This is a genomic window from Opitutaceae bacterium (genome assembly GCA_041395105.1).
Taxonomy (GTDB): Bacteria; Verrucomicrobiota; Verrucomicrobiia; order Opitutales; family Opitutaceae; genus B12-G4.
Genome location: JAWLBB010000011.1, coordinates 55,068 through 112,738, shown reverse-complemented (window position 1 = coordinate 112,738; position 57,671 = coordinate 55,068). Strand labels below are relative to the sequence as shown.

Annotated in this window: 49 protein-coding genes and 1 tRNA gene (2 of these 50 cut by a window edge); 32 read left to right on the top strand and 18 right to left on the bottom strand. The window is 61.7% G+C overall.

Annotated elements, in window-relative coordinates:
- Positions 1-221 carry the end of a TIM barrel protein gene (locus tag R3F07_20230; protein MEZ5278720.1) on the top strand. Its footprint begins 979 nt before the window's first position, so the window shows 221 of its 1,200 coding nt (coding positions 980-1,200); its start codon lies off the left edge, out of view; it ends in the stop codon at positions 219-221.
- Positions 222-279: 58 nt separating this feature from the next.
- Here R3F07_20230 and gndA read toward each other — a convergent pair whose 3' ends face one another.
- The 4 genes from gndA to R3F07_20210 all read right to left on the bottom strand — a co-directional run bounded on the left by gndA (position 280) and on the right by R3F07_20210 (position 6,468).
- A complete protein-coding gene (gene gndA / locus R3F07_20225; protein ID MEZ5278719.1) occupies positions 280-1,788 on the bottom strand; it encodes an NADP-dependent phosphogluconate dehydrogenase in 1,509 nt (502 codons plus the stop codon).
- A gap of 76 nt (positions 1,789-1,864) precedes the next feature.
- Positions 1,865-2,617: a MotA/TolQ/ExbB proton channel family protein gene (locus tag R3F07_20220; protein MEZ5278718.1), complete on the bottom strand. Its 753-nt coding sequence runs from the start codon at positions 2,615-2,617 to the stop codon at positions 1,865-1,867.
- A 15-nt stretch (positions 2,618-2,632) separates the two neighbouring features.
- Entirely contained in the window at positions 2,633-3,613 is a 981-nt protein-coding gene (locus tag R3F07_20215; protein ID MEZ5278717.1) for a hypothetical protein, read from the bottom strand.
- Positions 3,610-6,468 (bottom strand): tetratricopeptide repeat protein, encoded by a 2,859-nt coding sequence (locus tag R3F07_20210; GenBank protein MEZ5278716.1) that lies wholly within the window; start codon positions 6,466-6,468, stop codon positions 3,610-3,612. Before R3F07_20210 ends, R3F07_20215 begins: the two co-directional genes overlap by 4 nt.
- Before the next feature lie 154 nt (positions 6,469-6,622).
- On the opposite strand from R3F07_20210, the gene R3F07_20205 reads away from it, so the two are divergent.
- The 3 genes from R3F07_20205 (at position 6,623) to ptsP (ending at position 10,081) form a co-directional block, all read left to right on the top strand.
- Entirely contained in the window at positions 6,623-6,943 is a 321-nt protein-coding gene (locus R3F07_20205) for a hypothetical protein (GenBank protein MEZ5278715.1), read from the top strand.
- A gap of 205 nt (positions 6,944-7,148) precedes the next feature.
- On the top strand, positions 7,149-8,078 hold the full coding sequence (locus R3F07_20200; protein ID MEZ5278714.1) for a radical SAM protein: 930 nt from the start codon (positions 7,149-7,151) through the stop codon (positions 8,076-8,078).
- A gap of 344 nt (positions 8,079-8,422) precedes the next feature.
- Entirely contained in the window at positions 8,423-10,081 is a 1,659-nt protein-coding gene (gene ptsP / locus R3F07_20195; protein MEZ5278713.1) for a phosphoenolpyruvate--protein phosphotransferase, read from the top strand.
- A gap of 1 nt (position 10,082) precedes the next feature.
- On the opposite strand, the gene R3F07_20190 is transcribed toward ptsP, so the two are convergent.
- Positions 10,083-10,159 (bottom strand) — tRNA-Pro (locus R3F07_20190).
- Positions 10,160-10,284: 125 nt separating this feature from the next.
- Between R3F07_20190 and R3F07_20185 the strand changes: the two genes are divergently transcribed.
- Both R3F07_20185 and R3F07_20180 read left to right on the top strand, forming a co-directional pair.
- On the top strand, positions 10,285-11,511 hold the full coding sequence (locus R3F07_20185; protein ID MEZ5278712.1) for an AGE family epimerase/isomerase: 1,227 nt from the start codon (positions 10,285-10,287) through the stop codon (positions 11,509-11,511).
- A gap of 60 nt (positions 11,512-11,571) precedes the next feature.
- Positions 11,572-12,723, top strand: coding sequence for an iron-containing alcohol dehydrogenase (locus R3F07_20180; GenBank protein ID MEZ5278711.1), 1,152 nt, complete (start codon positions 11,572-11,574; stop codon positions 12,721-12,723).
- A gap of 21 nt (positions 12,724-12,744) precedes the next feature.
- Here R3F07_20180 and R3F07_20175 read toward each other — a convergent pair whose 3' ends face one another.
- Positions 12,745-13,107 (bottom strand): peptide chain release factor-like protein, encoded by a 363-nt coding sequence (locus R3F07_20175; GenBank protein MEZ5278710.1) that lies wholly within the window; start codon positions 13,105-13,107, stop codon positions 12,745-12,747.
- A 236-nt stretch (positions 13,108-13,343) separates the two neighbouring features.
- Here R3F07_20175 and R3F07_20170 point away from each other — a divergent pair, with 236 nt between their 5' ends.
- From R3F07_20170 to R3F07_20145, 6 genes are all read left to right on the top strand, one after another.
- A complete protein-coding gene (locus R3F07_20170) occupies positions 13,344-14,174 on the top strand; it encodes a hypothetical protein (protein MEZ5278709.1) in 831 nt (276 codons plus the stop codon).
- A 9-nt stretch (positions 14,175-14,183) separates the two neighbouring features.
- Positions 14,184-15,152, top strand: coding sequence for a mannonate dehydratase (locus R3F07_20165; GenBank protein MEZ5278708.1), 969 nt, complete (start codon positions 14,184-14,186; stop codon positions 15,150-15,152).
- Positions 15,152-16,618 (top strand): M81 family metallopeptidase, encoded by a 1,467-nt coding sequence (locus tag R3F07_20160; GenBank protein ID MEZ5278707.1) that lies wholly within the window; start codon positions 15,152-15,154, stop codon positions 16,616-16,618. Before R3F07_20165 ends, R3F07_20160 begins: the two co-directional genes overlap by 1 nt.
- A 117-nt stretch (positions 16,619-16,735) precedes the next feature.
- A complete protein-coding gene (locus R3F07_20155; protein ID MEZ5278706.1) occupies positions 16,736-17,935 on the top strand; it encodes a methyltransferase domain-containing protein in 1,200 nt (399 codons plus the stop codon).
- 85 nt (positions 17,936-18,020) lie between these two features.
- Positions 18,021-18,758 (top strand): SDR family oxidoreductase, encoded by a 738-nt coding sequence (locus R3F07_20150; GenBank protein MEZ5278705.1) that lies wholly within the window; start codon positions 18,021-18,023, stop codon positions 18,756-18,758.
- 207 nt (positions 18,759-18,965) lie between these two features.
- Positions 18,966-19,637, top strand: a complete 672-nt coding sequence (locus R3F07_20145) for a PAS domain-containing protein (protein MEZ5278704.1) — start codon at positions 18,966-18,968, stop codon at positions 19,635-19,637.
- Here the strand turns inward: R3F07_20145 and R3F07_20140 are convergent.
- Positions 19,634-22,279 carry a hypothetical protein gene (locus R3F07_20140; protein MEZ5278703.1) on the bottom strand — a complete coding sequence of 882 codons (2,646 nt, stop codon included), beginning with the start codon at positions 22,277-22,279 and terminating at the stop codon, positions 19,634-19,636. The genes R3F07_20145 and R3F07_20140 overlap by 4 nt on opposite strands.
- A gap of 386 nt (positions 22,280-22,665) precedes the next feature.
- Between R3F07_20140 and R3F07_20135 the strand changes: the two genes are divergently transcribed.
- The gene (locus R3F07_20135; GenBank protein ID MEZ5278702.1) at positions 22,666-23,388 is read left to right on the top strand and encodes an AsmA family protein; all 723 of its coding nucleotides are present in this window, start codon (positions 22,666-22,668) and stop codon (positions 23,386-23,388) included.
- A 71-nt stretch (positions 23,389-23,459) separates the two neighbouring features.
- Here the strand turns inward: R3F07_20135 and R3F07_20130 are convergent, their stop codons facing one another.
- Positions 23,460-24,635: an MFS transporter gene (locus R3F07_20130; protein ID MEZ5278701.1), complete on the bottom strand. Its 1,176-nt coding sequence runs from the start codon at positions 24,633-24,635 to the stop codon at positions 23,460-23,462.
- A complete protein-coding gene (locus R3F07_20125; protein ID MEZ5278700.1) occupies positions 24,632-25,660 on the bottom strand; it encodes a uroporphyrinogen decarboxylase family protein in 1,029 nt (342 codons plus the stop codon). Before R3F07_20125 ends, R3F07_20130 begins: the two co-directional genes overlap by 4 nt.
- 176 nt (positions 25,661-25,836) lie before the next feature.
- On the opposite strand from R3F07_20125, the gene R3F07_20120 reads away from it, so the two are divergent.
- The 6 genes from R3F07_20120 to R3F07_20095 all read left to right on the top strand — a co-directional run bounded on the left by R3F07_20120 (position 25,837) and on the right by R3F07_20095 (position 32,060).
- Positions 25,837-26,457, top strand: coding sequence for a LysM domain-containing protein (locus R3F07_20120; GenBank protein MEZ5278699.1), 621 nt, complete (start codon positions 25,837-25,839; stop codon positions 26,455-26,457).
- Positions 26,458-27,099 (top strand): NUDIX hydrolase, encoded by a 642-nt coding sequence (locus tag R3F07_20115; GenBank protein ID MEZ5278698.1) that lies wholly within the window; start codon positions 26,458-26,460, stop codon positions 27,097-27,099. It begins immediately after the preceding gene.
- Between the two features lie 48 nt (positions 27,100-27,147).
- Positions 27,148-28,404, top strand: a complete 1,257-nt coding sequence (locus R3F07_20110) for a CoF synthetase (GenBank protein ID MEZ5278697.1) — start codon at positions 27,148-27,150, stop codon at positions 28,402-28,404.
- Between the two features lie 210 nt (positions 28,405-28,614).
- Positions 28,615-29,316 carry a succinate dehydrogenase cytochrome b subunit gene (locus R3F07_20105; GenBank protein ID MEZ5278696.1) on the top strand — a complete coding sequence of 234 codons (702 nt, stop codon included), beginning with the start codon at positions 28,615-28,617 and terminating at the stop codon, positions 29,314-29,316.
- A gap of 23 nt (positions 29,317-29,339) precedes the next feature.
- A complete protein-coding gene (locus R3F07_20100; GenBank protein ID MEZ5278695.1) occupies positions 29,340-31,253 on the top strand; it encodes a fumarate reductase/succinate dehydrogenase flavoprotein subunit in 1,914 nt (637 codons plus the stop codon).
- A gap of 21 nt (positions 31,254-31,274) precedes the next feature.
- Complete coding sequence (locus R3F07_20095; protein ID MEZ5278694.1) at positions 31,275-32,060, top strand: succinate dehydrogenase/fumarate reductase iron-sulfur subunit; 786 nt, start codon at positions 31,275-31,277, stop codon at positions 32,058-32,060.
- Positions 32,061-32,209: 149 nt separating this feature from the next.
- Here R3F07_20095 and R3F07_20090 read toward each other — a convergent pair whose 3' ends face one another.
- Complete coding sequence (locus R3F07_20090) at positions 32,210-32,473, bottom strand: hypothetical protein (protein MEZ5278693.1); 264 nt, start codon at positions 32,471-32,473, stop codon at positions 32,210-32,212.
- A gap of 132 nt (positions 32,474-32,605) precedes the next feature.
- Between R3F07_20090 and R3F07_20085 the strand changes: the two genes are divergently transcribed.
- Positions 32,606-33,892: a diaminopimelate decarboxylase gene (locus tag R3F07_20085; GenBank protein ID MEZ5278692.1), complete on the top strand. Its 1,287-nt coding sequence runs from the start codon at positions 32,606-32,608 to the stop codon at positions 33,890-33,892.
- A 5-nt stretch (positions 33,893-33,897) separates the two neighbouring features.
- Here R3F07_20085 and R3F07_20080 read toward each other — a convergent pair whose 3' ends face one another.
- Positions 33,898-36,102 (bottom strand): hypothetical protein, encoded by a 2,205-nt coding sequence (locus tag R3F07_20080; GenBank protein ID MEZ5278691.1) that lies wholly within the window; start codon positions 36,100-36,102, stop codon positions 33,898-33,900.
- A 67-nt stretch (positions 36,103-36,169) separates the two neighbouring features.
- Between R3F07_20080 and panB the strand changes: the two genes are divergently transcribed.
- The 5 genes from panB (at position 36,170) to R3F07_20055 (ending at position 40,306) form a co-directional block, all read left to right on the top strand.
- Positions 36,170-36,967 (top strand): 3-methyl-2-oxobutanoate hydroxymethyltransferase, encoded by a 798-nt coding sequence (gene panB / locus R3F07_20075; protein MEZ5278690.1) that lies wholly within the window; start codon positions 36,170-36,172, stop codon positions 36,965-36,967.
- A gap of 21 nt (positions 36,968-36,988) precedes the next feature.
- The gene (locus tag R3F07_20070) at positions 36,989-37,807 is read left to right on the top strand and encodes an NAD(P)H-dependent glycerol-3-phosphate dehydrogenase (GenBank protein MEZ5278689.1); all 819 of its coding nucleotides are present in this window, start codon (positions 36,989-36,991) and stop codon (positions 37,805-37,807) included.
- Positions 37,807-37,986, top strand: a complete 180-nt coding sequence (locus R3F07_20065) for a hypothetical protein (GenBank protein MEZ5278688.1) — start codon at positions 37,807-37,809, stop codon at positions 37,984-37,986. Before R3F07_20070 ends, R3F07_20065 begins: the two co-directional genes overlap by 1 nt.
- 208 nt (positions 37,987-38,194) lie before the next feature.
- The gene (locus R3F07_20060; protein ID MEZ5278687.1) at positions 38,195-39,265 is read left to right on the top strand and encodes a LacI family DNA-binding transcriptional regulator; all 1,071 of its coding nucleotides are present in this window, start codon (positions 38,195-38,197) and stop codon (positions 39,263-39,265) included.
- A gap of 6 nt (positions 39,266-39,271) precedes the next feature.
- Complete coding sequence (locus tag R3F07_20055; GenBank protein MEZ5278686.1) at positions 39,272-40,306, top strand: inositol monophosphatase; 1,035 nt, start codon at positions 39,272-39,274, stop codon at positions 40,304-40,306.
- A gap of 553 nt (positions 40,307-40,859) precedes the next feature.
- Here R3F07_20055 and R3F07_20050 read toward each other — a convergent pair.
- Both R3F07_20050 and R3F07_20045 read right to left on the bottom strand, forming a co-directional pair.
- Entirely contained in the window at positions 40,860-43,568 is a 2,709-nt protein-coding gene (locus R3F07_20050; GenBank protein MEZ5278685.1) for a PAS domain-containing protein, read from the bottom strand.
- 92 nt (positions 43,569-43,660) lie between these two features.
- Positions 43,661-43,897 carry a hypothetical protein gene (locus R3F07_20045; protein MEZ5278684.1) on the bottom strand — a complete coding sequence of 79 codons (237 nt, stop codon included), beginning with the start codon at positions 43,895-43,897 and terminating at the stop codon, positions 43,661-43,663.
- An 84-nt stretch (positions 43,898-43,981) separates the two neighbouring features.
- On the opposite strand from R3F07_20045, the gene R3F07_20040 reads away from it, so the two are divergent.
- From R3F07_20040 to R3F07_20020, 5 genes are all read left to right on the top strand, one after another.
- Entirely contained in the window at positions 43,982-44,887 is a 906-nt protein-coding gene (locus R3F07_20040; protein MEZ5278683.1) for a LysR family transcriptional regulator, read from the top strand.
- A 212-nt stretch (positions 44,888-45,099) separates the two neighbouring features.
- On the top strand, positions 45,100-46,494 hold the full coding sequence (locus R3F07_20035; GenBank protein MEZ5278682.1) for a TolC family protein: 1,395 nt from the start codon (positions 45,100-45,102) through the stop codon (positions 46,492-46,494).
- A gap of 140 nt (positions 46,495-46,634) precedes the next feature.
- On the top strand, positions 46,635-48,536 hold the full coding sequence (locus R3F07_20030) for an efflux RND transporter periplasmic adaptor subunit (GenBank protein ID MEZ5278681.1): 1,902 nt from the start codon (positions 46,635-46,637) through the stop codon (positions 48,534-48,536).
- A 17-nt stretch (positions 48,537-48,553) separates the two neighbouring features.
- Positions 48,554-50,701: an efflux RND transporter permease subunit gene (locus tag R3F07_20025; GenBank protein ID MEZ5278680.1), complete on the top strand. Its 2,148-nt coding sequence runs from the start codon at positions 48,554-48,556 to the stop codon at positions 50,699-50,701.
- Positions 50,701-52,338, top strand: coding sequence for an efflux RND transporter permease subunit (locus tag R3F07_20020; GenBank protein MEZ5278679.1), 1,638 nt, complete (start codon positions 50,701-50,703; stop codon positions 52,336-52,338). Before R3F07_20025 ends, R3F07_20020 begins: the two co-directional genes overlap by 1 nt.
- Before the next feature lie 17 nt (positions 52,339-52,355).
- On the opposite strand, the gene R3F07_20015 is transcribed toward R3F07_20020, so the two are convergent.
- The 4 genes from R3F07_20015 to R3F07_20000 all read right to left on the bottom strand — a co-directional run bounded on the left by R3F07_20015 (position 52,356) and on the right by R3F07_20000 (position 55,927).
- Positions 52,356-52,934: an RNA polymerase sigma factor gene (locus R3F07_20015; protein MEZ5278678.1), complete on the bottom strand. Its 579-nt coding sequence runs from the start codon at positions 52,932-52,934 to the stop codon at positions 52,356-52,358.
- 2 nt (positions 52,935-52,936) lie between these two features.
- Complete coding sequence (locus R3F07_20010) at positions 52,937-53,365, bottom strand: periplasmic heavy metal sensor (protein ID MEZ5278677.1); 429 nt, start codon at positions 53,363-53,365, stop codon at positions 52,937-52,939.
- A gap of 3 nt (positions 53,366-53,368) precedes the next feature.
- The gene (locus tag R3F07_20005; protein ID MEZ5278676.1) at positions 53,369-53,728 is read right to left on the bottom strand and encodes a hypothetical protein; all 360 of its coding nucleotides are present in this window, start codon (positions 53,726-53,728) and stop codon (positions 53,369-53,371) included.
- A 132-nt stretch (positions 53,729-53,860) separates the two neighbouring features.
- Positions 53,861-55,927, bottom strand: coding sequence for a copper-translocating P-type ATPase (locus R3F07_20000; protein ID MEZ5278675.1), 2,067 nt, complete (start codon positions 55,925-55,927; stop codon positions 53,861-53,863).
- A 294-nt stretch (positions 55,928-56,221) separates the two neighbouring features.
- Here R3F07_20000 and R3F07_19995 point away from each other — a divergent pair, with 294 nt between their 5' ends.
- Positions 56,222-56,455, top strand: a complete 234-nt coding sequence (locus R3F07_19995) for a hypothetical protein (GenBank protein ID MEZ5278674.1) — start codon at positions 56,222-56,224, stop codon at positions 56,453-56,455.
- A gap of 11 nt (positions 56,456-56,466) precedes the next feature.
- On the opposite strand, the gene R3F07_19990 is transcribed toward R3F07_19995, so the two are convergent.
- Positions 56,467-57,189 carry a response regulator transcription factor gene (locus tag R3F07_19990; protein MEZ5278673.1) on the bottom strand — a complete coding sequence of 241 codons (723 nt, stop codon included), beginning with the start codon at positions 57,187-57,189 and terminating at the stop codon, positions 56,467-56,469.
- A gap of 230 nt (positions 57,190-57,419) precedes the next feature.
- On the opposite strand from R3F07_19990, the gene R3F07_19985 reads away from it, so the two are divergent.
- On the top strand, positions 57,420-57,671 hold the 5' end (the start) of the coding sequence (locus R3F07_19985; protein ID MEZ5278672.1) for a tetratricopeptide repeat protein. 2,142 nt of this gene lie beyond the right edge of the window; the window shows 252 of its 2,394 coding nt (coding positions 1-252); its start codon is at positions 57,420-57,422; its stop codon lies off the right edge, out of view.

Genomic DNA, 57,671 nt, shown 5'->3' with positions numbered 1-57,671 from the left:
TCCTGCAGAACAGGGGCGATATCATCGGCGCGGAAAACCTCCTCAAGGATGCCTTCGCGACCGACGTGCGCCCGGCCATTGAGCTCTGGCGGAAGAAGAAGGGACTGGCTGCCGATCCCCTCCTCGCCCACCGCCGGAGCGGCTACGAGAAGGCTGCCGCCAGGGAGCGGACACAACGACGGAAGGATCTGGGCATCGTCCAGGGCGGCAGCTACGCCTGAACGGGGACGTCCTGCATTGGTGGTGTAGCCCCGGCAGTCTCTTGCCGGGGTCACTTCCTCACATCTCCATCTGGGGACGATTCTTTTCCGGCCAGTCGATGTGGTAGAACCTGCCCCTGGGCTGGTCGACGCGCTCGTAGGTGTGTGCGCCGAAGAAGTCGCGCTGCCCCTGGAGCAGGTTCTGCGGCAACCGCTCCGAACGGTAGCTGTCGTAATAGGCGAGGGCCGAGCTGAAGGTTGGCACGGGAATGCCGTTCTCGGCCGCCATGGCGACCACGGTCCGCCAGTTCTTCTGGGCCTTCTGGACGGTGGCGTTGAAGTAGGGATCGAGCAGGAGGTTGGCCAGCTTGGGCTTCCGCTTGTAGGCCTCGGTGATTTTCTGGAGGAAGGCGGCGCGGATGATGCAGCCGCCACGCCAGATCTGGGCGATCCGGCCGAAGTCGAGTTCCCAATGGTATTCCTCCTGGGCATACCGCATGAGTTGGAAACCCTGGGCATAGGAACAGATCTTGGAACAGTAGAGGGCGTCGTGGATCGCCTTGAGGAACTTGTTGCGGTCGCCCTTGAAGGTCTTCTTCGGGCCCTTGAGCACCTTGGAAGCGGCGACCCGCTCGGATTTGACGGCTGAGACGAATCGGGCGAAGACGGCCTCCGCGATGGTCGGGGCCGGAGTTCCCATGTCGAGAGCGTTGACCGAGGTCCATTTGCCGGTGCCCTTCTGCCCCGCGGTGTCGAGAACGATGTCGACAAAAGGTTTGCCGGTCACCGGGTCCTTTTGCTTGAGGATGTCGGCCGTGATCTGAATGAGGAAGGAGTCAAGCGCCCCCTTGTTCCACCTGGCGAAGACCTTGCCCATTTCCGGGGCGGAGAGACCAAGGAGCGATCCCATCAGGTCGTAGGCTTCGCAAATCATCTGCATGTCGCCGTATTCGATGCCGTTGTGCACCATCTTGACGTAATGCCCGGCGCCGTCCGGCCCGATATAGGCCGCACAGGGCTCGCCACCGATGATCGGCTTGCCGGGTGCGGCCCCGGTGAGTTCCTTTCCGGTCCTGGGGTCGACCTTGGCGGCGATGGCATTCCAGATCGGCTCAAGATGCTTGTAGGCATCGGGATCGCCGCCCGGCATGACGGCGGGACCGAAACGAGCGCCTTCCTCGCCTCCGGATACACCGGAGCCGATGAAGCGGAGTTTCTTCTCCTTCAGTTCCTTCTCCCGACGGATGGTGTCCGTCCACTTGGAGTTGCCGCCATCGATGATGATGTCATTGCGGTCGAGGAGGGGAACCAGGCCGTCGATGACCGCGTCGGTGGCCTTGCCCGCCTGGACCATGATGATGATCCGGCGGGGACGCTTCAGGGTCGCGACGAATTCCTCGAGGGTGGCAGACCCGACCAGACCACCCGGGGTGTCCGGGTTCTCGTTGACAAAGGCGACAGTCTTTTCGGTCGTTCGATTGAAGACCGAGGTGCGGAAGCCGTGGTCGGCGATATTCAGAGCCAGGTTCTGACCCATGACCGCGAGGCCGATGAGTCCGATGTCGGATTTCGTCTTGGGAGCAGGCATAATTGTGAAGGGCATATGGCCATATTCGGGTGGAAAAAACCACCAAAATCGCAGCGGGTCCCGGCCGGTGGATCCGTCAGGTGTCGCTTTCGTTTTCCGGGCCGGGCGCGTCGAGCTGATCGAGGATGCGTCCGGCTTCGCGTGCGGTCGCCATCATGCGATTGTCGAGGCGGGCGCGCAGGATGAAGTAGGCGACCATGGCGGGTATGCCGATGACGAGCCCCACCGCAGTCGTGATGAGAGCCTCGCCGATGTCACCAGCGAGAAGTTCGGGGCGCCCCATTCCGCCTGCAGAGATGGTTTGAAACGCCCCGATCATTCCACTGACCGTGCCCAGAAGTCCGATCATCGGGGCGACCGTGGCGACGACATTCAGGTAGTTGATCCATTGGCCGATGGCGTTTTCTTCATGCTCGAGGCCTTCCGATACGGTCTCTTCGACTCGTGCCTTGTTGGCGTCGGGCAGGACGGAGCGCGCCCGCTGCAGTCCGGCTTCGAGCGAGCGGGTCAGGACGGTCTGGCGTGCCGCCAGCAGCTCCGAGACGCGACTGAACTCCCGTTTTCGGACGAGCGGCAGGAGCCGATCGATCAGGTCGTCGGGAATGAACCGGCCGGCCTTGGTTTCCCGGACGGCATGGAGAATTAGGAAGAGCATGACGATCGAGCAGAGGCCGAGTGGATACATGGCCCAGCCGCCCTGTTGAATCAGGCCCCAGAGGTTGAGGTCGCCGCCGTTGGTGGTGCGGTCGGCCCCTTGCAAGGATGCCGTGGCCATCAGGAGGCCGAGAAAAGACGCGGTGCAACGGAACATGGGAGGGGACTGTTTCATGATCAGGAAAGAGGTTCAAGAACCGGGTTGGGCCAGAACCCGGCGAACGGCCTCCAGGGTCAACCAGGGGTCGGGGATCGGCGGACCGACGGGTTCCTCATCCAGTGCGGGTTCCTCTGGAGGTGTCTCCGGCCGTAAGGCGGTTTCGATCAGCCTCAACGTTTCGGCAAAAAGGGGCTCGCCTTCGGGCCACTCAATGCCCCGCTCCTGCATCTCGTTGAAGAGGGTGACCGCGGTGGCGGCATCGTCAGTCTCCAGAGATGCGGAGATGACAGCGGCATAGCAATGATCGAGTCCGATCGCTCCGGCGTCGCATCCGAAAGCGACGGGATGCAGGCCGAGCCAGAGAACGGATTCCCAATTCTGGTCCCGAAGTCCCTGCCGGACGAGAACGGCCCAACCGATGACCGAGGGTCCCGACGGCCGATGCTTCCGGCACCAGTTTTCGGCCAGGATGGCCGCCTCTTCATGGAGTCCGGCGGCTTCATAGCCGAGGAGGAGGACGGTTGCCATGCGCTCAGTCTCGGACTCATCGAGGTCGAGGCCGCTCATCCGACGGGCCCGGGCGATTGCTTCCATTGGTCGACCCGCCTTGAGCAGACCCTCGGCGTAAGCCAACAGGGGCCCGCGGTTGGCCCGGTCGAGAGCGGGCAGGTAGGCGGCACGTCCGGCCCAGACCTCCTCGAGGATCGCGAGCACATGGTCATCGGTGATGGATTCTGCGGGGGTCATGACCTCTTCCGCCCGGTCGGCATCGGGAAAGACGAGCGAGCGGATTTCATCAGGGGCAAACTGGTAGATCGCCTCACCGCGGTCGGCCGCGATACGCAGTCGGACCCGGTCGTCCCGGTATCCGTCCAGCCATCCCCGGTAGACCTTTCCCGTCGTGGTGACGATCGTGGCCTGGTGGGCGAATGGGTCCGGTTGGGCCTGCAAGTGAACAACGCAATGGAGGACCAGTGCCAGACCGACGCGCAGCAGGGGAAAGCGGTTCATGGCGAAGGTTCCTCCACAGTCTGGATCCTGGGTTCGAGCCGGTCGCGGGCTTTGATGGCCGGGCCGATGAACGGCGAATCCTGCAATCGTTCGTTGGTCGCCAACTGGAGGTAGGAATTGTAGGCGGCGGACAGGTCTCCTCGTTCTTCGAAGAGACCGGCACTCCGGAACCAGGCTTCGGCCACGAGGTCATCGTAGGCCTGATACAGGGTGTAGATCCGCTGAAAGCAGGCGATGGCCCGGGCGCTGTCACCATCGGCCAGAGCGGTCTCCGCGAGTGCGCGAAGCGCTTCGGCATGCAGCCGACCCCGGGCACTCTTCATCCCGAGAAGCTCCTTCAATCCGGCTTCGGCCTCCCGGGTCCGGCCAAGATTGAGACGGGCTTCCGCGGCGGCGAGCAGGGCGCGGGGAACGATCGGATGACCCGGAGCTTCCGTCGGACAACGATCCAGCCAGGCAATGGCTGTGATGTCATCACCCGCCTCGCCGGCCAGTTTGCCCTGTCCGTACCAGGCATAGGCACGCTCGAAACTTCCGGGGTAGGTCTCGAGGAGTCGCTCGAAATATCCAACGGCCGACGGTGCGCCGATCTCCATCAGGACCGTGCCGACCCGGCCAAGCGCGACAGGACCGAGATCCTCGATCGGCGCCTCGGCTGCGATTTCCAGAATGAGCGCTTCGGCTGCGTAGGGTCGATCCATTGAAAGATGACGATCTGCCAGAAACAGGTTGAGCCGGGCAAAGAGGGTGAATCGACCCCCGGCGCGGGCGTCGATCCGCTCGAGTTCCACCCACGTCGCGAAGGCCTCACCGGTTGGATCCGTTCGGCGATTCAGCCGCTCAAGACCAGTCAGAATGGCGTTGATTTCCGTCGCCTGGGGATCGTTTCCAAAACGCTCCAGGGCATCGCGAAACACCGGCTCGGCTTCATCGGGGTGTTCCATCCGGTTTTCCGCCCACCCGACCCAGTAGAGCGCCTCGCTCACCCGTGGAGGTTGGTTGTCCCGGGCGGCGTAGGTGCGGAAATGGTTGCCCAGGGCCTCGTAGTCCTCGAGCGCCTTGAGGATCTTCCCAATCTGGAAGACGGCGTAGGTTTCCTGTGCGGCCATTTCGGGCGGAACCCGACGAAAGACTTCGAGGGCCGGCTCGAGCTTCCCCCCGGCCATCAGGGTGTCGCCGAGGAGGACCCGCGCCTCCGCCTCCCGGGCGTGTCCCGGGAAGGCGTCAAGGAATGCCCCCAGTTCCAGCTCGGCACCCTCGTAGTCCCGCTGGGCGTAGCGGATCGAGGCGATTCGGTAGTTGATTTCCGGGTACAAGGGATGTTTCTCCGCCTTGGCCAGGAGGGCTTCCAGCTCTCCGCGGGCGGCCGGGTAGTCGCGTTCGAAAAAGAAGGTCAGTCCGTGCCAGAGGCCGCAATTGATCGCGAGGCTTCCCCGGGGATCGGTCCGGATCGCTTCTTCGAAGTCGGCCCGGGCGGGTGCAAAGTCCTCCTGGAGGGTCCGGATGTAGCCGCGGAGAAACAGAAAACGTCCGTGCAACCTGTCCTGGGGAAACCGCTCGATCAGGTCGCTGAGCACCTCCGCGGCTTCGGGTAACCGACGTTGTTCCAGGTGGGCCTGGGCCATTGTATAGAAGGCTCCCGGGGCTCGGTCCGACTGGGGGTAATCCTCGACGAATCGACGGCCGATCGCGAGGGCGTCGTCCCATCGATCGAGTCCTCCGGCCGCGAGGATCCAGCGATAATGGGCCTCCTCGCGGACCTCGGGGGGCAGCATCTCATCGGTGGCCAGTGCCTCGCTGACCAGCCAGGCCTCCCGCGGGCGCCCGGCGAGGAGGAAGGCCTGGGCCCGCCTGAGCATGAGTGAGGGGGTGTAGTCTCCGCTTCCTTCGAGGGCGGCAAGTTGTGCCCTCATCCGAGTGATCATTCCGTCATAGAATTCGATCCAGAAGGCGGCGCCGGCATCGCGGGCGAGGGGCATCGACCGATCGATACGGGCCTCAAGGCCGGACAGCCGCTCCCGCTGCAATTCGATGAGGCGTTGCTTCGGGGGAACCAGGCGGTAGGCGCGGATCGCGTCGGCCGGCCGGTCGGCTTCGAGAAGCCGATCCCCGAGGTCGAGTCCCGCGAATGCGAGAACCGCGATTTCCGGCATGTCGGGTGCCTGCCAGGGCGAGGCCAGAAGGCGACGTGTTGCTTCGTCAATCTGTGCATTCTCGATGGCTCGCCTCAGGCCGAGGAGACGGGCCTGGAGTTTCAGGCTCGGCGCGGCATCGCCGTCCTGTATCCGGTCGAGAACCGCCAGGCCTTCGGCAGACCGATCCAGCTGAAAGAGCAGTTCGGCCTCCTGGAAACGCGCCAGGGTGCTCTGACCGTCCTCCGGATGGGTGTTGAGGAAATCCCTGAAGGCGGCCAGCGCTTCCTCGGCCCGTCCCGAGGTTCGCAGGGCCATGGCGAGGGTATAGCGGACCGAGGCATCCTGTGATCGGTCATCCGGATACCGATCTAGAAAGGAGGCCAGCGTTTGAGCGGCGGCAGCAGCTCGGTTCGCCTTCAGCTCGGCGTAGCCCTGGAGAGGCAGAATCCGGCGAGGCAGATCGCCGCTCTGCCAGGCCTCTTCATCGCCGTAGTCCCGTTCGACTGACGCGAAAAGATCGGCCGCCAACCCGAAGTCTCCGGCCGCGAAGGCACCCGATGCCTGTTCCAGCAATTCCGGAAGCGAAAAGCGGACCAGGGTGGGTTCTCTGCCTTGCGGGAAGACAACCTGCCCCAAAATCATTGCGCCGAGCGACCCGATCGCCCAAACCAAACCCCGATTGAAGGGCAGGCGACTGGTCGTGGGGGTGGGCGTCCTCATCGGTCTGGCGGGTCTACTGAAACAACCGGAACCCTCTCGGTGAAGACGAAAATGACGGATTTCCCGGCCAGGGGTCCTCTGCGCCTAATCCCGGTGCCAATCCTGCCGTTCAAAGAAGGCGGGCTCCTCGATTGACCCGGAAAACGCCTTGATCATGAACAGACTGACTATTGCCTGCCTCTGCGCCCTCACGCTGGCCTTTGCCTCGCCCGTGGTCTGCCAAACCGCGGTGGAGCCGAATCCAATCGCTCTCCGGGCCGGCCAGTGGGCCAGGATGTTCAACGGCCTCAAGGCATCCTACAGCATCACCGTGGTGGTCGTCTCTTTTGACCATGTCGATGAGATCCACAATGTGACGGCAATCGAGGCGAGCGGAGAATTCCTCATCCTGAGACAGAAAGGCAAGGATGGCCGCGACTACAGGGTGGTCATCAATGCGTCCAATGTCCTCCTGATCCGCGAGGGCACGGGCTGAGGAGGACTCCTGGTCTACTTGACGCATCCAGGCAAACGGATAGGTTCGGTTGGGAGATGTGCCGGGACCATCCACGGTCTGCTTTTGTTTCGTCTTTTCCGGGCGACCCGGCCTCGGGTGCTATAAGGCCCATGACGGAAGTCCGCTGGATCGCGCGGCGGCTTGATACGGTAGCCCGGCAGGGCGGTGCCTCTTCTGAAAGGCAATGATTGCGTTTGGACCAGTCCCTTCGAGACGGCTGGGGAGAAGCCTCGGGATAAATACCATTCCTCCCAAGAACTGTTCTTACTCTTGCACCTACTGCCAAGTCGGTCGGACAACGGATATGGGGATTGAGCGTCGTATCTTCCACCAGCCCGAGACGATCCTGACCGATGTTCGCAGACAATTGGAAAAAGCCGATTTGCCGGTCGATTATCTCACCATCGTTCCCGACGGTGAGCCCACTCTTGATGTGAATCTTGGTTCGACGATCGGGCTTCTTCGTTCGTTGAATCGACCGATAGCGGTCATTTCCAATGCGTCGCTGATCGACCGATCGGATGTTCGGCACGATTTGGCGCAGGCCGATTGGGTCTCGTTGAAGGTGGATGCGGTGGACGACCGGATCTGGCACCGGCTCAACCGACCGAACCAACGTCTCGATCTTTGCACTATTTTGTCGGGGGTGTTGGACTTTGCTCGATCCTTCGCGGGAGAACTCGTCACCGAAACCATGTTGGTGGAGGGGGTGAATGACGGAATGGGACATGCCCGGGATCTGGCCGATTTTCTGGGCCGACTCAGGCCTTCGAAGGCCTTTCTTTCCATTCCAACCCGTCCTCCGGCGGAGCCGGGAGTACGAAGCCCGTGCGAGGATGTGGTCACCGCAGTCTTTCAGGTTCTTGCCGAGGCCGTTCCACGAGTGGAATACCTCATCGGCTATGAGGGCAACGCCTTTGCCTCGACCGGCGATCCGGAGGAAGACCTCTTGAGGATCACGGCTGTCCACCCCCTTCGGGAGGAGGCTGTGCGCGAGTTGCTGCAGCGGAACCAGGCCGGGTGGGCGTGTGTGGAAAGGCTGCTTGAAAGACAGGAACTGGCGGCAGTCGAGCATGCCGGGCGACGCTACTTCACAAGGAAATGGAGGAAATGAAGAAGACAGCGATTCGGGCAAGGAACGCCCATTGGGGTTTTCGATTCGGGGCCTTTGGGGCACGGTGAAATCCGAATAAGTCTGCGACGGTGCGGCCCCGGATGAAGCGCCCAGAGGTTCCCAGCAGAAGTCATGGCAGTGCTCATCGGCATTTCGAGCGAGACGTTGACCATCTCGAGCTTTGTTGCAGTCATCCTTTTGGCCGGTTCATTGGTTCAGGCTGCGCACAGTATCCTGTTGAGGCGGGCGCATTCGAGGCGGGACTTTCTCGCAGTCAAGATCGTGTATTTCCTAACGGGAATCCTTGTCGGTGGCATCGCTTTGCCAATAAACTGATGAAGCGGATGAGCATTGGGACGAATGAAGTCCTTTCAGGCATTTCCATCTCTCCGGGGTTGGCGGCGGGGCGCGCCTTTGTCTTTGAGGATATTCTTGAGCGCGACCTCCTGGACTGCGAAATCGGGGCGGACGAGGTCGACAAGGAATGCATGCGTTGCGAACGGGCGATCGCCAAGGTTCTTGTCGATCTGAGCCTATCCGCCGATCGCGTTGAGCAGGAGCTTGAGGCTGGGGTGGGAGATATTTTCCGTGCCCACGAGGAAATGCTCCGGGATCTCGCCCTGATCGGGGAGATACGGGCGGAAATCGAGAAAGGGTTGGTCAAGTCTGAATGCGCCCTGAAGCGGGTCCTGGGCCGATGGGAGCGGAAATTCCGGACGATGGGCAATGACCTCCTTGAGCAGCGCGGTGACGATATCGCGGACCTGGCCCGCCGGCTCCTGCGGTCGCTGGCAGGTCTTCAATCGCACTCCCTGGAGAGGATGCCCAAGGGCAGCATCCTCGTAGCGCGAAAACTCCTACCCTCCGACACGGTTTTTTTCTCCCGCCGATCGGTTCGGGGAGTCGTCGTGGAGCGCGGTGGCCCCGGATCCCATTGCGCCCTGTTGACCCGCCAGTTGGGTATTCCGGGTGTTTCTCGGGTGACGGGTCTTCTGGATCGGGTTGCCACGGGAGACCTTCTGCTTCTCGACGGACTGCGCGGCACGGTCACCATCAGGCCGGACCAACCCGGCCTGACCGAGTTCAGAAGTCGAAAGGGAAGGTATTATTCGGGAGAGAGGGCCGCAAAAAAGCTCAGTAATCTGCCAGCGGTAACGCGTGACGGGGTGGCGGTCCCCGTGATGGCCAATATAGGAAATCGCCACGATGCGGAGACTGCCGCCGGGAATGGTGCCGATGGTATCGGTCTCTTTCGCATCGAGATCTTCTTTATGGCTCGTACGATGCTCCCTGATGAGGAGGAGCTCGTGGCCGGCATGTCGAAGGCGATTGATCCGATGAAGGGCAAGCCTGTTTCGATCCGTCTCCTGGACATCGGCGGCGACAAACAACTGCCTTATTTGTCCCTTCCGTCGGAATCGGATCCCTTTCTTGGTCGGCGCGGTGTTCGCTTTCTGCTGGATTATCCGGATTACCTGGACCTGCAACTTCGAGCGTTGCTGCGATTGTCCCGTGAACACGATGTTCGGATCATCGTTCCAATGGTGACGACCGTTGATGACATGAGAAAGGTGAGGGTCGCACTCGTCCGGGTCGGATCGAAACTCGGATTCGGGACATTGCCCCCACTCGGAGCAATGGTCGAAACGCCCGCTGCTGCCCTTTGTGCAAGTGAGATTGCGGGCGTTTCCGATTTTCTCAATATTGGATCGAATGACCTCACCCAATACACCATGGCGGCGGGTCGCGAGAATTCGTATGTTTCCCGCTATTTCCGGGACGATCATCCTGCAGTCTTCAGACTGCTGAAGATCGTCTGCAGCGAGGCCCATGGGATTTCGGTCGGGTTGTGCGGCGAACTGGCTGGTCGATGCCCTTTGGTGAACGCACTCTTGGGAACAGGCATCGGCATTTTGAGCGTCCCGCCTCCGCTCGTACCTGCGGTAAAGGAAGCGGTAAGGGGATGCTCAACCGATGTTGAGAGCGTGAGGCGCAATGACTGATTGGTCGGGGCGGAGAGATTCGAACTCCCGACCTCCTGCTCCCAAAGCAGGCGCTCTACCAGGCTAAGCTACGCCCCGTGACCAGAGGCGCAGTGTTCTGTTGGGGGAGCGGGCTGTCGAGCGGAAAAAGGACAGGAACAGTCTTGCCCGGATGGGCGGACTTCCTTGCCAGCGGAGGAACGGTGTCTGAGGATATCATTTCGATGTCATCCGATCTGATTGCCCGCCTTGTTGCCCGTGCTCAAGCCGACCTGCGGGAGAACCTGCTCCCTTACTGGACCCGAACCGCGCCCGACCAGCAGCTGGGAGGCTTTTTCGGCCGGGTGGGGCTGGGTGAAACCGTCGATCGTGAGGCTCCGCGAGGGGCCCTTCTGACCAGCCGTATCCTCTGGACCTACTCGGCTGCCCATGAACGCTGGCCGGATGCCGGTTATCTGGGAATGGCTGATCGCGCCTACCGTGATCTGCTTGATCGCTTCTGGGATGAGGCCAACGGTGGTCTCCACTGGACCGTCACCGCGGATGGGAGACCGCTGGACAACTCCCGGAATGTTTATGGGCAGGCATTCGGCATCTACGCCCTGAGCGAGTACCACCGCGCAACCAGTCATCCCGAGGCTCTCGAACAGGCCATCACTCTCTATGGATTGATCGATACCCATGCCCGCGACACGGTGAATCGCGGCTATTTTGAGTTGTTCACGGCGGACTGGCAGCGGGAGGATTCGACCTCCGCCGCCGTCATGGATGTGGGTCACGGAGCCAAGTCTCAGAACACCCATCTTCACCTGATGGAGGCATTCACGAACCTTCTGAAGGTATGGCCGGACGAGGGTCTGCGCAAGGCCCAGCATGATCTGGTCGACCTGATGATGGATCGGGTTCTCGATCAGACGACCGGGCATCTGAATCTCTTTTTCGACGAAGACTGGAAGGTTCTTTCGACCGGAATCTCCTACGGACATGACATCGAGGCTGCGTGGCTGATCCTCCAGGCGGCCGAGTTGCTGGGGGACCGGGCGCAGATCGCAAGAGCGCGGCACGCCGCCGTTCAGATTGCCGAGGCCACCCTGGCCGACGGGGTCGGCGATGATGGCAGCATCCTTTATGCGGGCGAGCCGAACGGCCCGACGGACCGGACCAGGGATTGGTGGCCCCAGGCGGAAGCGGTTGTGGGATTCCTCAATGCCTGGCAGGTATGCGGAGGCGGCCGGTTTCTCGCCGCGGCCGGGAGGGTCTGGGACTTTATCGAGAAAGAACTCGTCGACCATGAAAACGGCGGATGGTTCCGGTCGATTGCGCCCGAGGGCGGAGCCATCCCGACGGACAAGATCAATCTCTGGATCTGCCCCTATCACAATGGGCGGGCGGACATGGAGATCATCGACCGGCTGGGTCCTCTCGTTTCCGCGATCCCCGGATCGCCGTGAGCCATCTCCGTTCTCTGTCGAACGCTTTACCTCGGCCCGACATCGGGTATAGTCGGCTCCATGAACAATTTTTCCTATTACAATCCGGTTCGGATAGAGTTCGGCCGGGGCACCATTGCGAAGTTGGCGGATCTTCTGGAGCCCAATGCAAAGGTTCTCGTCGTCTATGGCGGAGGATCGATCAAGCAGAACGGAGTCTACGACCAGGTCATGAAAGCCCTCGACGGGCGCTCCGTGGTGGAGTTCGGCGGGGTTGAGGCCAATCCTCAGTATGAGACCCTGATGCGGGCCGTTAAGGTCGTCCGCTCAAAGAAGATCGATTTCATTCTCGCGGTCGGGGGCGGTTCCGTTCTTGACGGCGTCAAGTTCATCGCCGCCGCCGCGCGCTTCGAGGGCGAAGCTTGGGATATCCTGGAAAAGCGGATACCCGTGGCGGAAGCGGTTGCTCTCGGTGCCGTCCTCACCTTGCCGGCCACGGGATCGGAGATGAATACTTTTGCAGTGATTTCCCGCGAGGAAACCAGGCAGAAACTGGCTTTTGGATCCGAGGCCTGCTATCCGAAATTCGCCATTCTTGACCCGGAGACAACCTTGTCCCTGCCGGAACGTCAGGTGGCCAACGGAATCGTCGATGCCTTTGTCCACGTGCTCGAGCAGTACCTGACCTACGACCTCGACACGCCACTCCAGGATCGCCAGGCGGAGGGAATTCTCCTGACCCTGATCGAGCAGGCGGAGCGGGTGTTGAAGGATCCAAAGGACTACGATACCCGGGCCAATATCATGTGGGCGGCGACTCAGGCGCTCAATGGATTGATCGGTGTCGGGGTGGCCCAGGATTGGGCGACTCACATGATCGGGCATGAACTTACCGCCTTCTTCGGAATCGATCACGCGCGGACTCTGGCCGTGGTCCTGCCGGGGTTGCTTCGGCACCAGAAGGAGGAGAAGAAAGGCAAGCTCCTGCAATATGCCAAGCGGGTATGGGGTCTGTCGGGGTCGAACGACGCGGCCGTCATCGAGTTGGGCATTGCCCGGACGGAGGCATTCTTCCACAAACTTGGGGTGCCGACACGGCTGATCGACCATGGGGTGGATCTCAAGCAGACCGAGCCCATCGTGGCGCGTTTCTCTGAAAACAGGATGCGTCTGGGCGAGCGTGAAGACATCGACGCGGCCGCGATCGGTGCCATTCTCAAACTGTCGGCCTGACCATGGCCGCGTCGCGGTCGGTCAGTCGTCAATGCGATGACGAAGCCGCTTGGTCTCGGATCGCCGTCTCTTGCCCTCGACCTGGACCCGTTTGACCTTGGCTGGCTTGGGTCGATTGCTGCGCCGCTTCTTCTCCCGGATCGCCTTCTTCTCGGCGGCTTCCGCCCGCTGTCTTTCGATCAGTGATTCCAGAAGGCGTTCCCGGGCGATCCGGCGGTTGCCGGCCTGGGTCCGGGCCTCCTGGACATGGACGGTGACTCCCGTCGGGACATGCCGGAGACTGACCCGGGTCGATACCTTGTTGACATTCTGTCCACCGGGACCCGAAGCGCGGGAGAAAATCTCCTCAAGCTCATCGCTGTTCAGTCGGGTGATCGGTTTCATCGGAACGGAAGGGCAACCAAGTGGAAGAACCGGCCGGGGTCAACCCCCCCAAGAGCGGCCTGTTTCGGAGCATCTTGGCCCTGACCTGTTTGTAACGTATTATGTTACAAACGGGCGGTTCGAGCTTCCCGGCAGGAAGGTGGAACCCACCCCAGGGAGGCCGGCGACGGGCGGGGTCCTGCCGGTATTCGGGCTGGCCGGTCTTCCCCAATCCCCTTTAGGGTGGTCTTTCTGTAATGGAAACCAAGGAAGTCGAGTCACTGCCGTCCCCCGAGGTGCCGCTCTATTCGGTGCCGACCATTGCTCTGGCCTCCTTTCTGGGTGGTCCGCTGGCCGCCGGCTGGCTGGTTTCGGTCAATTACCGAAGGTTGAATGAGCCCCGGGCGGCACGCAACGCCCTCATCCAGGGGGGCGTCGCAACCCTTGCCCTTGTCGGCCTGATGGTCGGATTGCCGCCATCCTGGGTTGAGCAGGTGCCGGGAGTGACGGTTCCGCTGATCTATACGGGGTTGATCTGGATGCTGGCCGATCGCCTTCAGGGCAGGGCGCTGGCCGCACATTTTGCCCGGGGCGGTCTTCGCCATTCCCTCTGGAGGGGCGTTGGCATCAGTCTGGTTGCGGCGCTCCCGGTGGCGGTTGTCCTGCTGGCCATGACGGCTCTGGTGCCGATGACGCCGCCCTTCGATTTCGAAGGCGAGCCGGTCGAGGTTGGAGAAAGCGGGGATTTGGTTTTCCCTGCCGGGGACATCCCGGCCGATGTCACGGAGACCGTCGGTCGCGTTTTGACGGAAGAGGGGGTTTTTGCTGCAGACCGACCGGATGTCGCCGGTCTGCGGATCGAGAACGAAGCCTTCTTGCTGGAGGTTCCGGTTCCGCTGTCCTCCTGGTCGGATTTGGGAATCCTGTCCCGATTGCAGAGGTCGCAGGAGCGGCTGAATGAAGAGCTGTCCGGCCGACCAGTCGAAATCGTCATGATCCACCAGGGTGTATCGGGAATTCAGCGACGGGTGCTGGGCGAAGCGGGGCTGCCGCCGGACCGAGGCCCGGCCGAACCTTTGCCGCAATAACGGTCGAAGATGCGTTTGTCCGCCGTCATTCAGCCCCAGACCGACGAAAACCTCCAGCTCCTGGTCCAGCTCGGAGTGGAGGATTGGGTCTATTACGACATGGCAGGCATGCCGGGGGACTTCGAGTCCCTCCGGGCCGAGTGCGACCGGGCGGCCCGGTTCGGTCTGCGGTTGTCGGTGGTGGAAGGCGGACCGCCCATGGACCGTATTGTCCTGGGTCTGGACGGACGGGATGCGCAGATCGAGCAGTACAAGCGCAGTCTTGATCAGATGGGCCGGCTGGGCATCCGGACGCTTTGCTACAATTTCATGCCGCAGATCCTCGATGATGCCATGGTCGTCCGGACCTCGACCGTGACGAGGGAGCGCGGCGGTGCCCTGACCAGCAGTTTCGATGCAGCCGGTCTCGATCCGGAGTTCAGGACGGGGCTCGGCGAGACGACGGATGAAGAGATGTGGGACAACCTGGAATATTTCATTCGGCGCGTGGTGCCGGCGGCCGAATCGGCGGGAGTCAACCTGGCCATGCATCCGGACGACCCACCTCTTTCACCGATCTGGGGGCTTTCCCGAATCATGCGCAGCCGCGAGGCCTTTGACCGGCTTTTCGCGATTGCACCGAGTCCGGTCAATGGGCTGACCTTCTGCCAGGGTTGCTTCGCGGAGCTGGGCGAGAACCTGACCGCCCTTGTTCACCACTTCGGCGCGCGTATTCACTTTGTTCACCTGCGCGATGTGGAAGGGGTGCTGCTTCACTTTCGGGAGACCTTTCCGGACAATGGTCCCACGGATATGCGGAAGGTTTTCGAAGCCTATCGGGAGATCGGATACGGCGGCGCGATTCGTTCGGACCACGTGCCGCAGTTGGTCGGCGAGGAGGGTCCAAATGATGGATACGGACTCAGGGGCAACCTTTTCGCGATCGGCTATCTGCGGGGGATGCTGGAGTCGGTCTTTGGCCGGACCCCAAGGGCCTGATGCGTGCGGTCATCCTCCAGTTTCTTTTTGAAAGCAACACCTTCAATCCGGAGAAGGCCGGAATGGAATCGTTTGTGGAGGGAGGAACCTGGTTGACGGAAGAATCGGCGATCCGCGAATGGGCGGTTGGCGCGCCGTCCCAGATGACCGGCAGCCTGGAGGTGCTGGAAAGGGCGGGTTGGGCAACGGCTCCCTGCCTGGCCGCGGTCTGCGGTTCGCCGGCCGGGCGTCTGAGCCGGGAGGCTCTGTTGACGATTACCGAGGCGTTCCGAGCCGCCATCGGCAGAGGGTTGCCGGCGGACGGATTGATCCTGCACCTGCACGGAGCGGCCTGTGCGATCGGTGAGGACGACGTGGAAGGCGCTCTTCTTGAGATGATCCGTGCGGAGGCGGGTTTCGATGGCCCGCTGATCCTGTCGCTCGACCTTCATGCCAACGTCACGCGAAGGATGATGGGCCATTCCAATGGCATCACCGCCTACCGGACGATGCCGCATACCGATTTCGTCGAGACCGGGAGGCGGGCGGCCCGACTCCTGCTCCGCCATCGGAACGACCGCAAGGTGGTGGCTGCACGGATGGCGGCCCTCATCCCTCCGACCGATACTCACGACGGTGAGGGTCGGTTTGCCGGGATGCTGGCGCGGGCCCGGCGGTTGGAGGAGCTGCCGGGTATTGAGGACGTCAGCCTCTTTCCTGTCCAGCCGTGGCTCGACATCGATGAACTCGGTTCCTGCGTGGTCGTGACCGGGACGGACCCGGTCTTGGCTGAGACTGAAGCCCTGGGTTTGGCGTCTGCCTGGTATGCTCAGCGGAAATCCTGGGTGACCGGTCTGAAAGACTGGGGCTCGATCGAGTCGTCACTGCTCCAGAAGCGGCGCCCTGGCTGGATTCTTGTTGATACGGCTGACGCCACGACCGGTGGGTCGGACGGACGCAGTTCCGAGGCGGTGCGGCGGTTGATCCCGCTGGCGGACCGGCTTCCGGGTAGGGGGCTGCTCTGGGTGGTCGATCCCGAAGCGGTTCGGCGGGCCGAGGCGGGGGACACGACGTTCGTTCTGGGCCGACCGGGAGTGGCGGTCTCTGCGGATGCGGTCGATTTCCGGGGGGCGGTCTCCTACCGCGCCCGGGGTGGTGTTCTGACCGGGAGCGCCTTCAGCGTGGGGCGGACCGTGGTCCTCAGGGTGGGTCAACTGCGGATTGTGATCAGCTCCAACGCGGCCTTTGGGGCGGATCCGGCGTTTTACGAAGCGGTGGATCTTGATCCGGAGAACGCGCAGGTCGTCCTGGCGAAGAGCCCGATGGGTTGGCGGGCCGGATTTGGAGCAGCGGCCGACCGTGGCCTGCTCTTTGACGGTCCGGGGCAGACGTCACTCGATTTCCGAAGACTGGCCTATCGCAAGGCGGGCGGGCGTGTCTTTCCCATGACGGAGACGCCGGATGCTCCGATCGGGCTCCTCAAGTAAGGTAGCCGCAACGGACGTTGACCCCGGACCGCTGCAAGTGTCTCTCTCGTGTCCGGAATCTGTCATGAGAATGAAACCGATAGGCCAGTCGATGGGGTGGAGGCCCGCAATAGAGTCGTGATTGATCCCCGAGAAATCATTGAGCGCTTCACGGCGGAGGACATTTGTGAAGGTGCGGAGCGTTATTTTGCATCGATCGTCGACACCGGATTTCATGAGCGAAAGCCCCTGTCCTCACCGGAAGATGCCAGTGAATTGCTGCTTGAGGTGGGGTTTCTCTTGAGGGGGCTGCAATTGGGTCCGGGCATGCGGGTGTTGGACCTGGGGGCCGGAACCGGCTGGTTGTCCCGCTATCTGAACGAGTTGGGTTGCCGGGTGACGGCATGTGATCCATCGGCAACAGCTCTGGATATAGGGCGGCGGGCAAACGCGAGGTTTCCATTCGTCGACCTGCGAAGACTGGAATATGAAGTCTTCGACGGTCGAAACATCGATCACCCGGCGGAGACCTTTGACCGCATCGTCTGTTTTGAAGCCCTGCATCACATTCCCAATTGGGAGGAGGTGCTCGGGGAAGTCTTCCGGGTGTTGAAGACCGGTGGAGTGGTGGGATTTGCCGAACCGGGATTCCTGCATTCCCGCAGTCCGATGTCTCAGTATGAAATGGCCAATCACGTGGTCCTGGAGAACGACGTCCGTCTCGATGCGATCGTACCGGTCGCTGAGCGGCTTGGATTCCAATTCTCCGGGTGGGAGACCGTGATCAAGGCCCGGCAGGACCTTGCATCCTGGCGAACCGCGGTGAATTCCTCGTGGTGGTCGCCCCGTCGCCTTCTGCTCGGGTGGCGGCTGGCCAGAGAGCTGAAACGATCGCTCAAGGGCCGCACGGTCTTCTTCCTGGCGAAAGGACCGGTCGAATTGGACTCCCGACGGAGGGAGGGTCTGGCGGGATTGATCGAGACCGAACCGGATCGTGTGGACCTCGGTGCGGGTGAAAATACCGTGTTGAATCTGAAGGTGACCAACATCGGGGATGCGGATTGGCTGTGGTCGGACGGAGGCGGGGTCGGTCAGGTCTACGTTGGGGTCCATGACTGCACGGGGAAGGACGGCACGATCCATCGCGATATCGCCCGAGTTCCACTCGGCCGCAGACTGGCGCCCGGGGAGGTCGAGACTGTTTCCATCACCCTGCCGCTATTGGCGCCCGGGTCTCATATGCTGACGGTCGACCTGGTGGCCGAAGGGGTAGCCTGGTTCGAGTCTGCCGGTGATGACAGACATCGGACCCGATCCGTCCGGGTCGAGGTGCACTGATCCGGCAGGGGCGAACACCACGGGGCCGGCGGCCGGGCGTTGACCCCTGGGGTCACTTCGGTCCCAATGAACCTGAAGGAACCCAATGGGCGTGGAACTCAATGATCTTGTCTGTGTGATTTCCGGGGCCGCCGAGGGTATCGGTTTTGGTCTCGTTCAGGGCTTTGGCCGCCGGGGGGGCCGGGTGGTGGCGGCGCTTTACGACCTCCCCGCATTCCGTGACAAAGTGAAGCCGGCGTTTCCGGTTGCTCTGGACGTGACGTCGCCGGCCTCGGTCGAGTCCGCGGTTGCGGCCATCATGGAGCGGTTCGGCCGGATTGACGTCTGGGTGAACAACGCGGGAATCTATCCGCGGAAGCCGGCGGATGAAATGACGGCCGAGGATTGGGAGTCGGTGGTGGGGGTTAATCTTCACGGAACCTGGCGGTGCTGTCAGGCGGTCATCCCCATCATGAAGGCGCAGGGATCCGGTGTTATTCTCAACGTGGGGAGCATCACGCTCAGAACGGGTCTGCCCCATCTCGCCCACTATATCGCGAGCAAGGGAGGGATCGTGGGTCTGACCCGCGGTCTGGCCCGCGACCTGGGTCCCCTGGGAATACGGGTCAACGGAGTGCATCTGGGCGCGGTGCAGACGGAAACGGAGCGTCGGCTCTTTCCTGATCAGGCGGCGGTGGCCAATCGTGTTGACGAACGTCAGGCCCTACCGGGGCGGCAGACGCCGGAATCAGTGGAGCCTGTTTTTGCCTTTCTCGCTTCAGCTGAAAGCAGGGATATCACCGGTCAGTTCATCACGGTTGACCGCGGCTGGACCCATGATTGAGCGGTTAAGCCCACCGGATCATCCCCAACCCGACCGGGGATCCGGGCCGGGAAACGGTGCCAGAGCCGGCTGAATAGCTCCCTATGAGTTGACGTTCAGGGAGTTCGGGTGTTTGCTGTGGTCTGCGCCGGGAGGCGCGGGGAATGTTGCAGAACCAAACCGGGTTCTTGGTGTCGGATGAGCGGTGGGAGGCAATTGGGGCCAAGTATGATCGAGACGAAGAGAACGACCAACTGGGTCGGGAACCGTTCCACCTTCACGGTGGACCCGGAGTTTCGTGACCATCTGCTCGGCTACCGCCTTGGCCGTCTGGGGGAGAGCCTCGATAGTGTCTATGTCCTGGATAGGGATTTCCGAATCAGGGGCATGAACGCCGCTTACAGAAAGGCCGCGTTGCGGGCTGGCGGGCGGAAGTGGCTTCGTCGCTACGGACTGGGTTTTCCGGTCCTGGAGGCTTTCATGGGCTTTTATGCCGAGCACTACCGGCGGATCTATCACCGATGCCTGGAAGACGGGCGCCCCTATGGGGCCCTCTATGGAGGGGAAGCGGGGCGGGTTTACCGCTGGTACCGTGAGACGATCCAACCGCTTCATGACAGGAGTGGTCTTCTGGTGACCCATCACCTTCTTCAGACCATCCGACGTTCGGAGGCTTCTCGTTTCCAGCCGGAAGTGCATCGCAGTTCGGATGGATTGGTCCTCCAGTGTTGCCACTGCCAGCGGGTTCGCAATTGCCTGAAGTCCGGGCTCTGGGAATGGCTGCCGGATCTGGCCCTGGCCTGCCCGGACAGCGACATATCTCACGGACTCTGCCCCCGTTGCGTCGATGCCTATTACCGGGATTTCCTGCCGAAGCGCGAAGCCGCCATCGAGGGCTAGCCGCGTCCGCGCCGACCCTGGTCCTCGAGCAATTTGGCCACAAGCGCGGTCCAGCCCGTCTGGTGACTGGCCCCGAGGCCGGCTCCGGTCTCCGCATGAAAGTACTCATGGAAGAGGATCGGATCATTCGTTCGTGCCTGAGCGCCATCAGCCGGCCGTCGACCGTCGGCGGCAGGCAGAAAGAGCAGGGACAGGCGGCGTGAAATCTCGTTGGCGGCCTCCGCAAGGTTCAGGAATCGTCCGGAACGGGCGGGTACTTCGACTCTGAAGGCGTCGCCGAAATAATGGTGGTACCGTTCAAGCGCCTCGATCAGAAGGAAGTTGACCGGAAACCAGACAGGCCCGCGCCAGTTGGAATTCCCACCGAACAGGCTGGTTTCGGATTCGCCGGGTTCGTAGGCGACGGTATGGGTCTGGTGATCCCAGCTCAACTGATAGGGATGGCTCCGGTGATGCCGGGAAAGGGAACGGATCCCGTGAGGGGAGAGGAACTCATCCTCGTCGAAGAGCCGGGCGAGGACTCTCTGGAGCTGATCCCGGGAGGGGATGGCGAGAAGATGGCGTCCGCCCTTCCGGGACACTTCGCTGAAGGCGGAAAGCTGGGAGAGATCCTGACGGTGAGTGAGGAACCAATCCATCCGCTTCTTGAAGAGAGGAACCCTGGACAGACACTCCTCGTCGAGGATTTCCACGGCAAAGAGCGGGATGAGGCCGACCATCGATCGCACCCGGATCTGCCTGACGTGCCCGTCATGGTGGATCTGATCGTAGTAGAATCCGTCCTCATCATTCCACAATCCTGAGCCTCCGAAGGTGTTGATGGCTTCGGCGATGCCGACGAAGTGCTCGAAGAATTTGGAGGCAATGTCCTGATAGGATTCATCCGTGCCGGCCAGCTCCAGGGCCATGGCCAGCATGGTGGTGCAATAGAAAGCCATCCAGGCGGTGCCGTCCGCCTGCTCGAGGTGCCCGCCGGTGGGCAGGGGTCTCGAGCGATCGAAAACCCCGATATTGTCGAGTCCGAGAAAGCCCCCCGAGAAGATGTTGCGTCCGTCGGGATCCTTGCGATTGACCCACCAGGTGAAGTTGAGGAGGAGCTTGTGGAAGACCCGTTTGAGAAAGGACAGGTCGCGCTCACCCTTCGCCGCCGTCATTTTGTAGACGCGCCAACAGGCCCAGGCATGCACCGGCGGATTGACGTCGCTGAAAGCCCACTCGTAAGCCGGTATCTGACCGTTGGGGTGGAGATACCACTCCCGCAGGAAGAGGATCAGTTGATCCTTGGTGAATGACGGGTCGAGATGGGCGAAAGGGATCATGTGGAACGCGGTATCCCAGGCGGCGAACCACGGGTACTCCCATCCGTCCGGCAGGGAGAGCACGTCCCGATTGAAGAGGTGCCGCCACTCGGCGTTGCGACCCGATCTCCGACGATCGGGGGGCGCGGCCGTGACCGGGTCGCCCTCGAGCCAATCAGCTACCGAATAGTGGTAGAATTTCTTCGTCCAGAGGAGTCCGGCATAGGCACTTCGCTGAACCCGGGCTTCTTCGGATTCCGGAGACTGAGGGATGATTTCCCGGTAAAAGGCATCCGCTTCACCGATCCTTAGCCTGAAAATCCCGTCGAAACCGTCGCCGAAAGGATGCTCCGGAGCCTCATCGCCGGAGTGGAGCCGGCAGCGGATCACGGCTTCCGCGCCGGGCTCGAGTTCGAGGCGGCAGTGGGCGGCCGCCTTGGTCCCTCTCTCCTCCGGGTTGATTGCGGCGGCTTCACCCTGGATGAGGAAACGGTGAAACGCATCCTTGACATGGCGGGTGTAGTTGTCGGTTCCGTAGAGGAGTCGGGTATTGGTCTCGTTCTCGGTGAAGAGGAAGGCCTGTTTGGCCTGGCTGAAGTCCGGCTCGATCTCGAAGAACCAGCCGCCGAGAGTGGGGTGTTGCAGACGGAGTCGATGGTCGCTGTCCCTTCGGATGGAGGGTTTGAGAGTGCAGCCCTCGTGACGACATCCCCAGATCCAGGTGTTGCGGAACCAGACGGTGGGCAAGAGCGTGAGGGAGGCGGGGTCGGGTCCCCGGTTCTCCACGGTCAGGCGGATGAGGTTGTCGTCGGGCCCGGCCTTCGCGTACTCCACCGTCAGATCGAAGAAACGGTTCTCGTCGAAAATGCCGGTATCGGCCAACTCGAACTCGGGGTCGTGAAGCCCGCGGTTCCGGTTTTCGTCGATCAGACGTTGGTAGGGGTATGGCTCTTGTGGATACCGGTAAAGTGCTTTCCCGTAACTGTGGGTGGGGGTGGCGTCCAGATGGTAGTAGAGTTCCTTGACATCCTCCCCGTGATTCCCCTCGGGTCCGGTCAGTCCGAAGAGCCTTTCCTTCAGGATGGGATCCCGGCCGTTCCAGAGGGCCGGGGCGAAGCAGAGGCGGCATTCGCGATCGGTGAGTCCGAGAAGGCCGTCCTCTCCCCACCGGTAGGCGCGGCTTCGCGCCTGTTCGTGGGTAAAGGATTCCCAGGCCGATCCATCGGCGGAATAGTCCTCCCGGACGGTTCCCCATTGGCGATCCGGGAGGTAGGGTCCCCAGCGCTTCCAGTTCCGGACACGTCGGGCTTCTTCTTCCAGTCTCAAGTGTTCAGGAGTCGGCATGGGCATGGCAGCAATGATCGGGTGGATAAGTGCCTCCAATCCAGCGAAACCGCAAGCGGTGATGAATGGCGCTTGGTTGGCGAAAGAGTCGGATCAGCCAACGAGGTGTTGACTGCTCTTCGACGGCGGGTCCGGAGGCCCTCGCCCGACCAACTGAAATCAGAGCATCCGTGGCAGGGCTGGACGTCCCCGGCCAGCCGCAACGGTTGTCCGAGACAAAACAACGACAAGCACCCCTAACTAGGCGCCATTCCAAGCGGTGATCGGATCGGGTGTGTCCGGTTTTCGTTCGCCAAACGTGCCGGTTTCCATTGAAATGGGGAATCGTGGGACCGGTCCGGATTTCCGGCCGGCGGCCCGATGTCAGAGAACCCCTGATTTTCATCATGAGCAAAGCAATAAAGATTCTACTGATCAGTCTGGTCGCGGTGGTCGTCTTGGTTGGAATCGTCTTCGCGCTGGTGGTGGCGAATCTCGACAAGATCGTCAAAGTGGCGGTTGAAAAGGTGGGGACGCAGACGCTGGGCACGGAGGTCACGCTGGCATCCGTGGATATCTCATTGAAGTCGGCGGCCGGCGGTCTGAACGGTCTGGTCATCGCCAATCCGGAGGGATTCGCGACTGAAAACGCCTTCGAACTGGACAAGGTCAGTCTGGATCTGGATCTATCGACAATCCGGTCGGACGTCGTCGTGGTCAACCTGGTGGTGATCGATGGGGCACGGGTCGTCTTTGAAGAAAAAGGGGGAAGGACCAATCTTCAGGAACTGCTGAAGAATATCGAAATGGGCCCGGAGAGCGGCGGAACGCCTCCGGCGGAAGGCGAGGCGGGGGCTGAAGGGCCGAAGTTGGTCATCAGGGAATTCCGTTTCACCAACGCACAGACCCGATTGATCACGGAGCAACTCGGTCAGGACCTGAACGCGAAGATTCCGGACGTGGTGCTGAAAGATATCGGAACAAAGGGTGGGGGCGTCACGGCGACGGAGGCCGCGCAGCAACTCCTGGATCCGTTGATTCAGCAGGTGCTCAAGGGTGCCCAGCAGCAGGTGATGGAACAGGCCAGGCAGAAGGCGACCAAGGGTCTGATGGACAAGCTGGGGCTCTAGGGAGTGTTCCCATGGGTTCCTTCACATGCTGCCGGACGTTCCCGGTCTCTCGGCCAGGTTCGCCCGGCCGATCAACTTGATTTCCCCGGCTTCTTCAACCGGCCCGAGAGCAAGAGGAAACAGAGGATATTGGCCGCCAGAATACCCGCCAGGGCAGGCATGAGAACCGAAGGTCCGATCTGCTCGAAACCCTGGCCGAGGGTCCAGGGGATGGCGATTGATCCCATGCTGCCGCCCACGAAAAACCAGCGGGTGGTGGATCCGCGCAGGTGGAGGCGGGCATCGGCGACCAGGAGGAGTTGGGGGAAGATCGGGGCCACGGCGAGCCCGAGCAGCGCCGACCCTGCCCAGAGGACCTCACGGGAGCCCGAGAAGGCCAGCATGGCAGCGAGGCTGACACTGGCGAGGGTCAGGGCGATGGCGATGGTTCGCATCGGTGGCATGGATCGGGCGACGAGGACTGAGCCGAACCGACCGACGGTGAAGGTCGCCCAATAGGTGGATGCGAGAAAGGCACCGCCCGAGGCGCTCTCGAATCCTGCCTTGAGCGCATAGGTGGTGATCCAGCCGCCAAATCCCACCTCGATGCCGCAGTAGACAAAGAAAAAGATGCAGATAAGGATAAGGTCCCCCCGCGCATTCGATCCCTCGACCGGTTTGACGGAGGTGTTTGGAGCCACCGGGCTGGGAAGGAGGAGAAAAAGGATCGCGAAAGGAAGGATGGTCGTTCCGAGGAGGGTGTAGGCGCGGTCGATTCCCCCAAAGGTGGAAAGCGTGAGGCCCACCACCAACGGGGTGGCCACGGCCCCGACCGCGAACAGAGCATGCAGGGCGTTCATGGCGGTGTGGGCGGCTTCCGGGAAGAACCAGAGCAGGAGGGTGTTGCCGCCGACATCAATGGCACCTTTCATCGTGCCGAGCACGAAGAACAGTGTCACCAGCAGGCCAAGACTCGGAACGAAGGGAACGAGGATGAGCAGTCCGGAGAGGACACCGAGGTTGACAGCCAGCACCGGGTGGCCTCGGTACCGATCGAAGACTGGCCCCGCCAGGAAGGATCCGATCAGGTAGCCCAGGGAGTTCCCGACGAAGAGGATACTGACGGAACCGATGGACACGGCGACCTGCTCAGCCAGCTGAGGCAGGGTGGGGCCGAGAACCGCAAACGCGATGCCCAGGCAGAAGAACGCACCGCAATAAGCAAGGATTGTTGTCCGTCGGGACGGATTGCGTCGGGCTGGGGTCATGGGGCGACCATTTCAGCGTATTCGGCGAAAAGTCGCAGATAGAGTCGATAGTCGGCGAGTGAGACACCCGGAGGGGTCTGGTGATCGCAGCTGATGATGAAACCGCCCTGACGGGCCACGGGCAGAAGGCGTTCGAACTCATGTCGGATGGCCGCTTCGCCCTTGGTCATGACCATCTTGTCGAAATGGCCGATGCAGCGGAATCGGGGGTGATTCCGTCGGATGGTGGCGAGATCAACCCCCGCCTGCCGTTCGAGTGGAAGAATGGCATCGATGCCGGCTCTTTCGAACCAGGGGATTGCCCGGGTGATGTCTCCATCCGAATCGACGACCGGGATGATGCCCCGTTCCTTCAGGGCGGGGACGACGATCCGGTAGTAGGGCAGCATGAACTCATCGAAGAGTTCCTCCGAGAGCATCGGACCGTTGTTGTAACTCATGTCTTCGGCGAAGGTCATGAAGTCCGGAGTGACGGTTTCGCAGAGGCGGTCGATTGTCCGGAGCATCCATTCGGCGTTCTCCCGGTTCATCCGGTGCATCAGTTCGGGTTCGTCGTAGAAGGCGTAGAAATGATCCTCGATTCCGAAGAAGGTTCGGGGCAGCCAGAAGAATCCGTCGACGGTGAACCAAAGGACCGAATCGCCCTTTTCTTGTTCCGCCGCCCACCTGGTCCAGAGCGCTGGGTCGATCGGCCACCGGTCTTCGATCCGGAAGAGATGGGTTTGAAGGGCGTCGTATTTCGCGGTGAACGAACCCTCGCCGGTCAGCAGCCCGGCGCCGTGGGAAGGAGGTTTGGGCCCATCCGGATGCACCGCCCGGAACCATCCCTGCTTGTAGCATTCGAGCCCGAAATGCTCGAGGATGGCGTAGCGGTCGGTCAGGGCGGGGTCCAGACCCTCGCCGTGCCAACGATCGATGGTCTCCGTCCACCAACCGGCCCACTCGAGGAGGGGCAATCGGTCGACCGGCTGGAAAGCCATCACGGCATGGAAGCGTTCGCGTGGAGTCACCTGGGGCGGGATCATGAGTCTCCTCCCTGGTATTGAGAAGAAGGAAGTTCCGTTCCGATCCGGAGAACGATCGGAATCGTTGCCCGATGTCCCGGATTCGGCGCCAGCCCGACCCCGTCTTGCGGAAGTCTCGCAGGTGCTTGCACTTGTGCTTGCTTTCGTAGGACCAACGGAAACAATGATATTCGGTTATGGATACTCCCTCGAAGAATGGTTCGTACCTGGTCATTGCCGCCTGTCTCCTGGCGGTGATCAGCCTGATTCTCGGTATCATCGCTTTGCGCAGCCTTTCGGCCCTGAAGAGCGAGATGGGCGACGTGGGCAGTCTGGCAGCCCGTCTGGATACGATCGAGACGTCCGCCCGCAAGGCGGCATCCGACTCGGAAAAGGCGGTCAGCCGTCTGGCTACGATCAGCTCGGATACCCAACGGGCCTTTGACAATGTGAGCAAGGAACTGGCCACCCTGCGAACCAGTGTGAACCGGGCGACGATTGATGCAAAGGAAGCCTCGGATCGAATCGCCAGTATCCATGGGCGCGGTTCCTCCGGCCCGCCGGAATCGGCTGCATCGAGTTCTGCCTCCGCGAGCCCGGCCGCGTCCGGCCCGAGTGGGTCCGCTTCGTCCGCGGCCGCGGCTCCCGCCACGGCCTTGGGTCCGAACAACACTTACACGATCAAGGCCGGTGATACCTTTGCCCGGTTGTCGGGTCAGTTCGGGGTCCCCGTCCAGGCTATCGAGCAGGCCAATCCCGGGGTGGACCCCAGGCGTCTGAAGATTGGCCAGAAGATCGTGATTCCATCGGATTCCTGATTGATCTCCCACGGGACTTCCAAGGAAGCGGATCCGGACATGGTTGATCCCATGGGCGATGCTGTCCGCAGGGGGGAAGGCGCTCACCCGGCGGCTTGGGAAACGCTTTCCCGCACGGAGGAGACCTCCTGCCGGATCTTTTCGGTCATTCGCAAGCGGTGCCGTCATCCGAAGCGGGGAAGCGAAGCCGATTTCTACGTGCTGGATACGTCGAACTGGGTCAATACCGTGGCCGTGACGTCCGATGGCCGGATGGTCATGGTGGAGCAATTCCGGTATGGAACGGAGTCGTTGTCCCTTGAAGTGACGGGTGGGGTTATGGACCTGGGGGAGGATCCTCTGACGGCGGCCCAGCGGGAATTGAGCGAGGAGACCGGATACGTGGGTCGGCGATCCCGCCTCCTGGGTTCGGTGCATCCCAATCCGGCCATCCAATCCAATACCTGTCATATTGTCTTGATTGAGGATGCCGAGAGGCTGGTGGAGACCGATTGGGATGAGAATGAAGAATTGAAGGTGCATCTGCCGACGGTGGATGAAGTCTACGCGATGGCGTGGGCGGGCCGGATCACCCACGCGTTGACGTTGAATGCCCTGCTTCTTTATGAACCGTTCCGGAAGGTGAAGGGCCCGGTCGTTTGACATGTGACCGGGTCTTCGTTTGGTGATGGGTTGAGCGTGGAAACCTCCTTGAAAAAACGATTTGCGAATGCCGGGCTGGATTTTGACGGATCGGCGGATGCCGCCATACCCGGAGTTCTGGAGGCCGAGGTCCGGACGATTTACCGGCGCAGTCCTTACTACGGGCGACGTTTCCCCATTCACCCGGACCGACTTCGGTGGTCCTGTTTTCAGGAGATTCCTCTACTGACCAAACAGGACATCGTGGAGGACGGGCATTGCGCCTTTTTCCAGGATTGCGGGGAGGTTGAGCAGGCGGTCCGGACCCGCGCGCTCGAGTCGGAGACGACCTCCGGAACGACGGCCGCGCCGATGACGGTGATCATGGAGCGCGGTTGGTGGGATGCCCAGACCCGCCGCGCCTATGAGGCACACCCCCTGCTCAGGTCGTTCGCCACCGGGACGGTTCGCAAGGCGGTCCTGGCTCCGGTCAATTGCTCCAGCAACCTCTGTCCCTACGAGGATTTTCCTTTTCCCAATCGTTATGTCGATGGGACGGTCTATCTGAATCTTTCGAGTGATCCCTTCTGTTTCAGTGAGGCCGAATGGGATCGGATCGCCATCGAACTGGTGGCGGTCAAACCCGACCTGCTGGAGGGCGAGCCGGTTTATCTGTCCCTCCTGGCCCGCGCCATGATCCACCGGAAGGTCTCTCTTCCAAGCCTCAAGGCTGTCATCCTGACCTATGGCAAAGCCAGTCAGGTGCATGGGCGTCGGATCTCCCGGGCCTTTCCTGTTCCCCAGATCGACCTCTACGGTTCGACCGAGGCGGGCTACCTCTTTATCGGAGACGCCTTCCAGGACAATTCCCAGGCGATTGATGCCAATGCGTTCATCGAACTGGAACCGTTTCGGGAGGATCTGCCCGGTGTCTATACGGTCATCGCAACCACCCGCGGTCGGGAAGCCATGCCGTTGCTGCGTTACCGAACGGGTGATGTGGTGGAAAGTCTTCCGCACGGATACCGTTTGTTGGGGCGGGAGCGCGACCTGGTCTTTGCCAATGGTGGTCGATTGGTGACGGTTTCGGCGATCGACGCGGTCATTCCGACGGAATTCGAGTGCTGGCACTATTGCCTGACCCAGGTCTCCGAACAGCGTTGGAATTTCGAGTTCGTGTCGGAACACCCTGCTCCGGAGAATCTTGAGAGCCTCCTGGTCTCTGCGCTTGGCGGGGACGTCCGGGTGAATGTCTACCGGCGTCGACTGATTCGGCCCGCCGCGAGCGGGAAGTTCACCCTGCTGAAAGCGGCCGCGCGGAACTGAGGGGCGGGCCGGTCGGGAGTGGCCGTGGCGAGGGGAGAAAGTCTGTGGGAAACCTCTTCTTCTGAAGTGGGTTAGATCCGCTTATAAGGCGAGATAATGCATTGACCGTGGCAAAGGAATCTTATGTCCTCGGCGGAGCCGTGTCAGGCAGACCGGGAGCGCCTCGCTCCCCAGGAGCCGGCCGGAGATTCCAATCCATTTGAACTGTCGATGAATTTGCTCAACGCACTCTTTGGAACCTCGATCGGTAAGAAGGTGATCATGGCCGTCTCGGGGGTCGTTCTGATCGGGTTCGTCATCGGCCACCTGGTCGGCAACCTGCAGATCTTCGGGCCGCCGGAGGCGATCAATCATTATGCCCATTTTCTTCAGGGTCTGGGAGGCGCGCTCTGGGCCGTCCGTGGCTTTCTCCTGCTCATGGTCGTGCTCCACGTCTGGTCGGCCGTGGTGCTGACCATTGAGAATCGAAAGGCGCGGCCGGACAATTATGCGGTCAATCACACCATCCAGGCCAGTTACGCGTCGCGGACGATGCGGTGGAGCGGGTTCATCGTCCTGGGTTTCCTGCTTTTCCATCTGGCTCATTTCACTCTGCGGGTGACTCATCCCGAATACAACGGGTGGACGACTTTGTTGGCCGATGGCACCGAGGTGCGGGATGTCTGGAAGATGATGGTGGTGGCGTTTGCCAATCCCGTCGTTTCCGCGTTTTACATCCTCTCGATCGGCCTGCTCAGCATGCATCTGAGCCATGGGCTGAGCAGTCTCTTTCAGTCCCTCGGCTTGAAGACCCAGTCGTGGGGCGGATTCCTCGACAAGCTTTCCGTGCTCTTCGCCTGGGCCTACTTCCTGGGGAATGCCGCCATCCCCCTGTATTGCATGTTTGTCCTGAGTGACAGACTCCCACTTTGAGCGACCAACCGACAGGAGCATCGATGAACCTAGATTCCAAGATTCCATCCGGTCCCCTCGATCAGAAGTGGGACCACCACATCATTGAGAGCAAGTTGGTCAGCCCGAACAACAAGCGCAAGTACGAGATCATTGTGGTGGGCGCCGGCCTGGCGGGCGGTTCTGCCGCGGCGACTCTGGCCGAGTTGGGCTACAAGGTGAAATGCTTTGTTTTCCATGACAGCCCGCGCCGGGCCCACAGCATCGCGGCCCAGGGTGGCATCAATGCCGCTAAGAACTACCAGAACGACGGAGACAGTGTCTACCGGCTCTTCTACGACACGATCAAGGGTGGCGATTTCCGTTCGCGGGAAGCCAATGTTCACCGTCTTGCCCAGGTCAGCGTCAAGATCATCGATCAATGCGTCGCCCAGGGGGTGCCCTTTGCCCGTGAATACGGAGGGCTCCTCGCCAACCGCTCCTTCGGCGGTGCCCAGGTGTCCCGGACCTTCTATGCCCGGGGCCAGACCGGTCAGCAGCTTCTCCTCGGTGCGTATTCCGCCCTGTCACGCCAGATCGGGCTTGGGGCGGTTGAGATGCACACCCACTCCGAGATGCTCGACCTGGTCGTGATCGACGGTCAGGCCAAGGGCATCATCGTCCGCAATCTGCAGACCGGCAAGTTGACCCGTCATGCGGCCGATGCCGTCGTTCTGGCAACCGGGGGCTACGGCAATGTCTTCAATCTCTCGACTTACGCGCGGGGCTCGAATGCGAGTGCGATCTGGCGGGCCTACAAGAAGGGCGCCTGTTTTGCCAATCCCTGCTACACCCAGATCCACCCGACCTGCATTCCGGTTTCCGGCGATTACCAGTCCAAGCTGACCCTGATGTCGGAATCCCTGCGGAATGACGGTCGCATCTGGGTTCCCAAGAAAGTCGGGGACAAGCGGGCACCGGGTGAGATCCCGGAGGAAGAGCGCGATTATTATCTCGAACGGATGTATCCGGCCTTTGGCAATCTGGCTCCGCGTGATATCTCGTCGCGGGCGGCCAAGCGGGTCTGTGACGAAGGTCGCGGGGTGGGTGAGACCGGCCTCGGTGTCTATCTCGATTTCGCAGATGCGATCAACCGCCTGGGCGAAGGCACGATTCGGGAGCGGTACGGAAACCTTTTCGACATCTACAAGGAGATCACGGATGAGGACGCCTATCAGGTCCCCATGCGGATCTTCCCGGCCGTTCACTACACCATGGGCGGACTCTGGGTGGACTACAACCTGATGAGCAACCTGCCGGGTCTTTTCGTGCTCGGTGAAGCCAATTTCTCCGATCATGGAGCCAATCGTCTTGGGGCGAGCGCCCTCATGCAGGGGCTGGCGGACGGCTATTTCGTCATTCCCTACACGATCGGCAATTACCTGTCCTCGATCAGGAAACCGCGACCGACGACCGATCACGCCGAATTCGTGGCAGCCGAGGAAGCAGTCTCCAATCGGACGAAGACCCTTCTCGGCAATAAGGGCTCCAAATCGGCCGATTCCTTCCACAAGGAACTCGGCAGGATCATGTGGCATTATTGCGGGATGGCCCGCAACAAGGCGGGCCTCGAGGAAGCGCTCAAGCAGATCCCGCAGTTGCGGGAGCGGTTCTGGAAAGAGATCAATGTTCCTGGCACCGGGTCGGAACTCAACCAGTCACTCGAACGTGCCGGCCGGATCGCCGACTTCATCGAGTTGGGCGAGCTGATGTGCCGGGATGCGCTCGAGCGCGAGGAATCCTGTGGGGGTCATTTCCGCGAGGAACACCAGACCGAGGAAGGAGAGGCGCTCCGCAACGATGAAGAATTCGGGTATGTCGCGGCCTGGCACCATGAGGGTGAAGGCGCCGCCCCCAAGGTGTACAAGGAGGATCTCGTTTACGAAGAGGTCAAGATGGCCACCCGTTCCTATAAATAAGGCACAGAGGATTTTCGAGAGATGAAAGTTAAGCTCAAAGTATGGCGGCAGAAGAATTCGGGGCAGAGCGGCGAGTTCAAGGTCTACCAGACCCCCGATCTGAACGAGAACATGTCGTTTCTCGAAATGCTCGATGTCGTCAACGAGAACCTGACGGACTCCGGTGACGAACCGATCGCTTTCGATCACGATTGTCGCGAAGGCATCTGTGGCACCTGTTCGCTGGTGATCGACGGCAAGCCGCACGGACCCCACCAGGGCGTGGCGACCTGCCAGACCTACATGCGCAGCTTCAGGGACGGCGACGTCATCACGGTCGAGCCGTTTCGTGCCCATCCCTTTCCCGTGGTCAAGGACCTTGTCGTGGATCGCAAGGCTTTCGACACGATCATGCAGGCCGGCGGCTACATCTCAGTCCGCACCGGGAGCGCCCCGGACGCCAACGCCATTCCGATTTCCAAGGAGATCGCCGATCTGGCCATGGACGCCGCTGCCTGCATCGGCTGCGGCGCCTGCGTGGCGGCCTGCAAGAATGCCTCGGCCATGCTTTTCGTGTCGGCCAAGGTATCCCAGCTCAACCTGCTGCCGCAGGGCCAGGCGGAGAAGGATACCCGGGTGCTGAACATGGTGGCGGCGATGGACGAGGCCGGTTTCGGCAATTGCACCAATCAATTCGAGTGTTCGGCGGTTTGTCCCAAGCTGATCAGCCACGATTTCATCAGCAAACTGAACCGCGATTTCGTGGCGGCCACGGTTCGGAAGACCTTCAAGGCCAAGCCCTCGACCGTGGTCGGCGCGGCGGGCTGAACCGACGGTTTTCCTCGTGGTCTGCCCAACGCCTCGCGACGGCCACTGACTGCAGGGCGGGACCTTGGTGCCGTGCTGTCCGCCCCAAGAACACAAAAGCCGCCTTCTGAAGGCGGCTTTCGGAGTCGGCAGGGGCGGAGGATGTTCAATCAGAACAATGAGAGGGCTTGAGCGCTCTCAATCACGACCCAGCCAAACCCCGCCAGTATCGACCAGAGCAGAACGTGGGCGACGACCCGGCGACGACGAAGACTCCGCTCGTACTTGCCCGGGTCAACCTTGCGAAACCCGCTCTCGGATAGAAAACTGACGAACTGGGCATTCCGGGTCTGGGTCCTCGAGATATCCGCAAAGAGCAGCGAACCGGATTTGACGGTCGGGCGGCGGAAGCGGTTGACGAGGTAGCGGACCATTGAAGCGGGGAATCGGAGTTCTGGATACGGACAAAGAAGGGATCGACAAGACAGAAAGCGCTGTAAAGCCGAAGATACCTCCAAAAGCTTGGATTGACAAGGGATTTACCGGGGATTCGCTCATCGGACTCTATGGGTCACTCATCCACCGGTCCGATTCCCTCCGCCCGCTTCCTTGAACCCGCCGTTGCCCGGATGGTTTGCGACCTCGTGGGAACCCCGGCATACGTCTATGACGAGGCGACCCTGGTCGACCGGGCCCGCCGCACCCTGGCTTTTCCCAATGCCTTTGGCCTGACCGTCCGCTATGCGATGAAAGCCTGCCCGAACCGCAATATCATGGCCCTCTTCTCCCGTGAAGGCCTGCAGGTCGACGCGAGTTCGGTCTGGGAGGTGGAGCGGGCGGTTCGTGCCGGGGTGGCTGCCGGGAAGATCAGCCTGAGCACCCAGGAACTCGGTGGCGGATTCGAGGACTGGGTCCGGAAGGGGCTCAAGGTCAATGCCTGTTCGCTCGACCAGATCGACCGGTATGGCCGGGCTTTCCCGGGGGCCGAGATCGGTCTGCGGGTCAATCCCGGTCTCGGATCCGGGGGGACAACCAAGACCAACGTCGGGGGCCCGGCCTCCAGCTTCGGCATCTGGTTCGAATTGCTCGACCAGGCCGATGAAATCCTCAGGCGGCACCGGTTGAAGGTGGTTCGGATCCATTCCCACATCGGAAGCGGCAGCGACCCGGAAGTCTGGGTCCGGGCCGCTTCCCTCACTCTCGATCAGGTCCGCCGCTTCCCGTCGGTGACCGTCCTCAACCTCGGCGGGGGGTTCAAGGTGGCCCGGATGCCGGACGAAAAGGCGACCGATCTTCAGAAGGTGGGTCAGCCGGTTCGCGAGCTGCTTGAGGCGTTTGCGTCCGAGACCGGGCGGAGACTGCATTTTGAGATCGAACCGGGGACCTTCCTGACGGCCAACGCCGGTGCCGTCCTGACCACGATCCAGGACATGACCACGACCGGGGCCGATGGATACGTCTTCCTCAAGCTCGATACCGGGATGACCGAGGTGACCCGGCCTTCGCTCTACGGGTCCCGGCACCCGATGACGGTGGTTCCCGCGGAGGGCTCCGGGCCGCGGGGTCAGGGCAGCTATATCGCGGTCGGTCATTGCTGTGAATCAGGCGACCTCCTGACGACCCGGGACGGGGATCCCTCGGTTCTGGAAGCCCGCACGCTGACCGAGGCGCGGATCGGCGACCTCCTGGTGATCGACGGGGCCGGTGCCTACTGTGCCGCGATGTCGACCAAGAATTACAATTCCTTCCCGGAAGCGCCCGAGGTGCTCATCCGCGAATCGGGCGAACCGGTCGTCATCCGCCGCCGTCAGTCGATGGATCAGATCCTCGCAAATGAGGTCGCGGTTATCTGAACGGATCAGTCCTCGGGCACCGCGTAGACCTCGATCAGGGCGATCCCGGTCGTGCCTCCGACTCCGGAGGCCACCACGCTATAGACTCCGGGTTCGAGGGTGACGAGAAGGGCGGCGTCGAGGCTGTCCGGCTCCAGGGCGAAGGCACCGACTCTTTGCGCAACCGACGCAATTCCGGCCGGATCGGGTGCATCATGCCAATTGTCGTTTGCGGCCAGCGGATCGGGTTGGTCGTTCCTGAGCGATATCCGGGGATCGGCGAGATAGCCCTGGACGCCATAGGCCTCGAGTCCGGGACCGATGGCCCGGATGAGAAACGTCTGTGATTGACTGCCCTGCGTAACGAATCCCGGGATCAGGACATCCGCACCGGCACCGACGTAGGCTCGAGCGGAGAGATTCTGGAGGACTGTACCGAGTCGGTCCGCCTCGAAGAGTTCAGCCAGCGCGACGCCGGCGGTATCGTCGTTGCTGCGGATCCTGGCGGTGTATATGCCCGGCCGGACCGTCGAGAGCAGGACGGCATCCCTGGATCCGGATTGAAGTGGAAACGCGCCGACCAGGTCACCGGCCCGGGTGATTTCCGAGGGATCCTCGTACTGGGCGAAGTCATTGTTGGAAGTCAGGCGGATTCCGTTCTGTCTCAGGTCGAGAACAGGATCCTGGAGGGCCGGGTGGATGCCGAATGGCACCAGACCGGGACCGACTGCCCGCATGAGAATCCGCTTGGGTAAGTCACCTCCGAGGACGAAGCCGACGATCAACCCGGTCGGCCCACTCCCGACCCGTGCGCGCAGAGAGAGATTGGTGAGGCGGTCGTCGACCGCCGGTGGACTCATGGCATCGGGATCGGAGGTCAGGTGGGCGGTGTCGCTCAGGATCGACTGCCCGTCCCATGAGATCACGACGTTGAAATCGCCGGTAAGCCCGAGCAGTCCGTCGCTTGTCAGATCAATCGAACTGCGTGTGCCGCCCGCAATAGGAATACCGTCGCGCTGCCATTGATAGCTGACCCCGTCTGTCCGATCCAGCAAGATCCCGAGTACGGCTGTTTGATCTCCGAGGAGGTGCAGGTCCATCGGTTGCTGCGTGATGGTGGGGGCGGGGCGGGGATTGACGGTGACCCGGGCATACGGGCTGAGCGCGCTGCCGGCGGTGTTCGAAACCTGGACCCTGTAGTCGCCGGCGTCGGCGAAACCACATCGGCCGACCGTGAATGTGGAATCGTCGGCATCGCCATCCTGAACCGGGTCATCTCCACGGTACCATTGGTAGGAGAGCGGCTGTCCGGCATCTTGATTGATCGTTACGCCCAGGATGAACGACTGTCCCACCTCGAGATTCTGGTCAATCGGACCATCCAGGATCTGCGGCGGCACATTCGGGTTGATCCGGGTGTCGATGGAAAATGTGAGGATGGCCGATTGACCGGTGCCGACGGCGGTCTGCAGGCTGTTGTAGAATTGAATGTCGTCGATCCGAAGGACGGTCAGGATACCGGTCAATAACTGGCCGGCCGGAAGTGTGGCCCGGACCTGGGTGGAGAAGGCGCCGAGGCCGCCCGGCTCATCGGGAAGCGGCGATTGATAGACAAGGCTGTCCGACGCATCGAAGACGAGCAGAACGAGGATGTCATCGGTCTGCGCGCCGCTTCGGGACCATTGAATGAGGACATTCTCCGGCTGAGTGACTGATCGGAGGGAGGTGAAATTGGTGATCCGCGGCATCGACGGCGCCTGTCCGGACTGCAAAGTGAAGGGATAGCTTCCCTCGACGCCGCCGCTGAAGACCAGATTGTAGGTGCCGGCCGTGAATTTTGATTCCAAGGCGGCGAAACTCGCAAATTCCTCATGGAACGAGAGATTGAAAGGATCGTCCCGGGTCAATTGTTCGGAAATGGATCCCTTGGAGAAGGTGGCCCGGCCGAGCGGGGCGGAATCATCCAGAGTGACCTCGATGGCGAAGGCGGCGGCAGCTGGTTCCACCGCGTCGGGTTGGATCTGTTCGGCCACCGAATTCTTCAGAATGATGATCTCGGTCGGAATGACGCCAAATGTCGCGGGGATCGCGACCGTGCCGATCCACACTGCCAGAAAGGAAAGAAGCGGACCGGAGGAGCGCTTTGGTTTGGTTGGTTCTCGACCTGACCGGTCTGATCTGCCGACCCGACAGAAGAGAGTCATAAGGAGAACCATGATGAGTTGAAACATCAGATTAGCAATCCTGATCCAATTGGTGGTTCGACTTGAATTGCGATCGGGGGGATCTTCTGCATGGATGAAGGGCATGGCAGGACGCAATACGGTGCAGCAGATCCGTCGGATGAAGGGCCGGCAGCAGGTTGTGGCGATCACTGCCTATGACACCAACGGGGCCCGGCATGCCTCGGAGGCGGGTGTGGATCTGATTCTGGTCGGGGACTCGGTCGGGAATGCCGTGCTTGGTTTCCCCAGCACGGTGCCGGTCACCCTCGACATGATCGTGCACCACTCGGCCGCCGTCGTCCGGGCTCAGCCCAAGGCCGTCGTGGTGGCCGATCTTCCCTTCGCGGAGGCCCGCTACAGCATGGATCACCTCCTCGACTCTTGCCGCCGCCTGATCCAGGAGACCGGCGTGGACGCGGTAAAGCTCGAGGGCGGACTGGGTATCGCCCGCTCGGTCGCCAATCTGGTGGCGGCGGGGATTCCGGTCCTCGGGCATATCGGACTGCTGCCGCAGCGGATCAATGATCTGGGCAGCTACCGCCGCTTTGGAAAGAATCTTGATGAGAAGGAGCGGTTGCTGGCGGATGCGCGGGCGCTCGAGGAGGCCGGTGCTTTTGCCGTCGTTGGAGAAATGATTGACCCGGAAACAGCGGGAACGATCCGCGACGCGCTCTCGATTCCGCTGATCGGGATCGGTTCCGGCGACCGTTGCGACGGCCAGATCCGGGTGGTGACCGACCTGCTGGGGCTCGGCTCCGGTCCGGTTCCATCCTTTGCCAAGGTCTACGCCGATCTGGGCAAGGCGACCCGGGAGGCTCTCGCCGCCTATGCGGCCGATGTCCGCTCCATTTTTGGTGTCGATCCGCCATAGGGGTGGGTTAGGATTCCACGCATGAATTTCTGTGTGATCGGCGCAGGGGCCTGGGGCACCGCTTTTGCCCTGCATCTGGTTCGTCTGGGACACTCGGTGACCCTGGTTGGTCGGCGGCTTGACCTGGCGACCCGCATCGCGAGCGAGCATGAGAATGCGGATTATCTCCCCGGGGTCGATCTGCCGCCGAGTCTTCAGATCGGATGCGAGATCAAACCCGCGCTGATGGAGGCCGAGGTTGTCGTCCTGGCCTCGCCATCCCACGGACTTCGGGAGTGGTGCCGCAGGATTGCCGGGGTGCGGGAGAGCTCCACGCGACTGTGGGCGGCGGTCAGCCTGAGCAAGGGTCTTGAACTGGATACGCACCGGCGGCCCCTGGAGGTGATTGCGGAGGAATTGCCGGGATTGGCACCGATCGCCTTGAGCGGACCGACCCGCGCCGAGGATGTGGCCGTGGGCAAGCCGACCGCGATGGTTCTGGCGGCAGCCGAGGGATTACCTGACCTGACATCGCTCCAGGCGGCCTTGAGCGGACCTGCACTGCGGGTCTACCTCAGTGACGACCCGATCGGAGTCGAGTTGGGGGCCTGCCTCAAGAACGTCTACGCGATCGCCGCGGGTTGTTGCGACGGGTTGGAACTGGGCGACAACGCACGGGCGGCCCTGCTCACGCGGGCATTGGCGGAGATGGTCCGGGTTGGCACCGCCCTCGGCGCCATCACTGAGACTTTTTATGGGTTGAGCGGATTCGGGGATCTCGTCGCCACCTGCTGTGGCGTCTGGAGTCGCAACCGGGACTTCGGCTTTCAGATCGGTCGCGGATCGACTCCGGCCAGCTGATGGATCACCGCAAGACGGTGGTCGAAGGCTACCGCACGACGGCTTCATTTCATCAGCTCTGCCGGGAACGTCAGCTGCAGGCCCCCATTCTCAATCAGGTCCATGCCATCCTCTACGAAGGATTGCGGCCTGATGCCGCCATCGAGAAGTTGATGACCCGGGACCTGAAGCGGGAATAGAACCCAACGAGGTCCCTGCCATTGCGTAGGTCACGCTTCTAGAAAAGGCTTTACGCCTCGATTCGAAGGGCAGCCAGGTTTGATCGAGGTGGAAAGTCTTCCCTGCCGAATCGCGTGGACATCGTGCTGATCGAATTTTCGTGCATAATTGTGCAGGATTGACATCCTTGTTCCCGACCGGTCAGCAGGAGTCCGGTTTCACCGGCAAATGAAGATCAATCAGGAGGATCTCGCGCAACGCCTCGGGATATCCCGAACGACGGTTTCCCGTTCGTTTTCCAATCATCCGGCCATCAATCCGGAGACCCGGGCCCGGGTGCTGGCTTTGGCCGAGGAACTGGGCTACCGGTATGCGGTGCCCCGATCGGGTCGGGCCCGGGAAAGGCTGCGAACCACCACGGTCGGGGTCCTCATTGGAACGCCGAAGCACTATTCCGAGACGGCGATGACGTCCCAGGCCATGCTCAGGGGGATCAGTGAACGGGCGGCGACCGACCGGATCTCCCTCGACGTGACCTACGTGGATCCCGCCCGGCTCGACCTGAGTGAGCGCAATTGCAGGCTACTTCAGCGGATCCGGGCCGGTCACTGGAACGGTGCCATCCTCATCTATCCTTTCGAGCGGGAAGCGGTCGGCATCCTTGCCAAGCGGTTGATGGCGGTTTCGGTGATCGAGGATTATGGGGAATTCGGTATTGATTGCATCGATACCGATCAGGCTGCGGGCATCCACAGCCTGGTCCAGCACCTGAACAGCATCGGGCACCGGCGGATCGGATTCCTGACCTGGCGTTACGGGATCGAGACTCCCTGGGCTTACCGTCGGTTTGGTGCCTATGCCGAAAGTCTCCTCAGGCAAGATCTGACCTACAGCCCGGAATGGGCGATTAATATCCGACCGAGTGACCGGTGCGGAGAAGTGGAGGCGGCAGAACGGGTGGCACGCCTGGTCCGTGAGAAGGGAGTGACCGCATGGGTCTGCGCGGCCGATCATCAGGCCTATCATCTGATTTCCGCGCTCGAGAAATACGGACTGCGGGTGCCGGAGGATTGTTCGGTCACCGGTTTTGACGGGATTGCGCGCCCTTCAGGCTCGCCGGTTCTGACCACTGTGATCGTCCCTTATGAAGACATGGGCGGCTCGGCCGTCATCCGCCTTCGGGGGCGCATCGAGCATCCGTCGGCCCCACGGCGTCATAATCTGGTTTCCGGGCGTGTCCTGATCGGGCAGACATCGGCACCGCCGACACGGCTCAGGACGGCAAGTAGCCGGGGCTGATTCCCGATGCGCGAAACCAGTGAGTCGGAATTGTCGGGCCTGGATCTGGAGGCTGTCCGGGATCTTCTGGAATCGTTTCAGGTTCATCTGCGGGACCGGATCCTGGAGACGAGAAAAATGCATCACCCGGACGAAATGGGGGAAGTGGCCGCGGTGATGGCGGCCGACACGATTTACCGGATAGATCGAATCAGCGAGGAGAGCGTCCTTGACTGGTTCGATGCCAACTGGCCGCCGGCTCTGGCAGCGGAGCTGGTCATGGAAGGCCTTGAGGACTCGGAACGGCGAATCGTGCCGTTGAGCGCAGCCGGAACCAGTCCGCGACTCAAGGTCATCATTGATCCGATTGATGGGACCCGCGGACTGATTCACGACAAACGGCCCGCCTGGATCCTCACGGGAGTGGCCATCTGGCGTGGTGAGGCGACGATGCTTGATGGGATTCTCGTGGCCGTCATGACCGAGGTTCCGACAACGCGTCAATGGCGGTCCGACCAGGTCTCGGCCCTCCGGGGCGGGGGTGAAACCGGGGTTCGGGCGATGACCCACGATCTTGTCCGGGGCGGACGCAAGCCGGCTCGCCTGCGGCGTTCCGAATCGCGGAGCTTTGAGCACGGCTTTGCCACCTTTGCGCGGTTCCTGCCCGAGGGCAAAGCCCTGTTGGCCGCCTTTGAAGAGGAATTCTGGCGCGTTCTCTCCGAAAAGGTTGGGCCATTCTCCCAGGTTTTCGAAGACCAGTACATCTCCACCGGCGGACAGCTCTATGAGTTGATGGCCGGGCACGATCGGATGGTCGGAGACCTGCGACCTCTCGCCTTCCGTCGCCTCGGATTGAAGGGGCGGATGGTCTGTCATCCCTATGACATCTGCACCTCCCTTATTCTGGAAGAGATGGGCGGCATGGTGGTCGGGCCGGACGGTGGTCCGCTCAGACCCGGTTTGAACACGACGGAAGCGGTGTCGTGGATCGGGTTCGCCAACCCGGACCTGGCGGGCCTGGCCCTTCCGGTCATCCGGTCTCTCCTGCCGGATTTCTTCTAGTTGACCCAGGGAAGAGCCGTGAAGACCCCGACTTGCGTCCTGTTCTTACCGATCGTCGGGAGCGGAAGGTGCGGCCGGCCGTCCGCCCGGCGCCCGGGGCCGATCCGATGACGGGTGGCGTCGTGGGGAGAAACGCCAAAACAATACGTAGCATAGACGGGTTTGTTTCCGGATGATAAACAAACCGTAGTGCACTAGAATGACGCTTATTAATAGTCAGCGAAAGAGTCGGATCAGCCAACGAGGTGTTGACTGCTCTTCGACGGCAGGTCCGGAGGCCCTCGCCCGACCAACTGAAATCAGAGCATCCGTGGCAGGGCTGGACGTCCCCGGCCAGCCGCAACGGTTGTCCGAGACTAAACAACGACAAGCACCCTTACCTGAGCGCCATTCTAGTGCACTACGGTTTGTTTGATGGTTGCGGGGTCCGGCTCGACCCTTGCTCCCGATCAGGTTTATCACGCCCAGCCGATAGCCGGACAGTCCGACTGTCACGAGGGGATCGCGGATTCCCATCGGACACTCGGTCAGCCCGTCACGAACGTTGTGCGGGTTATCCCAGGACCGATTTGAGCACCCGGCCGAGGTCGGCGGAACGGTAGGGCTTGGAGAGGACTCCGGTGAATCCCTTGGCCAGGTAATCGGCCTCGGTTTCATCGGTGTTGTAGCCGCTGGAGACAATGGCCCTGACGTTCTCATCAATGCTCTTGAGCTGTCGGAGAGCCTCTTCGCCACCCATCCCGCCGACGATGGTCAGGTCGAGGATGACGGCATCGTAGGGGCGGCTGACGTTGTGGTATTTCCGATACATCGCGATCGCCTCCTCACCGTTCTTGGCGACTTCGCATTCGTAGCCGAGGATTTCGAGCATGCCCGCGGCGACTTCGCAGATGTCCTGGTCGTCATCCATGACGAGGATGCGTCCGGTTCCGAATTTGACGGCCAGCTTTTCATCCGCCTGCTCCGCGGCGCTTTCCTCGACCACGGGGAGGTAAAGCGAGAAGACCGCACCGCGGCCCTCGGTTGATTCGACCCGCACGGCACCCTCGTGCTTCTCAATGATGGTTTTGACCATGGCGAGTCCGAGCCCGGTGGCCCGTTCTTTTGTGGTGAAGAACGGGTTGAAGATCCGGTCCATGTTTTCGGCGGGGATGCCGTCGCCGGTATCGCCGACGGCGACCCGGATGTATTCCCCTCCCGGGAGATCTTTGATTTCCCTGTCGGTGAGGACGACGTTCTCCGCACCGATCTCGATCCGATCGCCTTCCTTGGTCGCCTGGAGCGCGTTGAGGATGAGGTTCTGGACGACCTGGGAGATCTGGGCGGCGTCGACCCGGGCCGTTTTCAGATCGTTCGGCACGTAGCTGGCGACTTTCTTGCTGGTTCCCGAGGTGGCCAGGGCGACACAGTCCCGGATCAGGCGGTCGAGCCGCTGGACCTTCTTGCCGACGTTGCCGGCCTTGGCGAAGGAAAGCATCTGCCGGGTCAATTCGCGCGCCCGCAGGCAACCCTTCTCGGCTGCGTCGAGGGGCTCGAGCTCTTTCTTGTCCTTGGCGAGAGAGATGCCGCCGAGGATTCCGGCCATGATCATATTGAAATCGTGGGCAATGCCGGCCGCCATCGTTCCCAGCGCCTCCATCCGGTTGCAGGTGATGATCTCCTCGGGGGTCTTGCCCATCTCGCCGGGATCCCGGAAAATGAGGGCGGCTCCGAAAAGATCGGAAGCCTCGTCGTTGATCATCTGGCAGCTCAGGAGGATGGGGCGATCGGTCCCGTCCGGTTGTTCGAGGGCGAACTGATCGCTGAGCGGGATGGACTCCCGCGAGGTCAAGACATGGTCGACCATGCCATCGACCCGCTCCCGGTTGGCGATGCGGATGCAGTGGAATACCTTCTCGAGTTCCTGCCCCCGCGCGGTGCCCGGCGGCACCCCGGTCAGAACTTCGGCTTTTCGATTGGCCAGAAGAATCCTCCCCTTTGAGTCGGTCACGATGACTCCTTCGGCCACCGCGTCGAGGGCGGCGGTCAAGGGAGCGGAGGCCGTGGTGTGATCGGAGTCACCTCCGCTCTTGCCCGGCTGTATTTGAAGACCAATGACGCGGACGAGGTCCTTGTTCCTGTTGGTGACGCGGATCAGGCTGGCCTCAAGATTCTCCCAGTGGCCGTCCTTGTGCTTGAGCCGATAGCGACGGCTGAGCGTGGGACGGTTCAATTCGGGGTCGCCGAAGAAGGAGTCAAGACCGGCTGCGGCGTCCCCCGGGGGCAGCAACTCGAGGAATCCTTTGGGAGTCGGGTCGAGCTCCTGGTCGGAGTAGCCCAGCTGTTTGCGCCAGACCGATGAATAGAACGCGGTGCCTTCCAGGAAATCGAGGTCGAAGAACCCGCGATCCGAGTGGTTGAGGAAGGTGAAGAAACGATCCTCGTTCTGGATGCTCTCCTCCTCGATCTCCTTGCGCTCCTGGATATCCAGATGGATTCCGATCACCCGATTGAGTTTTCCATCCGCATCAAACTGCTGGATGCCCCGGCTCTGCAGCCACTTGAATCCGCCGTCGCGGCAGCGCATGCGGAACTCCAGGTTGAAGGGACGGGTTTCGTCCGGCTTTCGGCGAACCGACTGATGGGGGGCCGCGTCGGAGTCCTCGGGGTGGATCAGGTCAATCCAGGTGCTTTGGGCATTGGGCAGCTCGTCATCGGCAAATCCGAGCATCTTCTTCCAGCCGGGTGAATAGTAGATCTCGCCCGAGCCGAAATTGAGGTCAAAGAGGCCGAAGTCGGTTCCATCGACCAGGAGGGACCATTTCTGATCCGAGTCGGGCGCGACAACCGGCGGGTTGGTCGTAATCGTCGGAACGGGCGCGAAAGGGGAGGGTTCGGTCCGGATGGAGGCGAAATAGGCTTCGCCGGCGTCACTGATCCTGAGGTGGACGGTGAGGGGTGCGCCCGTATCGCCACGGGCAGCCGGCACGGGTACCCGGGTTTCGAGCGCACTGCTCAGAAGGAGATCCCATTGAATTCGAAGTCCTTCCGGATCCGTTTCGATGGCAAATTCGAGAAGCTCCAGAATGTGGTGTTCAAGAAGCGCCGCGGGTTCGTAGCCAAAGATGTCAGCGGCGGCATGGTCCACGAACTGAATGGTGCCATCCGGGGCAAGGAGCAGGATGCCTTCGCCCGCGGCCTGGGCTCTCGGCGGCTCCTGAACTGGAGAACTGACGAGCTTGAGGGGATTGGAGGGAGGTGAATCGGTACTACTCACACTCATCCGGTCGGCAGTCGAAAGGCCGAAGCCAAGATCCGAATCCCGGCTCCGGTCATCTTTTACAGGGTGTTTACGACTCGCCTGGGCGATTTCGGTCAGACCCAGAAGCTTTGGCGGGGAAGACGGTGCAGGCTGACCCGCACCCCCCGGCGTGGAGCACCGGTTCGGAACTCGGAGATCCCGAGGCTTCCGAGGGCAGCCAGGATGAGGAAGGCGAATGCCATTTCGTAGGTTGAAAATCCCGTCAGCCGGACGGCCAGAGCAAGTGCGCCGAGCAGGAGGACCATGGCGGCACCGGCTGCGAGGATGGTGGTGGTGTTCGTGTTGTTCATAGCGTTTATAAGTTGCGTTCACTATCGCCGCACTTGACCAATAGGTAAAATACTTGTTTCTTATAGCTCTCATAGTTTTTACCTATGGAAATTCATCAGATCCGCTACTTCCTTGCGATCGTCCGTGAAGGAAACTTCACCAAGGCGGCAAAGGCCTGCCATGTTTCCCAACCGTCGCTCAGCCAGCAGATCCTCAAACTCGAGGATGAATTGGGCCAGCCGCTCTTTCACCGGCTGGGTCGCAGGGCGGTGGCCACGGATGCGGGAGAGAGCTTTCGGCCGCGGGCCGAGAGGATCATCTCCGAGATCGAAAACGCCTCCCGTGAACTGGTGGATCTCACGAAGGAGGGAGGCGGCCGACTCTCCGTAGGGGGTATTCCGACGGTAGTTCCCTACCTAATGCCGGGTGTGATGGCCGAACTGAGACGATCCGACCCCGGTTTGCGGGTTGAATTGCGCGAAGGGATCCTCGGTCCGATCATCGCCGCCGTCCGATCTGGAGAACTGGACCTGGCGGTGACCTCACGGCTCGATCCCGAATCGGGACTCCACTTTGAGCCGCTTCTCACGGAGCCACTCTGGCTGGTCCTCAAGGCCGATCATCCGCTGGCGGGCCTCGAGGCAGTTCCGATCGAGTCACTCCGGAAGGAACCGTTTGTCTTCCTCGGCGAGGCCAGCAGTCTCGGGCACCAGGTGACCCGGTTCCTCGAGGTTGTCGGCTTCGCTCCCGACGTGGTGGCGCATTGTTCCCAGGTCCGGACGGTCAAGAACCTGGTGGCCGAGGGAATCGGACTGTCGTTTCTCCCCGCGGTGGCGGCCGGCCCGGTTGGCAGGTCCCGTCTCGTGTACCGGCGGCTTCAAGGGATCAGCCCGTTCCGCGAACTCGGAATTGTCCGCCACCCCCAGCGCTACTTCGGCTCGGGAGCGAGGCGTTTTACCGAAGCGACCAAGGCCCATGTCTGTGCGCTGCGGGAATCGACCATCCATTGAATCCCCTTGCCTGAATCAACGGACTCAACTGCGATAAACTTGTGTTCGGGCCGGTATTTTCTTCGGGAAAACCGAGGGATTCAGCAGTCTGTTCCGTTTCACGTTCACACTCCAGGAATCCGGATGGTCACACCCATGATGAAAGCAGGCAGTCGCGCGAATCCCCCCATCCGGCCGGGCGGTGGTCGGACAGAACCGGAACTGAGGCTCCAGTGGTAACTCCAGCTGCAGATTCGAGATCCGGGAAGGCTGGCGATTTCCTGAGTCTCTGGGCCCGCCGGCTGCGCTGGCCGGCGGCTCCCTGCCGGAAAGGGGTCGGGAGTCTGTTCCTGTTGGGCCTGCTCGGTCTTCCAGGGGCTCCATTGAATGGCGGTGGCGCCGAGCCTGAAGCTCCGTCAGTCCTGGGAACGAGCCTGGAGGCTTTTCTGGAACGCGCCAATTCGGCAAATCCCGGACTCCGCGCCTTTGAGGATCATTATGAAGCTGCAATGCAACGGATTCCCCGCGCCGGCTCCTTGCCCGACCCGAGAATCCAGATCACCAACTTCGTGGAATCGGTTCAGACCCGGACCGGCACCCAGGAAAACGTGGTCATGCTCGCCCAGACTGTTCCTTGGTTTGGCAAACTCAACCAGGCCAAAGCCGCCGCCTCGGCCGAAGCCGAAGCTTTATGGTTCTCCTACCAGGCACGGCAACTGGCGCTCGCCCGCGCTGTTTCCTTCGGGTATTTCGAATACGGCTACCTTGGCCGATCGCTCGAGCTCACCCGTCAGAAACTCTCCCTCCTCAGGCAATTGGAGCCGGTGGTGGAGGAACGGGTTCGGGGCGGTGGCGACATCAATCCGCTGCTTCGGCTTCAGGTTGAGATCGGGATGATGGACGATCGCGAGAAATCCATCCTGAGGAAGCGCGAGGCCGAGAGTGCCCGCCTGAATGGGCTTCTTGCACAACCGGCACAGGGGGTGTTGCCCTGGCCCGAATGGGCCGCCCCGCAAACGGAATCGCTGAACCTGCCGGGATTGTTGAGCGCGCTTGAGTCGAACAATCCGGAGCTGGCCATGCTCGATCGCAAGGTTTCCAGTGCGGAGGCGCGACGCGAGCTGGCCGCCCTCGAGAACCGCCCCGAGTTGACCTTTGGCGTGAACTATATCCAGACCGACGCCTACCCGGGGTCGACCGCCGCGGACGCCGGGAATGATCCCTGGGGTGTCACCATCGGGATCAGCATCCCGATCTGGGCTGGGAAGAATGAGTCGGCGCGGGGGGCGGCCCTGGCGGCCCGGTCGGCAGCCGGTAATGAGCGGCTGGACCGGGAGAACACACTGAAGGCGGAGCTGGCTGTGCGGTATTCAAATCTTGAAGACGCCAATCGCCGGCTTGAGCTTTACGGCGACAGGCTGCTCAGTCTGGCCCGCCAGGCTCTGGAGATCACGCGGGCCAGCTATGAAGCGGGTCGGGCGACCATCCTCGACGTGATCGACAGCGAGCGCTCCCTTCTCGAACTTGAACTCAGCTACTGGCGGGCGGCGGCGGACGCGTGGCAGAGCCGCATCCACATTCAGACCCTGGTCAACCGACCCATCCCCGATGTTTCACCGGAATCGTGAGAGATGGCTTATGGTAGCAATCGACAAGAAGATGAGTATCTCCGTCGAACCATGATTTTTCCTGTGCCGCTTTATCTCGAGTCTTCTGATTCGCCTGCGACTCAGGATGCTGCCCCGGACTTTCCTGCCCGCCTGTGCCGATGAGCCGAAACAGATGGATCCTGCCGGCCGTGGCCGGTGCCGTGGCCCTCGTTCTGGGATTGATGATCGGACGTGTCGTGTTTGGTGGGCGACCCTCGGTGGATCGGCAGGCTCATGATTCGGCTCCCACAAACGCGGCGGTGCCCGCGACCTGGACCTGTTCGATGCATCCGCAGATCCGGCGGCCGGACCCGGGGGCCTGCCCCATCTGCGGGATGGACCTCATTCCCGTGATCGAGGACACCCATGGGGATAAAGGGGCGCGTGTTCTCATCCTGTCGGAGAGTGCGAAGGCCATCGCCGCCGTCTCGACGAGCCGGGTCATCCGGATGTCGCCGGAGGTTGAGGTCCGGATGGTCGGCAAACTGGACTTCGATGAGACCCGTCTCAAGACGCTGAGCGCACGCTTTACGGCCCGGATCGAGCGGCTCTACATCAACTACACCGGGATCCGTGTCAATTCGGGCGACCATCTGGCGGAAATCTACAGTCCGGATCTGCTTGCGGCCCAGCGGGAGCTGCTCACGGCGGTCGAATATGATCCGGATGGGCTGACGGCCGAGGTGGCCAGGGGAAAGCTGCGCCTCTGGGATCTGCTGCCGGAGCAGATCGACGGGATTATCAGGAACGGAACGGCCCGGGATCTCTTCGAACTGAAGGCCCCTCTCGGCGGAGTGGTCGTCCAGAAGAACGTGAAGGAAGGGGATTATGTGAAGACCGGAGATCCTCTTTTCCGGATTGCCGATCTCTCCGTGCTCTGGCTCCCGCTCAAGGCCTTTGAGTCGGATCTTCAGTGGTTGCGCTACGGCCAGAAGGTCGCCTTCCAGGTCGAGTCCTTCCCGGGCGAGTCCTTTGAGGGCCGGATTGTTTTTTTTGACCCTGTCCTTGACGACCGCACCCGGACGGTCGGTGTCCGGGTCGAGGTTCCCAACCCGGATGGTCGCCTGAAGCCGGGAATGTTCGCCCGCGCGATCGTCTATTCCCACATCGCCTCGGGGGGGAGGGTGATTGCCCCCGAACTGGCCGGGAAATGGATCAGTCCGATGCACCCGGAAGTGATCAAGGATGGCCCGGGCCAATGCGACGTCTGCGGGATGGATCTGGTCCCCATCGAGGCTCTCGGCTACGTCACCACGGCCGGTGAGGCGCTCCCCCTGGTCGTGCCCGCCTCGGCGGTTCTCCTGACCGGCAAGCGGGCCATTGTCTACGTGGCCCTTCCGGATCGGGAGAGACCGACTTATGAGGGGCGGGAAATCACGATCGGACCACGGGCCGGAGATGTGTTCATCGTGCTCGAGGGATTGGCAGAAGGCGAGGAGATCGTGACGGACGGGGCGTTCAAGATCGACAGCGCCCTGCAGATTCTGGCCCGTCCGAGCATGATGAACCCTGTGGGGGGAGGCACTGCGCCCGCCCACCTTCATGGGGCGGATCCCGGTAAGGAGCCGACGACTGGGGTTGACTCCGATGACGGGAGCGGTCGGGAAAAGCTCCTCGCGCTTGGCGTCGATGGCGCTCGGCGAATCCTCCCGTTCTACCTGGATCTGCAGAAAGCGCTGGCCGGTGACGCGCTCGAAGCGGCGAAAACCGCTCTCCTGGCGATGCTTGAGACGGTCGGGCCCGGTGCAACCCTGGCGCCCATTCTCCATCCCATGCTTGAAGCGGACGACCTTGACGGGATCCGCAGACCCGGGTTTGACCAGCTTTCCAACGCCATCATCCCGGTCGTCCGCGCGAACCCGGGCATCCTGGCCGGTCCACTTTACCTGATCCATTGTCCGATGGTGTATCCGGATCATGGAGCCGATTGGCTGCAGGAGGGGGAAGGTGTCCTCAACCCCTACTTCGGGGCGGCCATGCTCAACTGCGGGGAAACGAAAGAACGGATTGCTCCGCCCTGATCGGAAAGCCTCCTCGCATGTCTTCCGATCCGCATCCATCCCTGATCGACCGATTGATCCGGTTCTGCCTGGAGAACATACTGGTCGTGGTTCTCGCGACGACCGTCTTGGTCCTCTGGGGTCTGATGGTCGCTCCTTTCGATTGGGAGTTTGAACACCTGCCACGCGATCCGGTCCCGGTGGACGCCATCCCGGATATCGGAGAGAATCAGCAGATCGTCTTCACCGAATGGACCGGGCGCTCGCCCCAGGACATCGAGGACCAGATCACCTATCCGCTGACGACGGCGCTTCTCGGCCTCCCGGAGGTCAGGACGGTCCGCAGCTACTCGATGTTCGGGTTTTCCTCGATCTATATCATCTTCAAGGAGGATTCCGAGTTTTACTGGACCCGCAGCCGCATCCTCGAGAAGCTCAACAGTCTGCCGGGCGAAACCCTTCCGGAGGGGGTGCAACCCCGGTTGGGGCCGGATGCGACGGCTTTGGGGCAGGTTTTCTGGTACACGCTCGAGGGCAGGAATCCCGACGGCGAATCGACCGGAGGGTGGGGCCTGGACGAACTGAGGAGCACCCAGGACTGGCTTGTGCGTCATGCGCTCCAGGGAGTCGACGGGGTGGCGGAGGTCGCCTCAATCGGTGGTTTCGTCAGGGAATACCAGATCGATGTCGATCCCGATGCGCTCCGGACCTATGGAATCGCGTTGGCGGATGTCTTCAATGCGGTTCGGGGAAGCAATCTGGACGTGGGGGCGCGAACGATCGAGGTCAACCGGGTTGAATATGTCATCCGGGGGCTGGGCTTCATCCGCAACCTGGATGACCTCCGACAGACCGTCATCACTCAGCGCGACAATGTCCCGATAACCCTGGATCGGGTGGCCACGGTCGGGTTCGGTCCGGCCCTGCGGCGCGGAGCGCTCGACAAAGCCGGAGCCGAGGCGGTTGGCGGGGTGGTTGTCACCCGCTACGGCGAGAACCCGCTGGCGGTGATCAAGCGGGTGAAGGCAAAGATTGCGGAGATCTCGGCCGGATTGCCCCGCAAGACCCTGGAGGACGGCACGATCAGTCAGGTCACGATCCAACCGTTCTACGACCGGACCGGGCTCATCCATGAAACGCTGGGAACCCTCGAGGATGCGGTTCGTCAGCAGATTCTGGTGACAATCATCGTGGTCATCGTGATGGTCATGCATCTGCGGAGTGCCTCCCTCATATCGGGGGTCCTGCCCCTGGCGGTTCTCTTTGCCTTCGTCGGCATGCGCCTGCTGCACGTGGATGCCAATGTGGTTGCGCTTTCCGGTATCGCCATCGCGATCGGGACGATCGTCGACATGGGGGTGGTCCTGGTCGAGAACATCCTCAGGCATCTCGAAAAGGCATCCCCCGAAGAGAATCGGCTCGAGGTTGTCCATCGGGCCTGTTCCGAAGTGGGAGGGGCCGTCCTGACCGCCGTCCTGACGACGGTCGTCAGTTTTCTCCCCGTCTTCACGATGGAGGCGGCCGAGGGGAAACTCTTCCGTCCGCTCGCCTATACCAAGACCTTTGCGCTGATCGGGTCGGTCATCGTGGCCTTGACCGTCATCCCGCCGCTCGCCCACTGGATCCTGGCGGGACAATGGCGCGCGCGATGGTCGAGAACCGGTCTCTGGGTCGGGGTGGCCTCGGCGGGCATCCTTGGCCCGATCTTCGTTCCCGCTTTTCCGGGATGGCTGGGCGCTGTGTTCATCGGCGTGGCGGCCTTCCATCTTTTCGGTGCGGTCATCCCGAAGCCGGCGCGCCGGATCGTCCATATCGCCTTCAATCTGATTGTCGCGGTAATCGTTGCCCTCTGGTTGGCGGCCGATTGGAAACCGCTTGGACCGGAAGCCCGACTCGGCAATATCTTCTTCGTTTTTCTCACGGGCGGCGGTCTGCTCGGCTTCTTCCTTGCCCTCACCCGCTACTATGGCCGGATCCTCACGGTCATCCTGCGGAGGAAGTCGCTGTTTCTGTTGATCAACGGCCTGATCGTCCTTTCGGGATTTCGGTCTGGCTGGGTGGGGACTCTCTTTGGTTGGATGCCAGAATGGCTGCGGCAAACCCGGCCGTTCGTGGCGATGGCCCATCTGGTCCCGGCCTGGGCAAGGAATTCATGCCGGATCTGGATGAGGGATCATTTCTCCTGATGCCCACGACCATGCCCCATGCCTCCATCGGCGAGGTCATGGATGTGGTCACGAAGCTGGATATCGCCATCAATGCCATCCCGGAGGTGGAGATGGCGGTCGGTAAGCTCGGGCGGGCCGACAGCCCGCTCGATCCCGCGCCGATCTCGATGATTGAGACGATCATCACCTGCAAATCGGAGTTCCTAACCGATGACGATGGTCGAATCCGGACTTTTGCCTACGATGGAGAGACGGACGAATTCCGGCGTGACGCCGCCGGAAATCTGGTTCCCGACCGGCACGGGAAACCGTTTCGGCAATGGCGCGATGGGATTCGCAGCAAAGACGATATCTGGGATGAGATCATCAAGGCGGCGCGGGTTCCGGGAACCACCTCCGCCCCGAAGCTGCAGCCGATTGGGGCGAGGATCGTCATGCTCCAGAGCGGGATGCGGGCTCCGACGGGTTTGAAGGTTTTCGGACCTGATCTGGCGACGATCGAAGAGGTCGCACTGGAGATCGAAGGTTTCCTCAAGGAGGTGCCGTCGATCCGGGCGGATGCGGTCCTCGCGGATCGAATCGTCGGGAAACCCTATCTGCAGATTGAGATCGACCGCGATGCCATCGCGCGCTTCGGGATCAAGATCCGGACGGTGCAGGAGGTCATCGAAGTAGCCATCGGCGGCAAACCGATCACGCAGACGGTCGAGGGACGCGCGCGCTATCCGGTCCGGGTGCGTTATCCCCGGGAATTACGGGACACTCCGGAAGCGATCGGGGCCATCCTGGTCAGCGCCCCGGACGGGACCCAGATTCCCTTGCGGGAACTGTCGAACATCGAGTACCTGCGGGGCCCCCAGGTCATCAAGAGCGAGGACACTTTTCTCGTCGGCTATGTCATCTTCGACAAGATGCCGGGGTATGCGGAAGTCAATGTGGTGGAAGAGGCGCAGCGTCATCTGCAGGAGAAGATCCAGAAGGGCGAATTCCTGATGCCCGGAGGAGTCAGTTACCGTTTCACCGGGAATTATGAGAACCAAATCCGGGCGGAGAAGAAGCTGCGACTCATCCTGCCGGTGGCTCTCTGCGCCATCTGGCTGATCCTCTATTTCCAGTTCAGGCGGATCACCACCACCTTTCTGGTTTTTTCCGGAATCCTTTTCGCCTGGTCGGGTGGATTCATCCTCCTCTGGCTCTATGGCCAGCCTTGGTTCATGGATTTTGATCTTTTCGGCCGGAACCTCCGTTCCCTTTTCCAGATGGGAACGATCAACCTGAGTGTGGCGGTATGGGTGGGTTTCCTCGCCCTCTTTGGCATTGCCACGGACGATGGCGTCCTCGTCTGCACCTATCTGCAGCAGGTCTTTCGCGATCGCAAACCCGACACGATCGAGGAGATTCGTTCGGCGACGGTTGAAGCGGGCATCCGACGGGTCAGGCCGGCCGTGATGACCAGCTCGACCACGATTCTCGCCCTCCTGCCGGTGTTGACCTCGACCGGACGCGGCTCGGACATCATGGTGCCGATGGCCATACCGACCTTCGGCGGCATGTTTCTGGCCATCCTGACCGTCTTCGTTGTCCCGGTCCTCTACTGCGGGGTGGAAGAGATCAGGATCCGATTTGCGGATACGGGACGCCGGAGAACCCTTTGATTCTCCGGGTCGCTTCGTCAGCGGGCGCGCTCTGACAGACGGGACAGGCTTCGCTCGAGGCGCTTCTTCGCCCGGCGGATGCGCAGTTCGATGGTCTTGGGCGTGGTTGAGAGGATTTCTGCGACCTCCTTCTGCGGGCGCCCCTCTAACAGGCAGAGGACGAGAGGACTCCGCAGCTTCTCAGGCAACCGGGTGATCGCTTCCCGCAGTTGATCCAGTTCCTCCGAAAGGGCGGCCTGTTCGGGAGCCGGATGGAGATTCCGGTCGGGGATGTCGAAGGCCGGTTGGCCGTCGGAAACCGGTTGATCGAGCGAGAGGAATGCCGGTTGGCGGGACCGTTTGCGGCCGGCATCCCGGCACAGGTTCAGGGCGATGGAATAGATCCAGGTCTTGACTCTTGACCGGGGACGAAAGGAGGAAGCCTTGAAGTAGGTTCGGACGAAGGTCTCCTGAACGATCTCACGGGCGGTCGTTTCGTCGCCGGTCGAACGCAGGACGAAATAAAAGAGAGGCGTCTGGTGACGCTCCATCAGGGTTTCGAGGGCGGCCTCGTCACCGGATCGGATGGCTTCAAGCAGAGGAAGATCGTCGTCCACGATCAATGGAACTCGGTCAAAGCCAGCTCCGCATAGTGAATGAGCTTCTCCTTTTGTGAGGGATCGAGCACGGATGCCATCGTGAACAGGTGCTCGATCGAGAGCTTCTGCAATTCCCCCATCTGATGGTGAACGTGTTCGACCGCCAGGGCCACCTTCGGAGTGTAGGCACCTTCCTCACGGATCAGGGCCGCCAGGTCGCGATTCGCAGCAGCATAGGCCTCCCGCAACGGCCTTTCCTCCTTTGCGTAGCTTTCCTCGATCTGCTCGAGGACATCACTTTGCTCTTTGGTCAGGTCCAGTTGGGCGTGGAGCCAGTCATGAACCGATTCGGCCGTCGGTGGTTTCCGCTCGACCCATTGGCGGGTCGCGATGGCCGAAATGGCTGCGACCCCGGTGACCACGATGAAAAACAAAACGGTTGGTTTCATGGTTCAGCGAGGATAAAGACGGGTCGTGGTCGCGTCGCCGGGCAGGAGATCAACCGGAGCGAAAACGTCGAAGTGAAGAGAGCGCCGGGCGTAGACGGCATCCGCTTCCCGTTGCGAACGCAGATGGGTCAAGGCCTCGGGGAGGGATCCTATGACGAGGGCGACGGCGACGGTGGCGGCCGCGATCCACGGTTTCCCGAGCAATCCCTTCCAGGGAAAGAGGGCCAGCCCCGCTTCCGGCGACCGGGACGCCGCCCGGCGATGGCGAATGGCTGCTCGAACCTCTCGACGAAGATCGGGGGCGGCGGGTCGCGGGGCGAGGCGGAGACGTCCAAGCAACTCGTCAATCGGCTCTTGATTCATGGGAAGGAATGGATGGTGGTTCAGTCGGTCGATGGGAGGTGGGTTCGACCCCGGCTTTCTGTTCAACGCGGGCAGGACTGATTCTCCCTCGGATTCTTTCGAGTGGCCGATGCGTTTTCGGGTTTCCGACGATCAGAGTTTGAGCGATTTGAGCCTGAGGGCGTTGGAGACGACGGAGATCGAGCTCAGGGCCATGGCGACTCCGGCGATCATCGGGTTGAGCAGGATGCCGTGGATTGGATAGAGCAGACCGGCGGCCACCGGAATTCCCAGGCTGTTGTAGCAGAAGGCGAAAAAGAGATTCTGCTTGATGTTGCGGAGAACGGCCCGGCTCAGATGAACGGCCCGGACGAGGGCCTGGAGGTCACCCTTGACCAGGATGAGTCCGGCACTGTCGATGGCCACATCGGTTCCGGTTCCCATGGCGATCCCGACATGGGCGGCCGCGAGAGCCGGTGCATCATTGATCCCGTCACCGCAGAACGCGGTCAATTCCCCCCGCTCGGCGTGCTCACGGACAATCCGCTGCTTGTCCTCCGGTCGGACGTTCGCATGAACAAGATCAATGCCAAGCGCCCTGGCCACGGCATCGGCCGTACCCTGGTTGTCGCCGGTGACCATGCCGACCCGGATTCCGAGCCGGTGAAGCTCTCGGACGGCTGATTCCGCGGTCTCGCGTATCCGATCCGTCAGGGCTATCGCCCCGAGGAGTTCATGATTGCGTGCCACCAGGATGATGGTTTTGCCGGCCGGGTCGATCGTATCGATGAGCGCGGCCGCCTGACCTGGATCAACTCCGGCATCATTGATCACAAAGTCCGGCCGTCCCACCCGGGCCGAGTCCGGACCGGTGGTCGCGCGAACTCCGCCTCCCGTGACCGCTTCGAATTGATCCGCCGGGGTCAGTTGGAGGTCACGATTGCGGGCTTCCCGGACCAGGGCGCGGGCAAGGGGATGTTCGCTTCCGAGTTCGGCGGCGGCGGCGGCGCTCAGGAGGGTCTCTTCGCTGATCCCGTTGACGGGATGAAGACTATCCACGCCCGGCCTTCCTTCGGTCAGGGTTCCGGTCTTGTCGAGGAGAATCGTATTGACCGATTGGAGGCGTTCAAGGGCCTCGGCGTCGCGGACAAGAATACCGGCCTGGGCGCCTCGTCCGATCCCGGTCACGATCGAGACCGGGGTCGCCAGGCCGAGGGCGCAGGGACAGGCGATGACGAGGACGGCGACCGCATTGACCAGCGCATAGGTGAAGGAGGGCTCGGGTCCGATCGCATACCATGTGATGAAGGTGAGAACGCTGATGGCGAGGACGACGGGCACGAAGATGCCGGAGACGCGATCGGCCAGACGCTGGATGGGCGGTTCGGTTTCCTGGGCGGTCTTGACCAGTTCGATGATCCGGGCAAGGATAGTCTCGGATCCGACCCGTTCAGCCCGCATGATGAAGGCGCCCTGAGTGTTTCCTGTCCCGCCGAGCACGGGATCTCCGCGGCTCTTGTCGATGGGAACGGACTCGCCGGTGATCATGGATTCGTCCAGCGCGCTGCCGCCTTCCTCAATCGTCCCGTCGACGGGAACCGTCTCTCCGGGGCGAACCCGGAGCCGGTCTCCCCGCAGGATCCGATCAATCGCGACATCCTCCTCCGCGCCGTTGGCCGCAATTCGGGTTGCGGTGCGCGGCGCCAGTTGGACAAGCGACCGGATGGCCTCTTCGGTTCGTGCGTGGGTGCGCTGTTCGAGAATCTGTCCGATCAGGACGATGGTCACGATCATCGCGGTCGCTTCGAAATAGAGCGGGGGATGGCCGTCGTCGGCCAGCGCATCGGGAAGCCAGTCGGGAAAGATGACGGCGAAGGCGCTGTAGAAGTAGGCTGCCCCGATCCCCGGAATGATCAGGGTAAACATATTGGTGTCTCGTTCGAGGGTCGAACGGACAAAGCGGCGGATGAAAAACCAGCCGCACCAGAAAAAGACGGGGGTGGTCAGGATGAACTGGATCCAGGGTGAAAGATGCGGGTTGATCCATGAATCGAGGTCGAGTCCGGGAATCATCGGGCCCATGGCGAGGGCGAAGACGGGAAGGGTGAGGGCCAGCGCCAGGTAGAACCGGGGACGAAGGACGGCTTCGGACGGCAGGCCCATATAGACCGGTTCCGTCGAGAGAGCGGTGGTCGTTTCAGACGGCGCGGGTTCGGCCATGGGCAGGACTGTCGCAGAGGACAGGCATCACGACAAGATCCGGCTTGGGCGGACGGTCGAAACAGCCGGTCGTTCCCGGAGTGTTCCGGGTTGTTTGGACGGTTGATCTGAAGCGGAGCACAACCTCGGGTGATTATGGCCTAAATGATAGGCGGAGCCGGCCGATGTAGAGATTTGTTACCCCGATGTAAAATCTGAGCGCTTTCGGCGACAAAACTCGATTTCTGGCCATGTTGGGTTGAGATGCCTGTTGAATCCCGATTCGCACCCCGCCGGCGCTTCCGGTCACAGAAAATGAGCAAGAAACTTCCCAAACCGACTCCGTTTCCCGCGGAGAAACTGCCGAAGAAGATCAATGATCTTCGGGGTGTGGGCGAGGGTGAACTGAGCCGTTACTTTCCCCGGGGCCGGGAGTCCGCGACGATTGACACTGCGGGCCAGCGGGCCGACCCCCTGCGGGTCAAGGCGGCGCAAGGTCTGGGCTTGAGCAAGGGTCGGCGGTTCTTTCGGGCAGGACCCAAGCGTTGAGGCGGTCGTCCTCAATGCCCTCGGGAAGCCCGTGAGTAGGCGGCGGATCGAGAGGGCTCCTGTTGCTGGACCCAGAGGACGGCGTGACGGACGAGATGGGCCGAGTCCTCGATCATCAGCTTGCTCTTGATATGCTCGCGATGGGCGTCGACCGTCTTGATGCTGACCTTGAGCTGGACGGAGATCTTCCGGCTGGTCAGGCCCTTCCCAAGCAGAGTGAACACGTGGAGTTCGCGATCCGAGAGGCTTGAGATATCCAACTCACCGCCTTGCGAAGGGCTCTTCAGCCGTCGCTTCAGGATGGAGGCGGCCAGATTTTCGGTCATGGCAAAACGTCCATCCATGACCGATTCGATTGCGCTGAAGATGGAGTTCGCCGGCTCGTCCTTGGTGATGAAGCCGAGGGCTCCGGCCTTGAGCGAGCGCTCGGCAAAGAGAGGATCATTATGGGCCGAAATGACGAGAACGCGGAGGCCCGCGAACTCGCCGAGGAGGTCCTTGATCAGGGTGACACCGTCCGAGTCACCGAGCATCAGATCAAGGAGAAGGAGATCAACGGGGTGCCGGCGCAGCTGCTGTTTGACCTCGGAGGCTGAAGAGGCACGAGCGACCACCACGATCCGTTTGTCTTGTTCAAGAAGGGCGATCAAGCCCTCGCGAACCATCAGGTGATCTTCCGCCACGAGCAGATTCCAGCGGGAGGGGTTCGTTGTCGCGTTTTCTGAACTGAGCATACGGATCGACGTCGGGGACGAGGGCAGGACTGCAGGAACGCGCCAGGCGTCCGCAGCAGGGAGGGTCTTTAGCAGAATCCGGAGTGGGATGAAAGCCAGGAATTGGCCCGGCCGGCGGGGATCCGGGCTTGCCTGGACCGCGCTGATGACGGTTCGACCTGCCGGGTATCCGGTATTGCCATGCCTCGGGCAATGGTGAACATGGGGCGCCTCCTGAGGGAGCTGAATATATGGAAAGTCCGGGCACGATCGGCGGTCATGGTTTCCGACCCAGCGGGGGGTGGTTTCGTCTTGCAGGGAAGGCGCTGCTGTTGGGCCTGGCTGGTCTGTCGTGTTCCGCGGCTGTCGTGGACGACCGGCCGGAGGTTCCCATCCGCTTGGAAATGGAGCGGCTCGTCTCCCTGATGGAGACCGATCCCGTCGAGGCCATGACACTCGGGTTGTCATTGCTTGAGTCGCCGTCCGCGGGGGATCCGGCGATC

Bases quoted from the DNA above. Each gene is read 5' to 3' on its own strand.
- R3F07_20045 (MEZ5278684.1), bottom strand. From the start codon at position 43,897: ATGAACAACACGAACACCACCACCATCCTCGCAGCCGGTGCCGCCATG.
- R3F07_20080 (MEZ5278691.1), bottom strand. From the start codon at position 36,102: ATGTTTCAACTCATCATGGTTCTCCTTATGACTCTCTTCTGTCGGGTC.
- R3F07_20160 (MEZ5278707.1), top strand. From the start codon at position 15,152: ATGCGTGCGGTCATCCTCCAGTTTCTTTTTGAAAGCAACACCTTCAAT.
- R3F07_20175 (MEZ5278710.1), bottom strand. From the start codon at position 13,107: ATGAAACCGATCACCCGACTGAACAGCGATGAGCTTGAGGAGATTTTC.
- R3F07_20220 (MEZ5278718.1), bottom strand. From the start codon at position 2,617: ATGAAACAGTCCCCTCCCATGTTCCGTTGCACCGCGTCTTTTCTCGGC.
- R3F07_20065 (MEZ5278688.1), top strand. From the start codon at position 37,807: ATGGATCACCGCAAGACGGTGGTCGAAGGCTACCGCACGACGGCTTCA.
- R3F07_20095 (MEZ5278694.1), top strand. From the start codon at position 31,275: ATGAAAGTTAAGCTCAAAGTATGGCGGCAGAAGAATTCGGGGCAGAGC.
- R3F07_19990 (MEZ5278673.1), bottom strand. From the start codon at position 57,189: ATGCTCAGTTCAGAAAACGCGACAACGAACCCCTCCCGCTGGAATCTG.
- R3F07_20215 (MEZ5278717.1), bottom strand. From the start codon at position 3,613: ATGAACCGCTTTCCCCTGCTGCGCGTCGGTCTGGCACTGGTCCTCCAT.
- R3F07_20100 (MEZ5278695.1), top strand. From the start codon at position 29,340: ATGAACCTAGATTCCAAGATTCCATCCGGTCCCCTCGATCAGAAGTGG.
- R3F07_20020 (MEZ5278679.1), top strand. From the start codon at position 50,701: ATGCCCACGACCATGCCCCATGCCTCCATCGGCGAGGTCATGGATGTG.
- R3F07_20170 (MEZ5278709.1), top strand. From the start codon at position 13,344: ATGGAAACCAAGGAAGTCGAGTCACTGCCGTCCCCCGAGGTGCCGCTC.
- R3F07_20205 (MEZ5278715.1), top strand. From the start codon at position 6,623: ATGAACAGACTGACTATTGCCTGCCTCTGCGCCCTCACGCTGGCCTTT.
- R3F07_20010 (MEZ5278677.1), bottom strand. From the start codon at position 53,365: ATGAAACCAACCGTTTTGTTTTTCATCGTGGTCACCGGGGTCGCAGCC.
- R3F07_20140 (MEZ5278703.1), bottom strand. From the start codon at position 22,279: ATGCCGACTCCTGAACACTTGAGACTGGAAGAAGAAGCCCGACGTGTC.
- R3F07_19995 (MEZ5278674.1), top strand. From the start codon at position 56,222: ATGAGCAAGAAACTTCCCAAACCGACTCCGTTTCCCGCGGAGAAACTG.
- R3F07_20005 (MEZ5278676.1), bottom strand. From the start codon at position 53,728: ATGAATCAAGAGCCGATTGACGAGTTGCTTGGACGTCTCCGCCTCGCC.
- R3F07_20055 (MEZ5278686.1), top strand. From the start codon at position 39,272: ATGCGCGAAACCAGTGAGTCGGAATTGTCGGGCCTGGATCTGGAGGCT.
- R3F07_20200 (MEZ5278714.1), top strand. From the start codon at position 7,149: ATGATTGCGTTTGGACCAGTCCCTTCGAGACGGCTGGGGAGAAGCCTC.
- R3F07_20090 (MEZ5278693.1), bottom strand. From the start codon at position 32,473: ATGGTCCGCTACCTCGTCAACCGCTTCCGCCGCCCGACCGTCAAATCC.
- R3F07_20060 (MEZ5278687.1), top strand. From the start codon at position 38,195: ATGAAGATCAATCAGGAGGATCTCGCGCAACGCCTCGGGATATCCCGA.
- panB (MEZ5278690.1), top strand. From the start codon at position 36,170: ATGAAGGGCATGGCAGGACGCAATACGGTGCAGCAGATCCGTCGGATG.
- R3F07_20135 (MEZ5278702.1), top strand. From the start codon at position 22,666: ATGAGCAAAGCAATAAAGATTCTACTGATCAGTCTGGTCGCGGTGGTC.
- R3F07_20165 (MEZ5278708.1), top strand. From the start codon at position 14,184: ATGCGTTTGTCCGCCGTCATTCAGCCCCAGACCGACGAAAACCTCCAG.
- R3F07_20050 (MEZ5278685.1), bottom strand. From the start codon at position 43,568: ATGAGTGTGAGTAGTACCGATTCACCTCCCTCCAATCCCCTCAAGCTC.
- gndA (MEZ5278719.1), bottom strand. From the start codon at position 1,788: ATGCCTGCTCCCAAGACGAAATCCGACATCGGACTCATCGGCCTCGCG.
- R3F07_20105 (MEZ5278696.1), top strand. From the start codon at position 28,615: ATGAATTTGCTCAACGCACTCTTTGGAACCTCGATCGGTAAGAAGGTG.
- R3F07_20085 (MEZ5278692.1), top strand. From the start codon at position 32,606: ATGGGTCACTCATCCACCGGTCCGATTCCCTCCGCCCGCTTCCTTGAA.
- R3F07_20040 (MEZ5278683.1), top strand. From the start codon at position 43,982: ATGGAAATTCATCAGATCCGCTACTTCCTTGCGATCGTCCGTGAAGGA.
- R3F07_20145 (MEZ5278704.1), top strand. From the start codon at position 18,966: ATGATCGAGACGAAGAGAACGACCAACTGGGTCGGGAACCGTTCCACC.
- R3F07_20120 (MEZ5278699.1), top strand. From the start codon at position 25,837: ATGGATACTCCCTCGAAGAATGGTTCGTACCTGGTCATTGCCGCCTGT.
- R3F07_20150 (MEZ5278705.1), top strand. From the start codon at position 18,021: ATGGGCGTGGAACTCAATGATCTTGTCTGTGTGATTTCCGGGGCCGCC.
- R3F07_20180 (MEZ5278711.1), top strand. From the start codon at position 11,572: ATGAACAATTTTTCCTATTACAATCCGGTTCGGATAGAGTTCGGCCGG.
- R3F07_20185 (MEZ5278712.1), top strand. From the start codon at position 10,285: ATGTCATCCGATCTGATTGCCCGCCTTGTTGCCCGTGCTCAAGCCGAC.
- R3F07_20025 (MEZ5278680.1), top strand. From the start codon at position 48,554: ATGTCTTCCGATCCGCATCCATCCCTGATCGACCGATTGATCCGGTTC.
- R3F07_20125 (MEZ5278700.1), bottom strand. From the start codon at position 25,660: ATGATCCCGCCCCAGGTGACTCCACGCGAACGCTTCCATGCCGTGATG.
- R3F07_20030 (MEZ5278681.1), top strand. From the start codon at position 46,635: ATGAGCCGAAACAGATGGATCCTGCCGGCCGTGGCCGGTGCCGTGGCC.
- R3F07_20210 (MEZ5278716.1), bottom strand. From the start codon at position 6,468: ATGAGGACGCCCACCCCCACGACCAGTCGCCTGCCCTTCAATCGGGGT.
- R3F07_20070 (MEZ5278689.1), top strand. From the start codon at position 36,989: ATGAATTTCTGTGTGATCGGCGCAGGGGCCTGGGGCACCGCTTTTGCC.
- R3F07_20000 (MEZ5278675.1), bottom strand. From the start codon at position 55,927: ATGGCCGAACCCGCGCCGTCTGAAACGACCACCGCTCTCTCGACGGAA.
- ptsP (MEZ5278713.1), top strand. From the start codon at position 8,423: ATGAGCATTGGGACGAATGAAGTCCTTTCAGGCATTTCCATCTCTCCG.
- R3F07_20130 (MEZ5278701.1), bottom strand. From the start codon at position 24,635: ATGACCCCAGCCCGACGCAATCCGTCCCGACGGACAACAATCCTTGCT.